Annotated in this window: 56 protein-coding genes, 1 tRNA gene and 1 pseudogene (2 of these 58 running past the window's edge); 17 read left to right on the forward strand and 41 right to left on the reverse strand. The window is 44.3% G+C overall.

From position 1 onward, the window contains the following. The 5 genes from panD to CCC71_RS10040 all read right to left on the reverse strand — a co-directional run. A protein-coding gene (gene panD, locus CCC71_RS10020; protein ID WP_021841086.1) for an aspartate 1-decarboxylase crosses the window boundary here: on the reverse strand, nt 1-189 show its 5' portion. Its footprint begins 204 nt before the window's first position; only the first 189 of its 393 coding nucleotides appear in the window; it begins with the start codon at nt 187-189; its stop codon lies off the left edge, out of view. 257 nt (nt 190-446) lie between these two features. Continuing rightward, nucleotides 447-971, reverse strand: coding sequence for a GNAT family N-acetyltransferase (locus CCC71_RS10025; RefSeq protein ID WP_021841085.1), 525 nt, complete (start codon nt 969-971; stop codon nt 447-449). Continuing rightward, nucleotides 968-1,726: an amino acid ABC transporter ATP-binding protein gene (locus CCC71_RS10030; RefSeq protein ID WP_021841084.1), complete on the reverse strand. Its 759-nt coding sequence runs from the start codon at nt 1,724-1,726 to the stop codon at nt 968-970. The genes CCC71_RS10025 and CCC71_RS10030 overlap by 4 nt, the downstream gene beginning before the upstream one ends. A gap of 63 nt (nt 1,727-1,789) precedes the next feature. Then, on the reverse strand, nt 1,790-2,470 hold the full coding sequence (locus CCC71_RS10035) for an amino acid ABC transporter permease (protein ID WP_021841083.1): 681 nt from the start codon (nt 2,468-2,470) through the stop codon (nt 1,790-1,792). A 5-nt stretch (nt 2,471-2,475) separates the two neighbouring features. Beyond that, nucleotides 2,476-2,904, reverse strand: coding sequence for an amino acid ABC transporter permease (locus CCC71_RS10040; RefSeq protein WP_156704966.1), 429 nt, complete (start codon nt 2,902-2,904; stop codon nt 2,476-2,478). 118 nt (nt 2,905-3,022) lie between these two features. Between CCC71_RS10040 and CCC71_RS10045 the strand changes: the two are divergent. Further along, nucleotides 3,023-4,100, forward strand: a pseudogene (locus tag CCC71_RS10045) (IS30 family transposase); the annotation flags it as partial. Between the two features lie 159 nt (nt 4,101-4,259). After that, on the forward strand, nt 4,260-5,867 hold the full coding sequence (locus CCC71_RS10050) for an IS1182 family transposase (RefSeq protein ID WP_296333552.1): 1,608 nt from the start codon (nt 4,260-4,262) through the stop codon (nt 5,865-5,867). A 290-nt stretch (nt 5,868-6,157) separates the two neighbouring features. Here the strand turns inward: CCC71_RS10050 and CCC71_RS10055 are convergent, their stop codons facing one another. The 11 genes from CCC71_RS10055 to moaC all read right to left on the reverse strand — a co-directional run bounded on the left by CCC71_RS10055 (nt 6,158) and on the right by moaC (nt 15,775). Further along, nucleotides 6,158-8,041 (reverse strand): ESPR-type extended signal peptide-containing protein, encoded by a 1,884-nt coding sequence (locus tag CCC71_RS10055; protein ID WP_296333554.1) that lies wholly within the window; start codon nt 8,039-8,041, stop codon nt 6,158-6,160. 946 nt (nt 8,042-8,987) lie between these two features. Further along, the gene (locus CCC71_RS10060; RefSeq protein ID WP_021840115.1) at nt 8,988-9,173 is read right to left on the reverse strand and encodes a hypothetical protein; all 186 of its coding nucleotides are present in this window, start codon (nt 9,171-9,173) and stop codon (nt 8,988-8,990) included. After that, a complete protein-coding gene (locus tag CCC71_RS10065) occupies nt 9,170-10,360 on the reverse strand; it encodes a YadA-like family protein (RefSeq protein ID WP_295248254.1) in 1,191 nt (396 codons plus the stop codon). Before CCC71_RS10065 ends, CCC71_RS10060 begins: the two co-directional genes overlap by 4 nt. A 41-nt stretch (nt 10,361-10,401) precedes the next feature. Next, on the reverse strand, nt 10,402-10,614 hold the full coding sequence (locus tag CCC71_RS10070) for an HNH endonuclease (RefSeq protein WP_296333555.1): 213 nt from the start codon (nt 10,612-10,614) through the stop codon (nt 10,402-10,404). Between the two features lie 182 nt (nt 10,615-10,796). Further along, nucleotides 10,797-11,909: an IS1249 family transposase gene (locus tag CCC71_RS10075; RefSeq protein ID WP_296333636.1), complete on the reverse strand. Its 1,113-nt coding sequence runs from the start codon at nt 11,907-11,909 to the stop codon at nt 10,797-10,799. Nucleotides 11,910-12,248: 339 nt separating this feature from the next. Next, nucleotides 12,249-12,641, reverse strand: a complete 393-nt coding sequence (rpsI, locus tag CCC71_RS10080; RefSeq protein ID WP_006555777.1) for a 30S ribosomal protein S9 — start codon at nt 12,639-12,641, stop codon at nt 12,249-12,251. A gap of 23 nt (nt 12,642-12,664) precedes the next feature. Continuing rightward, the gene (gene rplM / locus CCC71_RS10085) at nt 12,665-13,105 is read right to left on the reverse strand and encodes a 50S ribosomal protein L13 (RefSeq protein WP_296333558.1); all 441 of its coding nucleotides are present in this window, start codon (nt 13,103-13,105) and stop codon (nt 12,665-12,667) included. 276 nt (nt 13,106-13,381) lie between these two features. Further along, nucleotides 13,382-14,320 (reverse strand): UDP-N-acetylmuramate dehydrogenase, encoded by a 939-nt coding sequence (gene murB, locus CCC71_RS10090; RefSeq protein ID WP_021841890.1) that lies wholly within the window; start codon nt 14,318-14,320, stop codon nt 13,382-13,384. Then, nucleotides 14,301-14,654 (reverse strand): YlbF/YmcA family competence regulator, encoded by a 354-nt coding sequence (locus CCC71_RS10095; protein WP_021841891.1) that lies wholly within the window; start codon nt 14,652-14,654, stop codon nt 14,301-14,303. Before CCC71_RS10095 ends, murB begins: the two co-directional genes overlap by 20 nt. A 3-nt stretch (nt 14,655-14,657) precedes the next feature. Beyond that, nucleotides 14,658-15,149 (reverse strand): tRNA (uridine(34)/cytosine(34)/5-carboxymethylaminomethyluridine(34)-2'-O)-methyltransferase TrmL, encoded by a 492-nt coding sequence (trmL, locus tag CCC71_RS10100; protein WP_021841892.1) that lies wholly within the window; start codon nt 15,147-15,149, stop codon nt 14,658-14,660. Between the two features lie 137 nt (nt 15,150-15,286). Then, entirely contained in the window at nt 15,287-15,775 is a 489-nt protein-coding gene (gene moaC / locus CCC71_RS10105; RefSeq protein WP_264294453.1) for a cyclic pyranopterin monophosphate synthase MoaC, read from the reverse strand. A 147-nt stretch (nt 15,776-15,922) separates the two neighbouring features. Between moaC and CCC71_RS10110 the strand changes: the two genes are divergently transcribed. Beyond that, nucleotides 15,923-16,594 (forward strand): metal-dependent hydrolase, encoded by a 672-nt coding sequence (locus tag CCC71_RS10110; RefSeq protein WP_021841894.1) that lies wholly within the window; start codon nt 15,923-15,925, stop codon nt 16,592-16,594. Nucleotides 16,595-16,991: 397 nt separating this feature from the next. Here the strand turns inward: CCC71_RS10110 and CCC71_RS10115 are convergent, their stop codons facing one another. From CCC71_RS10115 to CCC71_RS10170, 12 genes are all read right to left on the reverse strand, one after another. Next, entirely contained in the window at nt 16,992-17,354 is a 363-nt protein-coding gene (locus CCC71_RS10115) for a helix-turn-helix domain-containing protein (RefSeq protein ID WP_021841895.1), read from the reverse strand. 126 nt (nt 17,355-17,480) lie between these two features. Beyond that, complete coding sequence (gene purD, locus CCC71_RS10120) at nt 17,481-18,752, reverse strand: phosphoribosylamine--glycine ligase (protein WP_247239841.1); 1,272 nt, start codon at nt 18,750-18,752, stop codon at nt 17,481-17,483. 12 nt (nt 18,753-18,764) lie between these two features. Then, a complete protein-coding gene (gene purH / locus CCC71_RS10125) occupies nt 18,765-20,294 on the reverse strand; it encodes a bifunctional phosphoribosylaminoimidazolecarboxamide formyltransferase/IMP cyclohydrolase (RefSeq protein ID WP_021841897.1) in 1,530 nt (509 codons plus the stop codon). A gap of 69 nt (nt 20,295-20,363) precedes the next feature. After that, nucleotides 20,364-20,981, reverse strand: coding sequence for a phosphoribosylglycinamide formyltransferase (gene purN / locus CCC71_RS10130; protein WP_226974144.1), 618 nt, complete (start codon nt 20,979-20,981; stop codon nt 20,364-20,366). Next, nucleotides 20,965-22,029: a phosphoribosylformylglycinamidine cyclo-ligase gene (purM, locus tag CCC71_RS10135; protein WP_021841899.1), complete on the reverse strand. Its 1,065-nt coding sequence runs from the start codon at nt 22,027-22,029 to the stop codon at nt 20,965-20,967. Before purM ends, purN begins: the two co-directional genes overlap by 17 nt. Further along, nucleotides 22,016-23,440: an amidophosphoribosyltransferase gene (gene purF, locus CCC71_RS10140; RefSeq protein ID WP_021841900.1), complete on the reverse strand. Its 1,425-nt coding sequence runs from the start codon at nt 23,438-23,440 to the stop codon at nt 22,016-22,018. Before purF ends, purM begins: the two co-directional genes overlap by 14 nt. A gap of 12 nt (nt 23,441-23,452) precedes the next feature. Further along, a complete protein-coding gene (purC, locus tag CCC71_RS10145) occupies nt 23,453-24,157 on the reverse strand; it encodes a phosphoribosylaminoimidazolesuccinocarboxamide synthase (protein ID WP_021841901.1) in 705 nt (234 codons plus the stop codon). Between the two features lie 94 nt (nt 24,158-24,251). Beyond that, nucleotides 24,252-24,758: a 5-(carboxyamino)imidazole ribonucleotide mutase gene (gene purE / locus CCC71_RS10150; RefSeq protein WP_021841902.1), complete on the reverse strand. Its 507-nt coding sequence runs from the start codon at nt 24,756-24,758 to the stop codon at nt 24,252-24,254. Between the two features lie 214 nt (nt 24,759-24,972). Beyond that, nucleotides 24,973-25,458, reverse strand: coding sequence for a hypothetical protein (locus CCC71_RS10155; RefSeq protein ID WP_021841903.1), 486 nt, complete (start codon nt 25,456-25,458; stop codon nt 24,973-24,975). Nucleotides 25,459-25,468: 10 nt separating this feature from the next. Further along, nucleotides 25,469-25,888: a YbjN domain-containing protein gene (locus CCC71_RS10160; RefSeq protein WP_156704524.1), complete on the reverse strand. Its 420-nt coding sequence runs from the start codon at nt 25,886-25,888 to the stop codon at nt 25,469-25,471. 90 nt (nt 25,889-25,978) lie between these two features. Beyond that, a complete protein-coding gene (locus CCC71_RS10165; RefSeq protein WP_021841905.1) occupies nt 25,979-26,554 on the reverse strand; it encodes a xanthine phosphoribosyltransferase in 576 nt (191 codons plus the stop codon). Nucleotides 26,555-26,596: 42 nt separating this feature from the next. Beyond that, complete coding sequence (locus CCC71_RS10170; protein ID WP_226974145.1) at nt 26,597-27,478, reverse strand: LysR family transcriptional regulator; 882 nt, start codon at nt 27,476-27,478, stop codon at nt 26,597-26,599. 371 nt (nt 27,479-27,849) lie between these two features. Here CCC71_RS10170 and CCC71_RS10175 point away from each other — a divergent pair, with 371 nt between their 5' ends. Beyond that, nucleotides 27,850-31,587, forward strand: a complete 3,738-nt coding sequence (locus tag CCC71_RS10175) for a phosphoribosylformylglycinamidine synthase (protein ID WP_296333561.1) — start codon at nt 27,850-27,852, stop codon at nt 31,585-31,587. Nucleotides 31,588-31,862: 275 nt separating this feature from the next. Further along, a complete protein-coding gene (locus CCC71_RS10180) occupies nt 31,863-33,101 on the forward strand; it encodes an FprA family A-type flavoprotein (RefSeq protein WP_021841908.1) in 1,239 nt (412 codons plus the stop codon). A 166-nt stretch (nt 33,102-33,267) separates the two neighbouring features. On the opposite strand, the gene CCC71_RS10185 is transcribed toward CCC71_RS10180, so the two are convergent. Together CCC71_RS10185 and CCC71_RS10190 are read right to left on the reverse strand one after the other, a co-directional pair. Further along, nucleotides 33,268-33,603 carry a zinc ribbon domain-containing protein YjdM gene (locus tag CCC71_RS10185; protein ID WP_021841909.1) on the reverse strand — a complete coding sequence of 112 codons (336 nt, stop codon included), beginning with the start codon at nt 33,601-33,603 and terminating at the stop codon, nt 33,268-33,270. A gap of 40 nt (nt 33,604-33,643) precedes the next feature. Then, the gene (locus CCC71_RS10190; RefSeq protein ID WP_021841910.1) at nt 33,644-34,267 is read right to left on the reverse strand and encodes a nitroreductase family protein; all 624 of its coding nucleotides are present in this window, start codon (nt 34,265-34,267) and stop codon (nt 33,644-33,646) included. A gap of 354 nt (nt 34,268-34,621) precedes the next feature. On the opposite strand from CCC71_RS10190, the gene rbsK reads away from it, so the two are divergent. The 7 genes from rbsK (at nt 34,622) to CCC71_RS10225 (ending at nt 41,267) form a co-directional block, all read left to right on the forward strand. After that, nucleotides 34,622-35,512, forward strand: a complete 891-nt coding sequence (gene rbsK, locus CCC71_RS10195; protein ID WP_021841911.1) for a ribokinase — start codon at nt 34,622-34,624, stop codon at nt 35,510-35,512. A 2-nt stretch (nt 35,513-35,514) separates the two neighbouring features. After that, nucleotides 35,515-35,928 (forward strand): D-ribose pyranase, encoded by a 414-nt coding sequence (rbsD, locus tag CCC71_RS10200; protein WP_021841912.1) that lies wholly within the window; start codon nt 35,515-35,517, stop codon nt 35,926-35,928. A gap of 17 nt (nt 35,929-35,945) precedes the next feature. Beyond that, complete coding sequence (locus CCC71_RS10205) at nt 35,946-37,427, forward strand: sugar ABC transporter ATP-binding protein (RefSeq protein WP_296333564.1); 1,482 nt, start codon at nt 35,946-35,948, stop codon at nt 37,425-37,427. Further along, complete coding sequence (locus tag CCC71_RS10210) at nt 37,427-38,362, forward strand: ABC transporter permease subunit (RefSeq protein ID WP_021841914.1); 936 nt, start codon at nt 37,427-37,429, stop codon at nt 38,360-38,362. Before CCC71_RS10205 ends, CCC71_RS10210 begins: the two co-directional genes overlap by 1 nt. A 10-nt stretch (nt 38,363-38,372) precedes the next feature. After that, a complete protein-coding gene (gene rbsB / locus CCC71_RS10215; protein WP_021841915.1) occupies nt 38,373-39,275 on the forward strand; it encodes a ribose ABC transporter substrate-binding protein RbsB in 903 nt (300 codons plus the stop codon). Nucleotides 39,276-39,583: 308 nt separating this feature from the next. Then, nucleotides 39,584-40,096, forward strand: coding sequence for an Lrp/AsnC family transcriptional regulator (locus tag CCC71_RS10220; protein WP_021841916.1), 513 nt, complete (start codon nt 39,584-39,586; stop codon nt 40,094-40,096). Further along, nucleotides 40,089-41,267 (forward strand): aminotransferase class I/II-fold pyridoxal phosphate-dependent enzyme, encoded by a 1,179-nt coding sequence (locus CCC71_RS10225; protein ID WP_156704537.1) that lies wholly within the window; start codon nt 40,089-40,091, stop codon nt 41,265-41,267. Before CCC71_RS10220 ends, CCC71_RS10225 begins: the two co-directional genes overlap by 8 nt. Before the next feature lie 191 nt (nt 41,268-41,458). Here the strand turns inward: CCC71_RS10225 and CCC71_RS10230 are convergent, their stop codons facing one another. The 7 genes from CCC71_RS10230 to tadA form a co-directional block, all read right to left on the reverse strand. After that, the gene (locus CCC71_RS10230) at nt 41,459-43,027 is read right to left on the reverse strand and encodes a nitrite/sulfite reductase (RefSeq protein ID WP_021841918.1); all 1,569 of its coding nucleotides are present in this window, start codon (nt 43,025-43,027) and stop codon (nt 41,459-41,461) included. 274 nt (nt 43,028-43,301) lie between these two features. Further along, entirely contained in the window at nt 43,302-44,141 is an 840-nt protein-coding gene (locus CCC71_RS10235) for a hypothetical protein (protein WP_021841919.1), read from the reverse strand. A gap of 12 nt (nt 44,142-44,153) precedes the next feature. Continuing rightward, nucleotides 44,154-45,134 carry a flotillin-like protein FloA gene (gene floA / locus CCC71_RS10240; protein WP_206512531.1) on the reverse strand — a complete coding sequence of 327 codons (981 nt, stop codon included), beginning with the start codon at nt 45,132-45,134 and terminating at the stop codon, nt 44,154-44,156. 114 nt (nt 45,135-45,248) lie between these two features. After that, entirely contained in the window at nt 45,249-45,719 is a 471-nt protein-coding gene (locus CCC71_RS10245) for an NfeD family protein (protein ID WP_021841921.1), read from the reverse strand. A 359-nt stretch (nt 45,720-46,078) separates the two neighbouring features. Further along, nucleotides 46,079-46,696, reverse strand: a complete 618-nt coding sequence (locus CCC71_RS10250; protein ID WP_021841922.1) for an NUDIX hydrolase N-terminal domain-containing protein — start codon at nt 46,694-46,696, stop codon at nt 46,079-46,081. A 166-nt stretch (nt 46,697-46,862) separates the two neighbouring features. Continuing rightward, nucleotides 46,863-46,951, reverse strand: a tRNA-Ser gene (locus CCC71_RS10255). Then, a complete protein-coding gene (gene tadA, locus CCC71_RS10260; RefSeq protein WP_226974150.1) occupies nt 46,930-47,403 on the reverse strand; it encodes a tRNA adenosine(34) deaminase TadA in 474 nt (157 codons plus the stop codon). The genes CCC71_RS10255 and tadA overlap by 22 nt, the downstream gene beginning before the upstream one ends. 435 nt (nt 47,404-47,838) lie before the next feature. On the opposite strand from tadA, the gene CCC71_RS10265 reads away from it, so the two are divergent. Continuing rightward, complete coding sequence (locus CCC71_RS10265) at nt 47,839-48,798, forward strand: hypothetical protein (RefSeq protein WP_156704546.1); 960 nt, start codon at nt 47,839-47,841, stop codon at nt 48,796-48,798. 324 nt (nt 48,799-49,122) lie between these two features. After that, nucleotides 49,123-50,229, forward strand: coding sequence for a phosphatase domain-containing putative toxin (locus CCC71_RS10270; protein ID WP_296333566.1), 1,107 nt, complete (start codon nt 49,123-49,125; stop codon nt 50,227-50,229). Nucleotides 50,230-50,357: 128 nt separating this feature from the next. Here CCC71_RS10270 and CCC71_RS10275 read toward each other — a convergent pair whose 3' ends face one another. After that, nucleotides 50,358-50,732: a RidA family protein gene (locus tag CCC71_RS10275; RefSeq protein ID WP_021840176.1), complete on the reverse strand. Its 375-nt coding sequence runs from the start codon at nt 50,730-50,732 to the stop codon at nt 50,358-50,360. A 180-nt stretch (nt 50,733-50,912) separates the two neighbouring features. Here CCC71_RS10275 and CCC71_RS10280 point away from each other — a divergent pair, with 180 nt between their 5' ends. Beyond that, the gene (locus tag CCC71_RS10280) at nt 50,913-51,521 is read left to right on the forward strand and encodes a methylated-DNA--[protein]-cysteine S-methyltransferase (RefSeq protein ID WP_021840175.1); all 609 of its coding nucleotides are present in this window, start codon (nt 50,913-50,915) and stop codon (nt 51,519-51,521) included. Nucleotides 51,522-51,725: 204 nt separating this feature from the next. On the opposite strand, the gene CCC71_RS10285 is transcribed toward CCC71_RS10280, so the two are convergent. After that, entirely contained in the window at nt 51,726-53,804 is a 2,079-nt protein-coding gene (locus tag CCC71_RS10285; protein ID WP_226974153.1) for a hypothetical protein, read from the reverse strand. Nucleotides 53,805-53,925: 121 nt separating this feature from the next. Beyond that, entirely contained in the window at nt 53,926-55,404 is a 1,479-nt protein-coding gene (locus CCC71_RS10290; protein ID WP_226974154.1) for a nicotinate phosphoribosyltransferase, read from the reverse strand. 241 nt (nt 55,405-55,645) lie between these two features. On the opposite strand from CCC71_RS10290, the gene CCC71_RS10295 reads away from it, so the two are divergent. Both CCC71_RS10295 and menA read left to right on the forward strand, forming a co-directional pair. Next, nucleotides 55,646-56,539, forward strand: coding sequence for a DMT family transporter (locus CCC71_RS10295; protein WP_021840037.1), 894 nt, complete (start codon nt 55,646-55,648; stop codon nt 56,537-56,539). Nucleotides 56,540-56,545: 6 nt separating this feature from the next. Continuing rightward, nucleotides 56,546-57,442 carry a 1,4-dihydroxy-2-naphthoate octaprenyltransferase gene (menA, locus tag CCC71_RS10300; protein ID WP_021840036.1) on the forward strand — a complete coding sequence of 299 codons (897 nt, stop codon included), beginning with the start codon at nt 56,546-56,548 and terminating at the stop codon, nt 57,440-57,442. A gap of 161 nt (nt 57,443-57,603) precedes the next feature. Here the strand turns inward: menA and CCC71_RS10305 are convergent, their stop codons facing one another. Beyond that, nucleotides 57,604-57,671, reverse strand: the final stretch of a protein-coding gene (locus tag CCC71_RS10305; protein WP_021840035.1) for a hypothetical protein. 418 nt of this gene lie beyond the right edge of the window; only the last 68 of its 486 coding nucleotides appear in the window; its start codon lies off the right edge, out of view — the gene reads right to left on this strand; it ends in the stop codon at nt 57,604-57,606.

Here is a 57,671-nt window from a genome sequence, read left to right on the forward strand (position 1 = left end):
TTCGCCGCTAATGGTGTACGTCTGAAAACGTTCCCCGTTATTTACATTTACAATATCTACCTTTTGGTATTCCAAAATACCGGCAGCTTCGAGCAACTCCGTATCTACTGTAATACTGCCTACATAATCTAAAGCGGCTTGCGTCACCGTGGCGCGGTGAATTTTACCCGCTAATACTTCACGTATCATTCGTTTCTCCTTTACTATAGGCCTCCCACTTTGAGGCAATAAAAAACGGCGTTCGCGGAGATTTCTCCATCGAACACCGAAAATAGACAAACTGAGCCCTTCCCGTATTAGACATCGCCACGTGCGTGCGCTTGCCCATACTTAAAGCGGCTGTTTATTCTTACATGAAGCATTGTGTGTCAGATAGAGTATAGTTTCCACAGAATACTATCTCCCACTGCAGTATACCATAAATTTTAGCTAACACCTAGTCTTCCTTAACATATTTTCTTTTCAAAATAAATTGTTTGATGGCTTAGCCCAGGCAATTGAGTCACCTTCGTAATAGTGAAACCAAGGCTCAAATACATATCTTTTAGCCAAGGATGCGTATCAGCGGTGCCCAATGTAACGAAGGGTGCTTTCAGTTGATCCCGTAAAATCACCGTTTCTATCCATTGAAGCATCTGTTTGGCATAGCCTTGCTTTTTAAAACGAGGGGACGTTACAAAGTGGCCAATATGAGGAAATTCACGCGGTCCTGGCTTTGGCCCCCAAGGCATGCGCAAGGTAATGGAACTAGCCAATTGACCATCCACAAAAAGACCATACGTAGGATGGGTTTCTACCCAAGCAGTTGCGTCCGCTTCCGTCATATGACTAGCTGAAAAATCCACACCATAGTCTAAATTGCTAGCATAGCCTTCGTGAAGGACTTCATAATAGGCTGGCCCATCCGCTTTAGTAAGTTGCCGATAGGTAATCTCCTTTTGAGCCTTTTGAGCATTTTGCAATTGACTCATATTACATAATCCTCCCACTGCCCTAAATAGCGATTTAAGAATTGTCGTGTCCAATCTTCTCGTGGATTGCTAATCACTTCTTTAGCGGTGCCTTGTTCCACAATAACGCCTTGCTCCATAAAAATAACTTGGTCAGCTACTTCTTTGGCAAAGGCAATTTCATGAGTCACTACAATCATGGTAACATGCATTTCACGGGCAATATTCTTAATAGCCCCTAATACTTCGCCCACTAATTCAGGTTCTAAGGCACTCGTTGGTTCGTCAAATAAAATGACCGCTGGGTCCATCGCAATGGCACGAGCAATCCCCACGCGCTGTTGTTGACCCCCCGATAGTTGCACGGGATAATACGCTTCAAACCCTTTCATGCCTACCGCTTCTAAGCACTGTTCCGCTTTGGCACGAGCTTCTGACTGTTTCATCTGCTTAACGGTCACAAGCCCTTCCATAACATTTTCAAGCGCTGTCATATTAGAAAACAGATTATACATCTGAAATACCATAGATGTATGACGGCGAATATTTAATATTTCCTTCTTTGAGGCCTTGTGCAAATCTACCGTTATATCATTTAAGGTCATCTGACCAGCATCAGCTTTTTCTAAAAAGTTAAGCGTCCGTAAAAACGTTGTTTTACCGCTCCCCGACGGACCTAAAATAACGGTCACTGAACCAGTCGGCACCGTCATATCGATACCTTTTAAAATTTCACGGTCCCCAAAGGATTTTCTTACATTTTGTATCTCTATCATAGAATCCTCTAATCTCAATTAACTACACAGCATTGCCGCGCTTATATTTACTCATCATATGTTCTAGTCGTTCAAAGATAAATTCAAAACTATACCTAGGCTCCAATAAATGAGCGCTACCACGATATACGCTTCAAAATACGCCGAATTATCTTCTACATACAGCTTGGCGGACCCTAATAATTCCACTACCGTAATCACAAAGACGATACTAGTACTTTTCATAGTATTTAAAAACTGATTGGCAAACAAAGGCAAGGCAAATACAGCCGCCTGTGGTAATACGACCCGGCGAGAAGCTTGTGCCCAAGTCATGCCAATAGCTAACGCTGCTTCCACCTGGCCCTTAGGCACAGATTGATTAGCCGCGCGGAAAATTTCACTCAAATAAGCCCCTGTATGTAAGGTTAAGCCCACAACAGCAACTAGCGAAACCGGTACTTTTTCATAGGGCACATGCACGCCGGTTTGATCTTCTAAGGCTAAGAACAAAATGGGCAAGCCGTAATAGACTAAATATAAAAGCACCATGTTTGGCAAGCTCCGACAAACGATGACAAACACATCAGCCAACTGGCTAAGCACGGGAATGCGATTAAGCTGTGCTACCGAACTAATAAGACCTAGCAAAATACCAAACCCAACGCTAGCAAAAGTAAGCCACAAGGTTACTTTTACATAGCCTAGGACATACCAAAAAGTCCCGCTTATATATTGAAAACTAATTATACTGGTTGATTCCATGTGCCTCACCCCTTACTTGCTACGGTGCGTGCTGCTGTATGGCGCCCTACTCGTTCACTAATGGAGTAACGACGCTCTAAGAACCGCCCAATTAACGAAATAATCAATACTAACATACCATAAATAATGGCTACGTCCACAAAGAGTTCTAAACTTCGCTGTGAGTTAGCACCCATCAAATCAGCGCGGCGCATAATGTCTACTACGCCTACGTTGAAAATTAACGAAGTCCCTTTCATCATGCCGATAACACTGTTGATGAGCGGCGGAATCGCCATGGTAAACGCCTGCGGTAAAATAACCCGACGATAGCTTTGAAAGCTCGTCATTCCCAAGCTCATAGCCGCTTCTTTTTCACCTTGTGCCACTGCCTGAATGCTACTACGCAAAATTTCAGAACTATACGCCCCTATATGTAACGTAAATACAACGATAACAAATGGTTAATTGTAAACTGAAATTAAGCATATAAAAAATCCATAGTGAATACCGATTTGTGTTATGATTAAGTTTTCTAATCTAAAATCTTTTACACGAGGTATCGATATCACTATGGACTCTACTAATCATAACACATCATTACGTACAAACAAACACTTATCTTACGAAGAACGCTTTTTTATTGAAAAACAATTACAAGCAGGTGTATCAAAAACAGCGATTGCTAATGCATTAGGCCGTTCTCGTACAACGATTCAAAGCGAGATACAGCGCGGTTCTGTAGAACAAATTAAAGCCGGCAAATGAGTTTTAATGTACTTGGCAGATTATGGACATCTTAACTATGAGAAAACCCGTCAGGGCTCCTTCAACACTCGGAAAGCCGGTATTATTGTACCGTTCCTTTCCCGGGTAGAAAATCAGGTATTAATCCATAAATGGTCGCTTGATGCTGCCGTAGGCTACGCCTTACGTAAGTACTTGTTTGTACGTAATGAAATGGTGTCTACTAAAACTTTATATAACTATCTACATGAAGGTCTTCTCCGTATTAAGCCCATGGATTTACCGTTAGTATTACGTCGTTCTACGCGTAAATCTAATACGCGTAAACACAAGAAAAACCTTGGCAAATCTATTGATCTACGCGATGAGTCTATTCTGACTCGTGAAGAGTTTGGTCATTGGGAACTTGATACTGTCCGTGGCATTAAAGATAAGCATGATGAAGTGATTATTTCCTTATTGGAACGTAAAACACGGGCTTATGTAACGTTGCGTTCTCCGTCAGCTAAAGCAGCTGATATTAAAAAAACGCTAGAAAGCTGGTTGCTAAGCTTCAGTACTCGTGACTCACTACAGCAACTCTGCAAGACGATTACAGCCGACAACGGTCTTGAATTTGCATCTATTGCTGAGTTAGAAACAGAGTATCTACAAGTGTTTTTTGCTCATCCGTATGCAGCTTGGGAACGTGATTCCAACGAACGACACAATGGCTTATTGCGCCGTATTATTCCCAAAGGAACTGCCATTCGTGATGTTTCGGAAGCAACACTTCGACGCGCTACCGATTGGTGTAATACATTACCACGCAAAATTCTGAACTACCGGACACCACAAGAAGTCTTCATTGAAGAAGTTAATAAGTTACCGGGGTTTTAAAAGTGTTCAATTTCATATTGCAATTTACTATCTAATAAAAAATTTAAAAGGGGCTGTAACGAAATACACCCCTAAAAACAAGAATGCGGTTTGAAGATACGAAAGTGTCTTCAAGCCGCATTCTTGCTATATTTGTATAAGAAAAAAGGCCCCGAAGAGCCTTCTTTGTTGGTATAATTAATTTATGAACAGAAACCATATCCAACAAGGCAATTATACTAAACTTTCTGGCTTTCGCCAAGTAGTTTTATCATTGGATTATGGCTTTCAGATCAGACCAAAAGAACCGGTGAGATTACTGGATGCTGTATTGGAGGAACTGGACTATACAAGGTTGCAGCATTTATATTCTTCAAAAGGAAGAAAATCTTTAGTACCTCCCCATCTTTTGTTTAAAGTCTATGTGTTAGCTATGACCGAAGGCATTGTATCTGTTCGCAAAATTGCTGAGCAATGCACTAAAAATATCCATTACATGTGGCTCTTACAGGGCTATCCGACTTCGTCTCATATGGTATTTCATCGATTCTTTCAACGCTTAACTGTTGATGTACTTAGAGATTTGTTATCTCAATTTATTCAAGCATTAAGTGAATTTGACAGCTTAGATTTTTCTGAAGTATTCATCGACGGAACTAAATGGGAAGCCTATGCAAATAAATACACCTTTGTGTGGAAAAAGGCAATTCTTAAGCACTATGCTAAGTTACCGGATAAATTGTTAGTTCTTCAATATGAAATACAAAATCTTTTGGACATAGACGTCTCAGATATGACTGAAGATGAACTATTGGTTTTGCTGGAGCAATCCATACGCGAAAAGCAAATTGAGTTTGTACACGGTACCGGTAAACGAAAACATCCATTGCAAAGAGCTTTTGAATCCTGTTTAGCCTTGCGTGACAAGCGAAATGAATATGATGAAAAGTTAGCTATTCTAGGCTTTCGCAACAGTTACTCTAAAACTGATCATGATGCTACGTTTATGCGACTAAAAGAAGATCATATGTTAAACGGCCAATTAAAACCGGCCTACAATGTTCAACTAGCTGTTCATAGTGAATATATTATGGGCGTTGGCGTATTTCCAAATCCTACAGATACGAACACCTTAATTCCATTTATGCAACAATTAGAAGGACAATACAAACAACACTTTCAATATGTGGTAGCTGATGCCGGTTATGACAGCAACGAAAATCTGGCATGGTTATGGGCTCATGATTACAAAACTTGTATTAAACCAAGTACATATGAATTGAGTAAAACGAAAAAGTATAAGAAAGATATTGGTCGAGCGGATAACATGGTATATGATGAGGCGACCGATACATTTACTTGTGCCAAAGGCCGTACATTACGATTCCAATACATACGCAGAAACAAAAGTAAGACCGGTTTCATTAAGCAAAACCGAGTATACCGGTGTGAAAACTGCAATTATTGTGGCTTACGTAAGGAATGCCAAAAACTTAAGTTCGGAAAACTTCCTAAGGGGAATAAGACGATATATATTGCTACTGATTACCGCGAATTATTAGCCAAAAACAAGGCTGTATTTGATAGTGACTATGGCTTACAACTTCGAGTAAACCGTTCTATTCAGGTGGAAGGTGCTTTTGGCATAACAAAAGAAGATTTTGAATACACCAGGTTCAGGCACCGAGGCAAAGTTAACGTAGAAAAAGATTTATTACTATTAGCTTTTGGATACAATTTACTGAAGCTGCATAACCGAATACAGAAGAAGCGATTAGGTCAACGGTTGTTCGAAACTAATTCTGCTGCGTAATTAAAAGCCAAAAGCTAAAGGCTTATTTAAGTGCGCTAAAAAACAAAAAAACAAGGATATTTTCAGAATTGTTGATTTTGGAAATATCCTTGTTTTAATTGAAAAGGGAGCTGTAACTGAAATGTGAGTTAAAAAACTCAATTTCGTTACAGCCCCTAAAAACCAACTCAAAATGTCCTATAGGCCCCAAAATTTGACAAAGAGCAAAAAAAGTTGGCAGAAAAAGTCTTTAAGTCTTTTCTGCCAACTTTCATATTCACGCCAAAATAAATGCGGTCGTCAAACCCAGCTTATTTCTTCTGTGCGTCTTTTGCTGTTGCATCTTTTGCTTTCGTCTGCGCTGCGCGGAGATCCGCGATTGCAGCCTTCAGCTCTTCTACTTCCTGACTAAGAGCACTGATCTTTTTCTCCATAGCAGCTTTGGAAGCCGGTGCATGGTTGCTATGACCGAGTTTCAGGCTTACGCCTGCATTCACCATATTTTCTCCATTGCCGAAGCTGCCACCGACAGAGAACATCGTGTCTTCATTTGGGCGATAGTATGCACCGAGCGCCACGGCACTTGCACCACTGTAGTTGCCATAGCCTGCTGCAAAGTCCCACTTATCCTCCGGGTCGAAATCGAGCGGATGGAGTGCGGCGAGAGCAGCTGCCCCTGCACCGACCTTGTCCACACGATTGTCCAGCCTATTGATTGAATTACCAAGAAGCGAAATATTGCTAGCATTATCCTTTACCAGCTGATTTGTCGCATACAGCTGTCCGCCATTCACGGCATCCTTGGAGCCTTCCTCAATCTTTCCGTCTTTTACATTCGTGATGGTCTGATTATTGGCATTCAAGCCGTCTTTGCTCACATAGGTCTTGTCGCCGATGGAAAGGCCCTTCGTATCCATCTTTGTTTCGCCTGTGGTGACGCTATGAAGCTTCTGATCCGGGTTCAGGCTCAGCTGATAGTCCTTACCACCCGCTGCATTGGTTCCCTCTTGGATCTTGATATTTGCATCGTTAGTAGAAACACTGCTGTGTTGACCTGCTACAGCAGCTACACCAGACAGTTTCTGGTTTAGCTTGCCAATCGCCGTTGTCGAGCTGTCTCCGTCTTTGATATCCCCCTTGGTGACAGCACTGTATTTCAAATCTCCGACCTTATTGTCCAGATTGTTTACTGCATCGACGACCGTCGTCTTACTCCCATCTTTGTTCTGAAGCTCTTTGTGAATATTGCCTATATTGCCCACATCAGAAGCTTTCGCTGAATCTGCGACAGCATTTTTCAGCTGCCCTACATTGACAGCATCGGTATCCGACGTACCTGCTGCTACGCCGGAAATCTTGCCTTTTTCATCGATAGTTACCTTACCAAGTTTAGCGGAATTCGGAGTGATTTGGCTGTAGTTGCCGCTTGCATCGCCTACGAACAGCTCGCCATCACGCAGTTTGGAATTACCGGTGAATACGCCATTATTCAGAACTACGTTGCCGATTTCGCCTGCGGTTGCGGTTACTTTGCCGTCTTTATCTACCACCAATTTGCCGTTGGCAGCATAGAATGCGCCGTTGCTGTTTACGAAGAACGGCATGGTGCCGTTTTCATTTGCAGTACCTACGGACAGGTTGTATTTTGCATTCAGTGCATTGGTTTTAATCGCATTGGCCCCTATGATATTGCCGTCTTTGTCAATACTAACCTTACCAAGTTTAGCGGAATTCGGAGTGATTTGGCTGTAGTTGCCGCTTGCATCGCCTACGAACAGCTCGCCATCACGCAGTTTGGAATTACCGGTGAATACGCCATTATTCAGAACTACGTTGCCGATTTCGCCTGCGGTTGCGGTTACTTTGCCGTCTTTATCTACCACCAATTTGCCGTTGGCAGCATAGAATGCGCCGTTGCTGTTTACGAAGAACGGCATGGTGCCGTTTTCATTTGCAGTACCTACGGACAGGTTGTATTTTGCATTCAGTGCATTGGTATTAATCGCATTGTCATTGATAGTAGTTGTTGTTTGTGCCTCGCTCATTCCCATAACGCTAGTAAGAGCAAATGCAGCTAAAAGAGCGGCAGCGCATGTACGTGCAGGTTTTCCTTTTCCATGTCTTTTCGCAATCTCAGAAACCACAATATAGCAATTCTTCGTTTTGCTCCAAACAACTTTGTAATCCAAATTCATGATACATCCTCCTCTTCCCTTGAAATACAGTGTAAAACGATAATCCACTTTACTTTTACTAACCATTCACTATTTTTCTTGTCACTCAATTGTTTGCTAAATAACATCTCTTGCAGCATTAGGACCACTGTCTCTCCACAATACTGGCAATAGAGCAAGCGATAAAACATAGCTTTATCCCTTTCACGATGTTTCCAGTACAGCTTTTCACATGGTTTAGAACAAAAGCGGCACCATCTATCTCTAGCGCCTAATACGTTGATCTTCTTGCCAGATTTCTTACAAACACAGGGAGCGTAATGGCCTTAATAGCAAATCCTCAAAATACTTCTTTTCCATGTCGTTATGTCGTTATAATGATTTCCTTTTGTACAGCAAAATCAATATTTCCAACGACTCTTTCGCCACACTATGATGATCACAGACTCTCCTTCCCAAGAATTAGATAAAACAACAAAGAGGCCCCCCTCCTCTCTTCGGTTTCCCAGCATTCCTTGATTTCTTCTGTTGTTTCATGAAGGGCTACTCCAAAAATGTTGATCATATAATAGCGATTAAGGTTTCATGTCTACACGAGGCCTAATAAAATACTTAACTATACCACTTACTTCTAAGTTCCGTCAACATCTTTTTTTGGGGCCTAATATAAGTTTATAAAGAAAAAGAAGAATTACCTTTTATCTCTTGCTGAATCATTGCATATTCATTAAAATTCAGTATAAGCCATCATTACTTTCATATGAAATTTGAAAATTTCTGAAAATTTCAAATTTGTTTCACAAAAATGAACAGATAAAAAGGCAGTACAAGAAATATCAGTTCTCATACTGCCTTTACTTTGGTAAGATGCGCCCTAAAAGCGAGAAATCTCTATAGCGCCGCACCTTCCCTGCCATTCTCATTGAGCCTACATAAGAAGTTGTTTAAAAAGGAAGATTCCACCTACTTATGATCTTTCGGTCTTGGCTATACGAACACGTTCGACCGTCGGTTTGCCATCTTTATCTGTATGGACAGCATCCACAGTAAAACATTCCAGTTCCGGAGCGAATTCCGTAAACATCCGATCCGAAAGAACGGCACCCTTTTCCATCGCTCTAAAAAGCATGGTCGCAAATTCGTAACGCGTCATCGGACGCTCCCCTCGTATTTTCCATCTGGATAGCCTGCAATGACGCCATTGGCTTTCAGGATAGAGAGCTGTTCATAAGCCCAGTGATTCTGAGACACATCCGGGAAGAGTTGCAGCTTCGACGTATTCCACTTCCGGCCAGCATGTCCATCCAGAAGTGCAGACTTGAATGCCTCGACTTCCTTGCGAAGCTCCTTGATTTCCTTCGCCATAGCGACTTTGGAAGTAGAAACATGATTTCCCTGCCCAAGCTTCACACTCACGCCCGCATTCACCATATTCTCTCCATTTCCAAAGCTGCCTCCGACAGAGAACGTCGTGTCTTCATTTGGACGATAGTATGCACCAATGGCCGCCGCATTCACGCCATTGTAATTGCCATAACCTGCGGCAAAATCCCACTTATCATCCGGGTCGAAATCGAGCGGATGGAGTGCTGCAAGAGCAGCTGCCCCTGCACCGACCTTATTCACGCGATGAGCGAGCCTGCCAAGCGCATTTCCCAAGCTGGAAATATTATTTACATTATTGATGACCATCTGATTCGTGTTGTATAGCTGACCGCCGTTGACTGCATCCTTGGAGCCTTTTTCGACTTTGCCGTCAGCCACATGAGTTACCTTGTTGCCATTGGCATTCAGGCCATCCTTGGTCACATAGGTCTTATCACCGATGGAAAGACCATCATTCGTGATCTTGGTATCACCTGCGCTCAAGCCATCCTTAGTAAGAGTGACTTTGTCCCCGACCTTGATACCATTCGTATCCATCCTTGTATCACCTGTGACAACGCTAGTAAGATTCTGTTTTTTGTTCAGGCTTAGCGCATAATCCTTGCCACCCGCTGCATTGGTTCCCTCTTGGATCTGGATATTTGCATCTGTAGTAGAAACACTGCTGTGCTGACCTGCTACAGCAGCTACGCCAGACAGTTTCTGGTTTAGCTTGCCTATCGCCGTTGTCGAGCTGTCTCCGTCTTTGATATCACCCTTGGTGACAGCACTGTATTTCAGATCTCCGACCTTATTGTCCAGATTGTTTACTGCATCGACGACTGTCGTCTTACTCCCATCTGTATTCTGAAGGTCTTGGTGAATCTTGCCTATATTGCCCACATCAGAGGCTTTCGCTACATCGGTAATGGTGACCGCACCGATCGTCTTGCCAGTCTTATCGACGACATCCATCGCAACTTTGTTGTCTGTACCTACGCTGTATTCTACCACCTTTACTCGATGTCCCGGTCTTCGGTCATCGTCTTATGGTCATGGCAGCTCTTGCAAAGGGGCTGCCAGCTCTTCTCATCCCAGAACAAATCCGGGTCGCCGCGGTGTGGCTTGATATGATCCACAACGGTTGCCAGGACGAGCCGTCCCTTTTCCTTGCAGCGGACGCACCAGGGATGACGTTTCAGGAAGAACCTCCTGGCTTTCTGCCACACTCTCCCGTAGCCACGCAGCCCCGCGCTCTTCCGTTCCCCCTGGCACTGCCGTTCATGTTCATCACAATACTTCCGTCCATATGGCACCAGTCTCGGGCATCCCGGATACCTGCACGGTGTCTGTGGTCTTCTTGACATTCGTATCAGGCTTATAGGACAAAAAGTGTGTGTGGCTTTTTTAGTTAATCCCAATAAATTGGAAATTCCGTGGACATATGAAACTCATTCCAAATAATGGCATCCCCCCATTGCGGTAAGATATTATCAACACGGTTATTCCGCATTATCCTACGGTAAGTAGCAGCGATTGTTTTATCTGTAGACATACATTTTAATATTTCAGCAACAGGAAGCGGTCTAGGTGAGTGCTCGTAACACCACCAATAGACCGCTTTTAATCGTCTTTCTAAGGATAACCCTCTGTGATCTCGTAACATCCCCCTAAGTTGCGCATTAACACCTCCTTCCAGTCGATTGTTCGTTGTAGGTACGGAAATATCTACAAACGTCAGGTAAGTAAATAGAGTGTCATCTCTAATTAATCGTAAAAGTCCTGCCTCAGCTTTTAAGAGGCGTTCATGAGTAGCCCTTTTATTCCCATTTTCGTCGACTGTCATTTCACGTAAGAAGTCATCAAACTCTTCTCTCCAAGCTAATAATCCATCAATCCAAGTATAGGCATCATCTATCGATTGAATCTTAAATAAACGCTTTGCCAGTTCATATAAAGCCTTGCCGGCTATTGTTTTTGGTGCAGAAGTTGTATACCTTCTTACTTGTGCAAAAACATGAAATAAGCAGCGTTGATGGTTACTTGTCGGCCACCTCTTTGCTAAGGCCTTAGCAAATCCAGACCCGCCATCTGAGATAACAACACGCGGAGGAGCAATGCGGTCCATTAATGCTTGCCAAGCTCTAGAGTTCTCATATCTACATACATACCAGCCTAACACATGGTCCTTACTACAACAAATAAGAACACAGAGCTTACGCGTTAAGTATATGCCGTCAAAGTAAAGCACATCATATACTTCCTCAATCTTTGGAGGGAGGCACCATATGGACCAAAATTTAGCGGTTTTACGTCTAAATGTACGCCCTCCTCCAGGCATATCCTGCTGCAACTGTTTACTAAATAACCATTTTAAAAACAGCTTTAGATCATTACTCTCGGTGTTAATTGTGTTAGTGAAAGCGACTTTACAGTGCTTACAAAACCATCGCTGAGAACCGGATTTCAATATACCGTGTTTTATACATTTTCGACCACAATCAGGGCAAACTACTTGTTTAATATTAATCATCCTCCTATTTATGTTTTTATTTAGGAAGATATAATACCATTGTAGTCAGTAGCTATGTGGGTTCCCGCATGTTTCTACACACACTTTTTGTCCACCCTTTATCTTTGTCAAAAAAGATAAAAGTGCTACAAACCCAGTATCTATCTAGGTTTGCAGCACTTTCTACACACACTTTTTGTCCTATAACTCAAAACATGCTAAATATTGGTTAGCAGCATGAAAAAACTGCCACCGGAAACCGGTGGCAGATACAAAACTAATTTTATTTTTTCGAGTGTCTACTTGACGGGTAGCAGTTCAAAGCCTGTAGGGGTTTTGAAAAAGCAAGTATTAACGTTTCGAGAACTGGGATGCTTTACGAGCTTTTTTGAGACCGTATTTTTTACGTTCTTTCATACGTGGGTCACGAGTCAAGAAACCGGCTTTTTTGAGGGACTGACGAAGTTCTTCGTCAACGCCGAGCAACGCACGGGAAATACCGTGACGGATTGCACCTGCTTGACCGGATGGACCGCCACCTTCAACGCTGGCGATTACATCATATTGTTCAACCGTACCGGTAAGGTTAAGCGGTTGTTTTACAATCAATTCCAAAGTCTTACGACCGAAGTATTCGTTTAATTCACGTTTGTTAATCGTGATTTTACCTGTGCCCGGTACCAGACGAACTCTGGCAACGGAAGATTTTCTACGGCCTGTACCGTAGTACTGAGCTACTGCCATGTGTATGTTCCTCCTCCCGGAAATTACCGAATATCAAATTCCAAAACTTCAGGTTTCTGAGCTGCATGTGGATGTTCAGGACCTGCATAAACGTTCAATTTGCGATAAATCTGAGGGCCTAATTTGTTCTTAGGAAGCATCCCGCGAACTGCCATTTCCACAACGCGTTCAGGGTGTTTTGCCAACATGTTACCAAGAGTAACGAATGTGGAACCGCCCGGATAACCGGAATGACGGAAATACATTTTCTGTTCTAATTTTTTACCTGTGAAACGAACTTTCTCAGCGTTGATTACGATAACGTGGTCACCGGTGTCAACATGTGGTGTGAAAGCTGGTTTATTTTTGCCCCGAAGAACTTTAGCTACTTCGGCAGCAAGGCGTCCTAAAGTTTTACCTTCAGCGTCAACAACATACCATTTCCGTTCGATAGTGTTCGGATTGGCCATATATGTGGTTTTCATGCTGCTAATTCCTCCTCATAACGACTAACTTTACCAAAAAGCATCCTGCTCTCTTTCCGGGGCTAATGGAATAAGATTCAAATGCTTACCGAAATATTATACATGGTTAACATCAGTGATGTCAACCACATTTTAATATTTCTAGATATAATAATTTTTGCCCTACTTAGAATACTCTCGATAGAGAGAGTACCCCGTTCGGGCAAAAGCTTATATAAATTTTTTACTCCTCTTCAATGATTCAAGAGGCGTTTCGCGTACAAAATCAAAATATTCTTACTTTTGAGCCTTTTCACCGATAATGCGCACTTCCGTCTCCAGATTAACGCCATGTGCTTCCGCAACCCGGGCCTGGACACTGTGAATTAAATTCAGCACATCTTCAGCCGATGCCTGTCCTTTATTAATAACAAAACCGGCGTGTTTTTGGGACACTTCCGCATCACCCACAGCGAGGCCCTTAAGACCGGTCTGCTCAATGAGCGTCCCTGCAAAATATCCCGGTGGCCGTTTAAACGTAGATCCCGCACTGGCATATTCAAGGGGTTGCTTACTCTCACGGCGTTGCGTAAAATCTTCCATGAGGGCCAAGATTTCATCCTTATCGCCATCTTTTAAGCGAATATCTACTTCGCCAATGATTTCATGACTTTCATGAAAACGACTGTGACGGTAAGCAAACGCCAATTCTTCCGCGCTGTATTCTCTTACCTGACCGGCCATATCAACGGCACGTACCTTGGTTACTACCTGACACATTTCACCACCATAGGCGCCGGCATTCATGAATACAGCACCACCGAGCGTGCCCGGAATGCCGATGGCAAATTCCAAGCCCGTAAGACCGGCCGCATAGGCAAACTCCGACGCGTCTTTTAACATATAACCGGCGCTGATGGTTAACACCCCATCAATCGCTGCCATAGTCTCACGCATATCACTTAACGATAAAACGACACCGCGAATGCCGCCATCCAGCACCAATACGTTGGAACCACTGCCCAACACGGTAAGCGGTACACCCGCTTTATGAATAGCTGCCAATACTTGGCTCAACTGTAACATGGTCTGCGGCGTCACGAAAATATCCGCAGGCCCGCCGATTTTAAACGTCGTATGAGCTGACAAAGGCTCATCGCAGCACAGTGAACCGGGTGCAACCAAATGCTGTAAATCAGTATAAAGATCTTGTAGATTACTGTTTATCTTTTTCAAGAATTTTCATTCCTTCTGTAATAGGTTCACTGATAATACGATAAATATCATTGGAAACTTGAGTCCAGCGTACATGAGCTTGTAAATACGCTTGAGCACCGGAGTTAGCTTGAATCATAGGCATTAATTCTTCCAATTTTTTACCGATTTCTTCCGCTTCAGGTGCTTCTGCCATTTTAGCGTATTCCCATTGCATCTGTTGCATCAAGAATTGTTCAATTAAACCTTTAGCAGTGCTGTCACCTTCAACAGCAGCTTGCGCATCCATCAACGCTTTATATTCTTCACTTTCACGCATTGCTTTTTGTAATTCGTAAGCCTTATCGTAATTCATTTTTTAAATTCCACCTTTCATTGTTAAATGACCAAAGTTTCTTAAATCCGGAAAATTCAACTGGCGCATCGCTTCATAGGCGATAATCGCCACCGAATTGGATAAATTCAAGGATCGGGCTTCCGCAATCATGGGGATGCGAATTGTGTGGTCATAATTCGCCGCCAACAAGTCTTCCGGTAACCCTTTAGTTTCTTTACCGAAAACCAACATGTCGCCGATTTGATACTCTACTTCGGCATAGGTATGTTTCGCTTTAGTCGTTGCATAGAAATAACGACGATCGGGATATTTATCATATACTTCTTGTAAGTTTTCATGAACCTGTACATCCACCAGATCCCAATAATCGAGACCGGCTCGTTTTAAGTATTTATCTTCCAACTTAAAACCCAACGGTTTTACCAAATGTAAGGTCATGTGATTGGCCGCGCAAAGGCGGGCAATATTTCCTGTATTACCGGGAATTTCCGGTTCTACCAATACAATTTCCATAATACACTCTTTTCTGTCATTGAATCTATTTAGTCTAATATCTTATTTTACCTAATTATGGAGTATGGTTCAAGTCTTTATTGAGGATAGGGTACTTTATCTTTGAAAACACCACTTAGTATATTTCATTCTAAAATTTACTTAGCCGGTCGATTATTATTAACAAAATGACCGCTCTTGCCACCCGCTTTTTCCACTAAATAAACAGGCCCCATAACCATACTCTTGTCGATGGCTTTGCACATATCGAATACCGCAAGGAGCCCCACTTGTACAGCGGTTAACGCTTCCATTTCGACTCCGGTTTGACCTGATGTTTTAACCGTAGCTTCAATGCGCACGGCCCGGCGTTTTTCATCAAGCTCACAAATAACAGCCACCTTGCTGAGCATCAAAGGATGACACAAAGGGATTAAATCCGATGTTTTCTTGGCGCCCATAATCGCCGCCAGTTGAGCCACCGCCAAAACATCGCCTTTTTTCATAGTCCCCGCCTTAATGCGCTCATAAATTTCCGCATTAACCGAAATATAGCCTTCCGCCACCGCCGTTCGGGCCGTCACCGCCTTTTCACTCACATCTACCATGCGAGCATTACCGGCTTCATCAAAATGTGTCAATTCCATAATCTATCCTCTATTATTTCCAACAGCTTACAATATGTAAAATCCATATAGTTTGAAATATGTAAAATTTATGTAATTCAATCTATTTCTATGGTATCATTAATTATAACAGTAGTCTAATATTTAAATCACAAGGAGGCGTCTTTTATGGAAGTCAAATTAACGTATTACGGTCATTCTACCTTTATGTTATCCAACGGCGAAATATCTATCGTATTTGATCCGTTCTTCAACGGCAATACTTGGGAAAAAGCCAAACCGGAAGATATTAAATGCCAATATATTTTTATCAGCCACGGCCACGGCGACCATTACGGCGATGCGGACCTTATTGGCAAAGCCAATGATGCCCTCGTAATATCTACCGCCGAAGTGGCGCACAAAGCCGAAGAGGCCGGTCTTAAAGCTCACGCCATGCATTTGGGCGGCAAACACGACTTTGAATTCGGTTCCATCCGCCTTACCCCTGCCTTCCACGGTGCCGGTATTCCGGGCGGTCATGCAGCAGGCGTTATCGTTACTTTCTACGATAAAACACTCTACTTTGCCGGCGATACGGCTTTCTTCAGCGATATGCAGTACTTAAATCGCTTTGGTCAATTGGATTACGCATTATTACCAATTGGCGATAACTTTACCATGGGACCGGAAGATGCGCTACTCGCAGCGTCCCTCATCAAAGCAGACGTAACCATTCCGATTCACTACAAAACTTGGCCGGTTATCGACGAAGAGCCGGATGCCTTTGTGGCAGAACTAAAAGCTAAGCACAATCAAAAAGGCCTCGTAGTTGAACCCGGTTCGACGATTACACTGTAAAAACAGCCCAGCATAAATCAGTCGCTAATTAAACATCATGGCAGTACCTATTATTTTATCGTAATAGGTACTGCCATTTTTATTTTACAATCACTTTTTTCAATATAATTTAACCACGTGCCAAAACACCGATTTTTATATCAAACATATCCATAAATCAATAATATCAATCTACAGACCATGGCCTATAGTCTATCAAAAGCCAAAAAGGAGCTGATCTCAACGTAGAACATTGAGACCGAACTCCTTTTTAGTACTTCGTCTATTTTAATGCATACATACCATTACTCACAACTAAAAATCAATTCGATGTATTCATTACTGTATTATGAATAGGCTAAATATAGCTACAACTACTATAGTCATTCATATCAATTCGATTACCTTATGGGGCACCTTATTTCTCGACTTTATCGACTACCGGGTCGTATTTTTCAAAAAAAGCGGCCAACTGCTTGCGCAGTTGTTGACGCTGTGACGGCTTCAAGGCGTATCGTTTGCCATTAAAAGCTATTTCCTTGTTTTTAATAACAGCCCATAAGTCGTAAACCAGAGGTGCACTAGGCTTAACCTCAGCCAATTCATCTAAGGATACACCATAATATACGGCTAATTGCTTCAACGTTTCTAAATCGGGCTCGCGATAACCGGTTTCATAGTTGGAAAGGGCTGCATTGCTAATCCCTACACTATGTGCTACTTCCAACTGGCTTTTGCCGGTCCTCGTCCGAACTCGTTTAAGATTTTTGTATAACGCCATACTATCACGCCCCGCTTCATTAGCCTATCATATACTACTCAAAATAGATAAATTGTGTTATTATTATACACCTATTTTTCAATAGGCGTAAATAAGTTGATTTGAAACTTCACAAATTGATGAATTTTATCTCAAATGAGCAAATGCTTTTTGACCAATGTCTTTGCGATACTGACGCCCTTCAAAGCCTACTTTGGCTACTCTTTCGTACGCTACATCCAAAGCTACCTGCAAATCGGCACCAAGACCTACAATACCGAGCACACGACCACCGGCAGTCACAAAATGGCCATCTTTATAAGCGGTTCCCGAATGGAATATTAAGGTATTATCAGTAAAGCTCAAGTCGCCGTCAATTACATCATCTTTGTGGGATGTTTCCGGATAACCGGCAGAGGCCAAAATAACGCAAGCTGCGCTACCTTTTTTCCATGCCACCATATCTTCGGTTAAAGTCCCTTTAGCACAAGCCATCATAATCTCGCCTAAATCGCCATCCAATAAAGGCAAAACAACCTGTGTTTCCGGATCGCCGAAACGGGCATTAAATTCTACTACTTTAGGGCCTTGCGGGGTAATCATAAGGCCTGCATATAAGCAGCCTACATAGGGCATGCCTTCTTTTTTCATCGCTGCCACCATAGGTACCAACACCTTATCGTACGCTTCTTTAAGCAATGCGTCCGTCATTACCGGAGCCGGTGCATAGGTCCCCATGCCACCCGTATTCGGGCCTTTGTCACCGTCAAAAATACGTTTATGATCTTGCGAAGCAATCATCGGCACTACCGTGGTACCATCTACGAAAGCCAATAAAGACGCTTCTTCGCCGCTCATAAATTCTTCAATAACTACCGTATGACCGGCATCGCCGAAGCGATTAGCGGAAAGCATGTCCACTACGGCAGCTTTCGCTTCCTCTACGGTCATGGCTACAACAACGCCTTTACCGGCAGCGAGGCCGTCCGCTTTAATAACGATAGGCGCACCGGTTTCATCGATGAAAGCTTCTGCTTTTGCCACATCATCAAAAACACCGTAAGCTGCTGTAGGAATGTTGTATTTTTTCATCAAGTCTTTGGCAAATACCTTGGACCCTTCCAATTGAGCCGCTGCTTTTGAAGGACCGAATACGGCAATGCCCGCTTCACGCACCGCATCGGCGAGGCCTGCTACGAGCGGTGCTTCCGGTCCGATTGCCACCAAGTCGATATTTTCTTTTGTCAAAAAATCAGTTACGGCACCAAAGTCCTGCCAATCAATAGCTATGCACTCTGCCACATCTTCCATGGCTTTACTGCCCGGAATGGCATATACTTTTTCAACCGAATCACTTTGAGCCAATTTCCACGCTAAGGTGTGCTCACGACCGCCGCCACCAATTACACAAACTTTCATAAAGCCTCCTCATTAATGTTTAAAATGACGAACATGAGTGAATACCATGGCAATGCCCGCTTCATCGGCTTTAGCAATGGATTCTTCATCACGAATCGATCCGCCCGGTTGGATAATGGCTGTAATGCCGTGTTCTGCTGCCGTCGCTACGGTATCGCCGAATGGGAAGAATGCATCCGATGCGAGGACTGCGCCCTTCACTTTATCGCCTGCTTCTTTGAGGGCAATTTTAGCGGCGCCCACACGGTTCATCTGACCGGCGCCAACGCCTAAGGTCTGCTTATCTTTAGCAATTAAAATAGCATTGGATTTTACATGTTTTACCATCTTCCAGGCAAAGCGAAGTTCTTCCCACTGCGCTTCGGTCGGTTGAACTTTCGTTACTACTGTGTAAGATGCTTCATCTTCTTTCAAATCATCTTCTGTCTGTACCAATAAACCGCCGGATACTTTTTTCACTACTACTTGGTCCGCTTTCGGCTGAGCCAATTCAACGAGGCGAATATTTTTCTTCGCCGTCAAAATGCTGAGGGCTTTCGCCGAGAATTTAGGCGCCATAATAACTTCCAAGAAAAGTTTGCTCATTTCCGTAGCCGTTGCTTCATCCACTTCGCGATTTAAGGCTACGATACCGCCGAAAGCCGATACGGAATCCGCTTCGTATGCTTTGACGTAAGCTTCGTGCAAATCCTTACCAATGGCAGCGCCGCAAGGATTAGTATGTTTAATGATACAAGCAGCCGGTTCTTCAAATTCCCAAACCATATTCCAAGCCGCTTCCATATCAACGATATTATTGTAGGATAACTCTTTGCCGTGAAGCTGTTTCATGGCCCCCATACCGGACACTTCGCCGATTTCTTTGTAAAAAGCCGCTTTTTGATGCGGGTTTTCACCGTAGCGAAGGTCGGTAACTTTTTCATAAGCCTGTAAGTATTCCGGTGGGAACGGTGTCTGACCGAGCTGTTCGCTGAAATAGTTGGCAATGGCCGTATCGTAAGCCGCTGTATGAGCAAACGCTTCTTTGGCCAAGGCAAAGCGGAAATCACGACCCAAGTCGCCGTCAGCTTTGAGGCGAGCAATGACTTCGTCATAACGTTCCGGATTTACTACGATGCCTACGAAGGCATTATTTTTAGCAGCGGAACGAACCATGGTAGGACCGCCGATATCAATATTTTCAATGGCTTCTTCAAGGGCCACATTCGGTTTGGCAATGGTTTCACGGAACGGGTACAAGTTAACAACCACCAAATCAATCGGTTGAATACCATGTTCTTCCATAGCTTTTACATGTTCTTCATTGTCGCGTACCGCCAAAATACCGCCATGCACCATAGGATGCAACGTTTTCACACGACCATCCATCATTTCAGGGAATTTAGTCAATTCATCCACTTGATGCACCGTAACGCCTGCATCAGCGATGGCACGGAAAGTACCGCCTGTGGAATAAATGGTGACACCTAATTCCGCCAAGGATTTGGCAAAATCTACAATGCCGGTTTTATCGGATACACTGATGAGTGCATTTTTAATCATACAAGACCTCCTACAACAGACCTAAGCCAACAAAATTGCACAAATGGCCACAAAAGGACCGCCCAAGGGCTAGTCCTCAATGTGTACAATATGATTCTTAATCGATAATTTGTCCTCACAGAAGAGGGCCAGTGCTTTTTTATACGTTTTATGTTCTTCCGGTAAAATGCGGGCCGCCAAAGTATCTTCCGTATCATCGGCATAGACAGGCACCACGGCTTGCATAATAATGGGACCGGAATCCATCCCCGTATCTACAAAATGAACGGTACAGCCGCTCACTTTCACCCCTGCCGCTACGGCCTGTCCCTGCGCATGAAGGCCCGGGAACGACGGCAATAAAGCCGGGTGAATGTTTAAAATTTTGTACTCGTACGGTTTAATGAACGTTGGTCCTAATAGACGCATGTAACCTGCCAACACGATGGCTTCCGGCTCATATGGTGCAATAGCGTCAAGCATGGCTTTTTCAAAAGACGCTTTGGAATCAAAGCCTTTGCGCTCTACTACGACGTTTGGTACCCCCCATTCTTTGGCACGAGCCAACACCGGCGCATCGGCGTGGTCGCTAAGTACGACCACAACCTCTGCGTTGATTTCACCTTGCTTAATCGCTTCATATAAAGCGGCAGCATTGGATCCGCGACCACTGGCAAATACGGCAATTCGCTTAGCCAATGAATTCACGACCTTCCATAATTACACGTTCCGCACCTGCTTCTTCAATGCGACCGATTTCATAAACAGCTTCGTTTTGTTTAGCAAGCTGCGCTTTTACAGCGGCTAAATTTTCAGGGTCAACGACTAAAATCATGCCAATACCCATGTTGAAGGTACGGTACATTTCTTTAATATCTACATTGCCCCATTCCTGCAATTTGGCAAATACAGGTAATTTAGGCCATGCATCGGCATTCACGCGGGCCGTTGTGCCTTCCGGCAAGATGCGCGGAATATTATCGTAGAAACCGCCACCCGTAACGTGAACCATGCCTTTTAAGAGACCTTTGCGAATGGATGGCAATACAGCTTTCGGATATAAACGAGTCGGCGTCAAAAGTTCTTCGCCCAAGGTTTTACCGAATTCAGGAATTTCATCCTGCAAGGACATATTTTTATGATCGAATACAATCTTACGAACTAAGGAGAAACCGTTGGAATGTACACCGCTGGAAGGTAAGCCTAAGAGTACGTCACCGGCTTTAATGTTTTCACCGGTCAAAAGACGCGGTTTATCCACGATGCCCATGGCAAAACCGGCCACATCATAGTCACCGTCGCCATAGAAACCGGCCATTTCAGCCGTTTCACCGCCGAGCAAAGCACAACCGGATTCTTCACAAGCTTCCGCAACGCCACGCACGATAGTTGCCACTTGTTCAGGAATTAATTTGCCCACCGCAATGTAATCCAAGAAAAAGAGCGGTGTAGCCCCTTGTACCAAAATATCATTGACACTCATGGCTACACAGTCCTGGCCGATGGTGTCATGTTTGTCCATCATAATGGCAAGGCGTAATTTAGTCCCTACACCGTCGGTGCCGGATACGAGCATAGGCTCTTTCATATCAAAACCGGCCAACGAGAATAAACCGCCAAAACCGCCGATATCACCGACAACGCCCGGTGTATACGTACGTCTTACCGCCGCTTTCATAAGTTCGACCGCTTTATTGCCGGCATCAATATCAACACCGGCATCGCGGTAGGTAATTCCGCCTTTATTCGAGCACATATTTGCCTCCCTCATCTTCGTCCATAGGAACACTTACTGCATAATCACCGTCGAAGCAGGCAAAGCACAGTTCCGCTTCCGGAACACCGCTGACTGCACGGCACAAGCCTTCACGGCTTAAATAGTGAAGTTTATCCGCTTTAATATAATCTCTGATTTCTTCAATCGTATGTGTCGCTGCAATCAACTCTTTACGGACCGACGTATCAATACCGTAATGGCAAGGATATTCAATAGCCGGCGAGCTGACGCACATGTATACTTCTTTGGCGCCCGCTTCTTTGAGCATGCGCACAATGATGCCGCTGGTAGTACCGCGTACAATGGAGTCGTCGATTAAGACGATACGTTTACCTTTAACCACATCGGCTACCGCATTGAGTTTCATGCGCACCGCCAATTCACGCTGTGCCTGGTCAGGTTTAATGAAGGTACGACCCATATAGCGGTTCTTAATAAGACCTTCGCCGAACGGAATCCCCGATTCACGAGCATAACCTAAAGCGGCCGTCGTACCGGAATCCGGAATGGACATGACAAGATCCGCATCATATTTGGTTTCACGAGCAAGTTCACGGCCCATGTTAAGGCGGGCCTGATACACACTCTGGCCGTCAATTTCACTGTCGGAACGAGCAAAATAAATATATTCAAACACACAAAGTGCTTTATTAATTTCTTTTCCCGATTCTACAAACAAGCGACTGCGCACACCGTTATCATCGATGATAACCATTTCACCCGGCTCGATGTGACGGATAAATTCCGCTTTAATCGCATCCAAGGCACAGGTTTCAGATGAAAGCACATAGCCGTGTTCGGTTTTGCCGAGACAAAGCGGACGGAACCCGTTGGCATCACGGACGCCGATTAATTTGTCGTTCGTGCTGATAACGAGGGAAAAAGCCCCTTCAATACGACGCACCGCTTCAATAATACGGTCTTCCGTATTGGCTGCTTTAGAGCGGGCAATCAAGTTTACGATAACTTCCGAATCCATCGTAGTCTGGAAAATAGATCCGTTATCTTCCAACTCACGGCGAAGAGCCAACGCATTGGTAAGGTTGCCGTTATGCGCTACGGCCATGTCACCGCCCTGATAATGAATCACCAAAGGCTGAATATTTTTAGGGTTATTGGAGCCCGTCGTAGAATAACGAACGTGACCGGAAGAAATGAAGCCGCCTTCTACATCCGGTAACGTTTTAATCGCTTCCGTCAACAAGCCCATGCCCTTAGTTACTTCAATATCTTTGCCATTACTGATGGCGATACCGGCACTTTCCTGGCCGCGATGTTGGAGCGCAAATAGGCCCCAGTAGGTAAAATTACCTATATTCAAATGACGGTCGTAAATACCGAATACTCCACACTCTTCATGCCACTTGTCAAATACAGAGTCGTAATGCATTGCTCTCTCCTATTAAGCGCGTTCGCCGGTAAGGCGGAATAACATTTCTTTGTAAGCATCTTCTACATTGCCGAGATCGCGACGGAAACGGTCTTTGTCGAGTTTTTCGTTAGTTTCGCTATCCCAGAAACGGCAAGTATCAGGGGAAATTTCGTCGCCTAACAATACTTCACCGTTATGAACGCCGAATTCCAGTTTAAAGTCAACCAAGGTTACTTTTTTGTCAGCTAAGAATTTTTTAAGAACTTCGTTAACTTTCATAGCATATTTACGGATTAAAGCAATCTGTTCTTCCGTAGCCCAATCCAAAGCAAGGATTTGGTCTTCGTTAACAAATGGGTCGCCTAAATCATCGTTTTTGTAGCAGAATTCCAAGATAGGGCGTTTGCAAGGCGTACCTTCTTCGATGCCGAGACGTTTGGACAAGGAACCGGCTACGATGTTACGAACAATAACTTCCAATGGTAAAATCTGTAATTTCTTAACTAATTGGTCGCGATCGTTAAGACGTTTAGCGAAATGGTTAGGCACGCCTTCTTTAGTCAACAATTCAAAGAAGAAAGAGGAAATTTTGTTGTTCAAAACACCTTTGTCATGGATAGTGCCTTTTTTCTCACCATTAAAAGCGGTAGCATCATCTTTGTAATGTACTAAATATTCGTTAGCATTTTCAGTTTCAAATACTTGTTTAGCTTTACCTTCATATAACATTTTCATAATATAGCCTCCTGTGTTTTCTCAGACTTATTGTAAAAATCATACTAAAATTAAACTTTACTCTAAATTTTTAATCAAATTATATCTCAAGGTGTTAAAAATCGAATCTTTTTGTATTTAATTCCGCTTGTAGTTTTTCGTTTTTGGCAATAACAACTTTTGCCATGTCGTCACGATATGTCTTGTATTGTTCTTTCAATTTAGCGTTTTGTGCGGCACCGATTTGAACGGCAAATAAAGCCGCATTTTTAGCGCCGTCTACGGCCATAGTGGCTACCGGCATGCCCGATGGCATCTGAACGATGGCCAATAAAGCATCAATGCCTTTTAATGCAGTCGCATTAAGCGGTACGCCGATTACCGGCAATACGGTGAAACTGGCGATTACACCCGGTAAGTGAGCGGCAGCGCCGGCGCCTGCGATAAACGCGATAGCCCCTTCTGCTTCCAAACGTGTTACAAATTTCTTAACTTCTTCCGGCGTACGATGAGCGGATGCAATAACCATTTCATAGTCAATGCCGAATTCCTTTAATACGTCGGCGGCTTTTTTCATAATTCCCAAATCAGAGTCACTACCCATTACGATGCCAACTTTCATGTGTATACCTCCTAGCTGTAGAATAAAAACTACCCTGCGGTCAGAATTAGTCTTTCTATCTAAATTCTAACAAAAGCCCTCTTATTAGTCAACACAATATCCGAATATATAAAGATTATTCTTTTCTTAACGTTCGATACTATCCGAACATTAATATCGATATTTTTATAAAAAAAAGATGTTCCCTTATTTACATAAGAAAACACCTTGATTATTAATGTTCATGGGCATGTTGCGCAAAAGGATCCGGCAATTGTTCGATTCCCATGGCTTCTTTCAAAGCCGGCACAGCCTTAGGCATATATTGAACGATTTGATTCATTAACACATATAAGAGCTCAGGCTCAAACGCCGTATTGGAACTGATATAAATGCAGTCTAAATACACACTGTTGTCATCTTGTTCAACATAATATTTGAAGTTTTTGTAGATGCTGTTTTCACGATTAATAAAATCGGTAATAGCCTGATAATTCTCGGAAGTCACCACATTGGCACCTACCACAACGCGAATAACGCTGTAAATCGTCGCATCGAGCAACACAAAGATAGGCATATCGCCCATATCAGTTTGCATGTAGGAACGATATACAACCGTATCTTCTTCATCTTCAATGTTACGTTTGTCGAAGCAGGTAATATCTTCTGAAATCAAAAACTTTTCAAAAACTGCACTTTTCTCATTCTTAGCGTTTGCCACAATGCACCTCTTAGTTTACTTTTTCGGCAGGATCGGTTTCGGTCCCCAAAACTTTACCTAAAATAGTAGGATAGAATTCTTCCAAATGCGGTTCCAATACTTCAGCCAAAAGACGAACCAACAATTCAGGATTGAAGTTATTTTCAGCAGACGGAACACTGATATCCATATAAATCACATGGTCTTCGGCACCTAAATAATATTTGAAAATTTTGAACTGACCGTTTAATTCGTTTAAGTATCTGCCAACCGCCTGACGACGATCTTCAGGTACCGCACCGGTAGTCACGATTAAGCGCATCAAATTGAACACCGTATCATCGAGCACCACAAACAACGGCAATTGTTGTGCGGCTACATCGAAATGACCGCGATATACTACAGAATTGGCATCATCTTGATGTTCTTCTTTAACAAACCAACCGGTTATGTTATGTTATGTTTTGTTTTGTTCCGCCAAAAACTGATCAAATTTTTCCGCTTTACTGTTCATAACTTACACCCCTTAACTAATAAAATATTATTCTTCAATAAATACACAACGGTCGTTTTCAAACGCCTTAATGCGTACTAAAGACTGTACATCGTAGCCTGCCCGCTCTAAGCGTTCACGGCCCGGTTGGAAGGATTTCTCAATAACAATAGCAATACCTTCTACCGTATCCCCGGCGCTTTCCACTAACTTGCAAAGCCCCATAGCTGCTTCACCGCTGGCCAAAAAGTCGTCGATAATCAACACTTTTTCACCTTCCGGCAAGAATCGTTTGGAGATAGTTACATCATAATTTTCCTCTTTAGTATAGGAATATACAACAGAATGATATACGTCATCTGTCATAAGAATCGATTTTTTCTTACGCGCAAATACCAATGGCACATCCATTTCAATCGCCACCGGCAAGGCTACGGCAATCCCGGAAGCTTCGATGGTCACAATACGTTGAATGCCCTTATCTTTGAAGCGCGCCGCAATTTCCTTACCCATAGCGACAAACAATTTTGGATCGATTTGATGATTCAAAAAGCTGTCAACTTTTAGGACGCGATTGTTCAGAACAATGCCTTCCTCCATAATGCGTTGTTTTAATAATTCCATGCGAAAGTCTCCTTAATTATTCTTCTTGATTATTCTACAATATCACTTCTTAAGCAGAAGGTCAATAAATTTGGCGGCTCCTTGGGATATCGGCAACAAACGAGAACGAACCAAAGCAATCTTGCGCGGCGGTACTACGATGTCCGTTTTAATTTCCACCACACGGCCTTCTTTGATTTTCTGTTTTACCAAAAAATCCGGTACGAGCGATATGCCCATGTTAATTTCTACTAAATCCATCAGCACGTCAAGGCTGCCGAGCTCGAAGGATGGTTTTTTGAATGCTTTATTAGTTAGTTTGTCAAAAAAAACACGGCTGGCGGCGCCCTGCGTCAACAGTAATAACGGCTCCTGTAAGAGACGATTCACATCAACTGTGCCCATGCCTTTATAAAACGGGCCGCCTACGAAGATGTCCTGCATCGTTTGCAGCTCAATAACTTCCAGTTGCGGATTAGATTCCAAGCCTTCATACGTGTTGACAATAGCGAGCTGTACTTCACGGTTTTCCACCATAGTCACGCAATCAGGGGATGGACGGTTCGTAATCTGAAGACCTGTCTCCTGTTCCTGTTCCTGCCATATCTTAAAATACGGCAACAAGAAGTGACGACACAATGTATCGGTAGCAGCGAGTTTAACGCTTTCCTGTTCATGAGTTAACCGATCCTGTAATTGAGTCACGCCATTATCAAGAATGGAAAATGCTTTCGCCACTGTGTCAAACAATTCCTTACCTTCCGGCGTAAACGAAACCGATTTGGTCGTACGTTCGAACAGCACCATATTGAGCTCTTTTTCCAATTGCTTAATACTTTGGCTGATGGCCGATTGCGATACACCTATCTCTTTCGCTGCTTTTGAAAAAGACAGGTGTAAGCCCACCCCTAAAAAAGTACGATATAAATCAGTAGAAATACTCATTGTAATCTTCTCTCCTTTACAGCAACAACTATCACTCAAACCCCAACTTATTGTTCAAACTGCTTAGTCTCTTACAATTAATACCTTATTAATAAGTCTTAACTATTATTATAATACCATAACCACGTAACGTGTAATAGTAATTTCAAAACTATATAACAGTATTTTTAACATACTTGTTAATCGCTCATCTATTAATAAGTCAATATAATTACAAGAAAGAAATTGCTAACTCCTCCTAATCAATTTTTTCTTTACTAATAAGTCTAAACCGTATATACTAGAATTGTCAATATAGGTATATTATATCTATAATTAAACAACTGCACAATAGCCAGTACACCAATGACAATGTTAAGAGGAGGCTTATTATGTCAATTCATCGCATTTTCGTCCGCAAACGCGAAGGCTTTGCTCACGAAGCTACTTCCATGTATCAAACTATTCGTACGGAACTGAATATTCCTGTCAAAGCTGTCACTATTTACGAACGCTATGACATTGAAGGCGTATCTGACGAAGATTTAGCCAAGGCCAAACAGCTTATTTTCTCCGAACCACCGGTAGATGAGCTTTTTGACACCCTCCCACAAACCGAAAATACACATATTATTGCCACCGAATACGTGCCGGGGCAATATGACCAACGAGCCGATTCGGCCGAACAGTGTCTTGCCATGTTAACTCTCAAATCGGGTGCCACCGTGCGCACGGCTCGCGTGTTTGCCTTGGAAGGCGATCTCAGCGCTGATGATTTGGCACGTATAAAACATTATTATATTAATCCCGTCGATTCCCGCGAAGCATCGCTCGAACTCCCAACATCTTTAGCCCTCGATGTGCAGCCGCCAAAGCCGGTTGAAAGTCTTGAAAACTTTATCACCGCCGATGAAACGGCTTTAAAAGCACTTCGTCAGGAATTGGGCCTGGCCATGAGCGATGCCGACTTGGCACTCATCCAAGATTACTTCGCCAATACGGAAAAACGTAATCCGACCATTACGGAAATTCGCGTGCTCGACACCTATTGGTCCGACCACTGCCGTCACACCACGTTTATGACGGAACTTACAAATATTACCATTGATGACACCCCGGCAACAGCACCGATTCGCGCCGCTTTGGACGAATACATGGCCGGTCGCGGGGTTCTCTACACGAGCCGTAAAAAAGCCCGCACCTTGATGGATATGGCCACCTTAGCCGTTAAAGAGTTGCGTGCGCAAGGCGGTCTCAAAGAAATCGACGAATCCGAAGAAATCAATGCCTGTACCATCGTTGTACCCGTTGATGTGAACGGTAAAACCGAAGAATGGCTCTTATTATTCAAAAACGAAACGCACAATCATCCGACGGAAATCGAACCTTACGGCGGTGCTGCCACTTGTCTCGGCGGTTGTATCCGCGACCCGTTGAGCGGTCGAGCCTATGTATATCAGGCTATGCGCGTTACCGGTTCCGGCAATCCGCTTACTCTGCTTGATGAAACCTTGGAAGGTAAATTACCGCAGGTACAGATTACGACCGGCGCCGCTCGCGGTTACAGCTCTTACGGTAACCAAATCGGTCTTGCCACCGGCGAAGTTCGTGAATACTATCATCCGAGCTATGTAGCTAAACGCATGGAAATCGGCGCCGTTATCGGGGCCGCCCCTCGCACTAACGTACGTCGTGAAGAACCGGTACCGGGTGACATCGTTGTCCTGCTCGGCGGTCAAACCGGTCGTGACGGCTGCGGCGGTGCTACCGGCTCCTCCAAAGAACACGATTTATCCTCCCTCGCTTCTTGCGGTGCGGAAATACAGAAAGGTAATCCCCTTACGGAACGTAAAATCCAGCGTTTATTCCGTCGTCCGGAAGTTACCACATTGATTAAACGTTGTAACGACTTCGGTGCCGGCGGTGTATCTGTAGCCATCGGTGAATTAACTGACGGTCTTTTAATCAACCTCGATACTGTGCCTAAGAAATACGAAGGCCTGGATGGCACGGAACTTGCCATTTCCGAATCACAGGAACGTATGGCTTGCGTCATTGCCAAAAAAGACTGGGACGCTTTCCAGAAATACTGCGACGAAGAAAACCTCGAAGCTACCATCGTAGCGGATGTAACCGACAGCAACCGCCTCACTATGACTTGGCAGGGCGTGAACATTGTCGACATCTCCCGCGATTTCTTATATACTAACGGTGCTGAACAGCATCAAAAAGCCCATGTGGCTTCTCCGGTTGCCGGCTATTACAACACACCGGCCGTAACGGATCTTAAAGCCCATTGGCTCGACACCATGAAAGACTTAGCCGTAACGTCCCAGCAAGGTCTGGGCGAACGTTTCGACAGCACCATCGGTGCCGGTACCGTTCTCATGCCGTTCAGCGGTCTCTATCAGAAAACCCCGGTACAAGGTATGGCCGCTAAATTGCCGGTACTTCATGCTGAAACAACGACAGCCAGCCTCATGACCCACGGTTTCGATCCGTTCTTATCCGAATGGAGTCCGTTCCACGGTGCGCAGCAGGCTATTCTGTTGGCCGTTGCCAAAATCGTAGCCCTCGGCGGTGACCGCAGTACGGCGTACTTAACCTTACAAGAGTATTTCGAACGTTTAAATCAGGATGAAACAGCTTGGGGTAAACCGGTAGCCGCTTTACTCGGTGCTTATAAAGCTCAAAAAGAATTGGGCATCGGCGCCATCGGCGGTAAAGACTCCATGTCCGGTACTTTTATGGACTTAACCGTACCGCCTACCCTCGTAGCCTTTGCCGTTACAACGGCTCATGTAGATAATATTTTGACACCGCACTTCAAAGAAGCCGGTCACAAAGTATTACATGTGGACTTCCCACGCAAAGAGGACGACACGCCTGACTTTGATGTATTCAAAGCTCAAGCCGACCGCATCACGAAAGAAGCGCGTGCCGGCAAAGTGGCAGCTGCTTATGTAGTAGAAGCAGGCGGTATTGCTGCCGCCATCACTAAAATGGCTCTTGGCGACCGCATCGGCGTAGAACTTAACGATGACGTAAAAGACTTGTTATTCGCTCCGCACAGCGGTTCTTGGATTATCGAAACCGACGAAGCTACAGCTGCTGCATGGGCTAAGGAAGAGTATGTAACAGTACTCGGTACCCTCACTAAAGAACCTGCCATTAAAGTGGCCGGCACGGAACTTGCCTTAGCCGACCTCGAAGCAGCCTATGAAAGCACGTTGGCACCGATCTTCCCATTGACGGCAAAATCCGGTCAAGGCGAAGCCGTTGCTTATATTCACGATCAAAAAGCGAAACCGCGTCAGGCGCCTGCTATTGCCAAACCGCGTGTCGTTATTCCGGTATTCCCGGGTACGAACTGTGAGTACGATTCGGCCCTAGCCTTTGAACGGGCCGGCGGTGAAGCGGACATCGTTATTATCCGCAACCGCACCGTAGCGGAATTGGAAGAATCCATTCAGGAAATGAAACGCAAATTGGACGAAGCTCAAATTGTCTTCTTCCCGGGTGGTTTCAGTGCCGGTGACGAACCGGACGGTTCCGGTAAGTTCATGGCTACCTTGTTCCGCAATCCGTACCTCAGCGAATCCTTACACAATTTATTGCACAACCGCGACGGTCTGGCTCTCGGCATTTGTAACGGTTTCCAAGCGTTGATTAAATTAGGCCTCTTGCCATATGGCGAAATCGCCCCTATGACGGCAGACAGCCCTACTTTGACGTACAACACTATTGGCCGTCACCTTTCCGGTATGGTTCGCACCAAAGTAATTTCCACGAAATCACCTTGGATGAGCCTCTGCAAAGCCGGAGAAATCTACACAATTCCGATTTCTCACGGCGAAGGTCGCTTCATTGCGTCCCCGGCCCAAGTCGTTGAATTCAACCGCAAAGGCCAAATTGCTACGCAGTATGTTGATTTAGACGGCATCGCCTCTTACGACGCCCGCTACAATCCAAACCAATCCGTTGCCGCCATCGAAGGTCTCTTCAGCCCTGACGGCCGCGTATTCGGTAAAATGGGCCACATTGAACGTACGGGCCACGGCATTTCCAAAAACGTACCGGGCAAACAGGGTATGCCTGTATTTGCTTCCGGCGTAGCATACTTCAAATAATACTCATATTTACGACTGATGTAACTGATTGATTTAGTTAGCCGGTTTAACTGACCGGTTTAACCGGCTAATTTATTAGTTTTGCAAATAAGCTGTTTCACACAACCTATTATTTCAAAAAATGCATACAAAAAGAAAAAAACGGCATGACAAATGTCGTTTTTTTCATCGGTATAAGTTGCATATCTACCTGATTTCTTGTATCATAAAAGATGGTGAATAAGTTTAGAGACATAACCAGCTCTTGTTATTCTTAAGTGAAAGGATGTAAGCACATGCAATGCGCACAGAAATTAACAGATAATATCTATTGGATAGGCAGCAACGACTGGGATACGGAACGCTTTGAAAATTTATTTCCCATTCCGTTGGGCGTAAGCTATAACTCATATTTTATCGATGATGAAAAAACTTGTATCGTAGACTCCGTTGATGACAGCATTCGTCAGGAATTTTTTGACAATGTGGAATTTTTATTACGTGGTCGCGAGCTCGATTATGTAGTCGTTAACCATATGGAACCGGATCACTGCTCTACCTTGGTTGAGCTCATTGAACGTTATCCGAATGTTAAACTCGTAGGTAACCGCACTACATTCCGCTTGTTCGAACAATTCTACGGCCGTCCACACCCTGAAAACTATTATGAAGTTAAAGAGGGCGACAGCATTTGCTTAGGTAAACACACCTTACATTCCTATACCATGCCGATGGTTCACTGGCCTGAAGTAACTTGTACGTTTGAATCCAGCAACGGCATCCTCTTCTCCGCCGATGCGTTCGGTACCTTCGGTACCATCAACGGCAACATCTTCGCCGATCAGCTCGATTTCGAACGCGTTTACGAAGACGAAGCTCGTCGTTACTACACCAATATCGTTGGTAAATACGGCGTTCAGGTACAAAATGCCATCAAAAAAGTCCTTCCGTTGGGCATTAAAATGATTGCACCGCTTCACGGTCCAATCTGGCGTACACCGGAAAGCATCCAGTACATGATTGAAAAATACATGCATTGGAGCACCTACTCCGCCGAAAAGAAAGGCGTAGTTATCGCTTTCGGGTCCATGTACGGCAACACTGCCGATATGGCACAGCAATTAGCTCGCTTGTTATCCTTCCGCGGCATTACGGATATTAAAATCTACGACGTATCGAAGACCAATCCGTCTTATATCATCGCGGATGCTTGGAAATATAGCCATCTTGTTTGTATGGCTCCTACTTATAACTTAGCCTTATATCTTACCATGGAAAACCTTTTATATGAATTGAAAGCGCTCAACTTCCATAACCATAAGGTGTCCATTGTAGGCAACCATTCTTGGGCTTCCGCCGCTATGAAACGCATGGTGGAATACTTCACCAATGAAATCAAGGACATGGAAATTGTTGGTACGCCACTCGATATTCGCGGCGCTTTACATCAAGATCAATTAAAATTATTTGCAAAATTAGCTGATGATATCGTAGCTTCCATTAACGAAACTGAAATCAAAACGTTCAGCTTATAATAAACATATAATTCCATAAGCCTTAGGGCTTATAGCAAAAGGACAGGTTCACGACGAACCTGTCCTTTTTAGTGCAATCAATATTCTCTTTAATCGGCGTCAATCGTCTTTACACACCGAAATCAATTTTGCTTCGAAATCACTTCCGCTTTTAAACCGAATTCGCTTACAGTTTTTTCACAAACTCCGACTTCAAAGCCATGGCGCCGAAGCCGTCGATTTTACAATCGATGTTGTGATCGCCGTCAACGAGGCGAATATTTTTAACACGGGTCCCCTGTTTTAATACGGAAGCCCCTTTTACTTTAAGGTCTTTAATAATAGTTACGGAATCGCCGTCCTGCAAGAGATTGCCGTTGGCATCACGCACAACTAAACCACCTTCGGCGGTTTCAGCATCGGCGGCCGACCATTCGTGAGCACACATAGGACATACATAAAGATGGCCATCCTCATAGGTATACGATTCGCCGCATTTTGGGCAATTAGGTAATTCACTCATTGATAGTCTCCTTTACATTACACAATATAACTATATACTCTTAATCTACAATTTCCGCCACGGATTTACGCGGTCTCGCAAATGGATGCTCAGCCGGCACGCCAATCGTTACAACCGCTGCAATTTCATGACTTAAATTAAGCCATGCTTTCGCTTCTTCCTGAATAAAGTAAATATCATTAATCCACAAAGAACCTAAACCGTATTCGGTCGCCATTAAGAGAATTGTATTGATAAACGCTCCCAAGGCCTGTAAGTCACTTTTTGCCCAGATTCGTTCATAATCGATATCATCGTCAAACGGATTATAAATGATAAGTACGGCACCCGCCGTTTTCATAGCATGCAAACTGATTTCCAAACTACCAAAACGTTGCCCCGCTTCTTTAAGCCGTTGTAAACAAGCATATCCCATTTCAACAAAGCCATCTTTTGAAGCCCCCTCCAATATGCGTACGCGCCAAGCTTGGCGATTTTTAGGTGACGGCGACATTTTAGCCATGTCAATCATATGCTCAATCTGAGCTCGTGGTATGGGAACTGATTCATAACGGCGAATACTGCGCCGTGCCCCGATTGCTGCTTCCAGAGTCATCAAATGAGGCTCTTTTACCGAATCAGCCGAATTCGCCTCACCAATTCGCACCTGTTCATTTTCACTCATAATGACGTCAGCCCTTCCTCTTTAAATTCATTACGTAGCATTTTCTATTATATTATATCAAAAATAGTGACATAAGCCTAATTTTATAGATTTACAGTTATTTTAAAAGAGTAAAAAACTTAATCGCCGCTTTACACAATTTTAGAAAAATAATCATCATTTTAAAATTAATTAAGCTACACTATATGGTTACATTTTGTCCCGCCATCAATCAACTGCTCCTATTTTTTGTGTTTTAGCAGTAGGCAAATACGATTATTTAGTATATACTAAATTAAGACTTTTACTATCTGTTAAATTAACGAAATTTAGTGTATACTAGAGGAATCGCTATTAAATACTAAGGAGGTTACAATGAATAACATTGTAGTTATCGGCAGTTGTAACATGGATATTACCGTCATGGCCGATAAACGTCCCGCAGCCGGTGAGACAATCATGGGCTTGGGACTTAATATTTCGCCGGGCGGCAAAGGGGCTAACCAAGCAGTAGCCTCCGCCAAGTTGGGGGCTCATGTTACCATGGTCGGATGCATCGGCGATGATGCTTATGGCCGCATGGTATTAGACAATCTCCACAAATATAACATAAACACCGACTACCTTACCGTTATAGAAGGTGAAAACAGCGGTACAGCGCACATTACCTTAGCGGAAGGCGATAACAGCATTATCGTTATTGCCGGCGCCAATGCTAAAGTCGATTCGAAAGTCGTCGATAATGCGTGGGACGCCATCAAAACAGCTGATTTAGTCCTCGTACAAAACGAAATTCCTTTATCGACAATTGGCTATATTACGGAAAAATGCGCCAAAAACGGCATCAAAGTGCTCTTAAACCCCGCTCCGGCTGCCGATTTAGACAGTGCTTGGCTCGAAGCAGCCACATATATTACACCTAATGAACACGAATTAGCTGCACTATATCCGGGACAGGCAACGGAAGACACCATGCTTGCCAATGAAGGAAAGATTATCGTAACTCTCGGGAAGCAAGGCGTGGCTTATGCCAAGGACGGGAAGGTTCACACCGTACCCGGTTTTACCGTAACACCGGTAGATACAACCGGTGCCGGCGATACTTTTAACGGAGCCTTCGCCACAGCCATCGCCAATAATAAATCCATGGATGAAGCCCTTCAATACGGTAATGCCGCAGCGGCTCTTTCCATTTTAAAACTAGGTGCTCAAGAAGGTATGCCTACGGCCGATGAAGTAGCCGCCTTCTTAGCCAAAAGGAGTTAATCATGCAAAAAGGTGGAATCTTAAACAGTCACATTGCTAAAGTATTAGCCGATTTAGGTCATACCGATACAATTTGCATCGGTGATTGCGGTTTACCCGTACCGGCCGGTGTGCAGAAAATTGACTTAGCCCTCACCTTCGGAACCCCAAGTTTTGAAGCGGTAGTGCGTGTCTTAAAAGCCAATATGCAGGCCGAATCAATTCATATTGCCTCCCCTATGGAAGAAATGAATCCCCATAACTATGCCGTTCTTCAGGAATTATATCCGCAAGATCGCTACGAATGGGTCAGAACCGACCACGAAGCCTTTAAAGAAGCAACGAAACAGTGTAAATGCATTATTCGCACCGGTGAAACCACACCGTATGCCAATGTAATATTACAGGCGGATTGCATTTTTAACGACGAAAAATAAACGATTAGGAGTTTTCAATGGAAATCAAAATGACAGGGATTGCCAAAGCCTTTGGAACCAACCAAGTTCTTAAGGACGTGGCCATCACCCTAAAAGCCGGCGAAGTTCACGCCCTCATGGGGGAAAACGGGGCGGGTAAATCTACCTTGATGAACATTCTTACAGGCTTACATAAAGCGGATGCCGGCGTTATTACAGTCGATGGCGTCGCCACGACCTTCGCCAATCCGCGCGAAGCAGAGAAAAACGGGATTGCCTTTATCCATCAGGAATTAAATATTTGGCCGAACCTCAGCCTGTTGGAAAACCTCTACCTCATGCAACCGAAACGAAACGGCATCGGCATGTTGGATAGAAAAGCTATGCTCGCCGAAGCACAGGCCAAATGCAGGGAATTAAATATCGAATTGCCCCTCACGAAAGAAGCGGGGCAATGCTCAGTCGGTCAACAACAGATGACCGAAATTTTGCGTGTACTCATGCTCGATGCCAAGGTCGTTATCATGGATGAACCGTCGGCCGCTCTCACCGAACGCGAAACGGAAACCTTGTTCCGCATGATGCGCCAATTAAAAGCCCAAGGCGTAGCCATCGTATACATCTCCCACCGGATGGAAGAAGTATTCAGTGAATGTGATGTTATTACCGTTATGCGCGATGGCCACACCATCAGCACCAAACCGGTTCAAGAAACAACGGTTGATGAAGTTGTGCATCACATGGTAGGTCGTTCCATCGATGAATTTTATCCCGATAGAACCACGGCACCGGGCGACGTGGTACTCACCGTTAACGGCTTAAAACCGAAAGATTTCAACAGCACCATTTCCTTTGATTTACGTAAAGGCGAAATATTGGGCGTAGCCGGCCTCATGGGGGCAGGACGCACCGAAATCATGCGCGCCATCTTCGGCATCGACAAACACGATGGCGGCGAAATTATACTAAATGGTAAACATCTTCATTTCAAAAAACCGGAAGATGCGATTAAAGCCGGTATTGCCTTCATCACGGAAGACCGCAAAGGGGAAGGTCTGATTCTTGACTTTTCCATCGGCAAAAATATTACCTTGCCTAATCTCGGTCAAGTATGTCCAAACCATGTGCTCAACAGCAATAAACTGGTGGATTTTGCGGACAACTTATCCAAACGCTTAGGCGTCAAAACTCAATCGGTTCACTTACCGGCCTCCTCGTTATCCGGTGGTAATCAGCAAAAAGTAGTTATCGCCAAATGGATTGGTTTATCCCCATCCATTATCATCATGGACGAACCGACCCGCGGTATCGACATTGGTGCCAAACGCGATATTTACGATTTAATGAATGAATTAACGAGCCAAGGAGTTTCCATCATTATGGTCTCCTCGGAACTCCCTGAAGTTATCGGGATGAGTGATCGGGTCATGGTCATTCACGAAGGAGCCGTTGCAGGTATACTAAACCACAACGACGCTTCACCGGAAGCCATCATGAACCTAGCAACAGGAGGACAATAATGAACCAGAATATTACGGAAACACTCAAAAAATTAGGCCCTCTCATCGGCCTGATTGCCTTATTTATTATCATCGCCTTTATGAACGACAGCTTCTTGGAATTCTCCAACTTGCGCAACTTATTACGCCAAGTATCCATTAATGCTATCATCGCCTTCGGTATGACCTTCGTTATTTTGACGAGCGGTATCGACTTATCCGTAGGCTCCATCCTCGCTTTATCCAGTGCCATCATGGCCAACTTCATCGTTGGCGGCATGAATCCGGAAGTGGCCATTCTCGCCTCCGCCGGCGTGGGCATTATCCTCGGCGGTATCAACGGTATCGTCATTGCCTACGGTAAAGTGGCACCGTTTATCGCCACCTTGGCAACCATGACGATTTATCGCGGGGCCACCTTAGTTTTTACGGACGGCAACCCTATCAGCGGTTTGACCAGTGATCCTTTGTTCCACGGCTTCGGCCAGGGCGATATCGCAGGTCTGCCCGTACCGGCTATTACCATGTTTGTATCCTTCCTTATTTTATGGTTTGTTTTGCAAAAAACATCCCTTGGCCGTCAGACCTATGCTGTCGGCGGCAGTGAAAAGGTAAGTTATATTGCCGGTATCAAAATTAACCGCGTTAAAATCTTCGCTTACGCCTTAACCGGTATGCTCAGTGCCATTGCAGGCGCCATCATTACATCCCGCCTCAATTCGGCGCAGCCGACAGCCGGTATGGGCTATGAACTTGACGCCATCGCCGCTGTAGTATTGGGCGGTACCAGTCTTGCCGGCGGTCGCGGTCACATTGTAGGTACCTTAATCGGTGCCCTCATCATCGGTACCCTCAACAATGGTTTAAATATTCTCGACGTTTCCAGTTTCTATCAACAAATCGTCAAAGGTATTGTAATTCTACTTGCAGTCCTCGGGGACCGCAAAAAAGCGTAGGAGGTTAGGAATGAAAAAATTATTAACAGTCATCGCTGCCGTAATCTTAGTTATCGGTCTCGTAGCCGGTTGCGGCTCTTCCAACAATGGTGGTGGCGATAAAAAACAAGGTACTATCGGTTTCTCCGTATCTACCTTAAACAATCCGTTCTTCGTATCTTTAAAAGACGGTGTTGAAAAACAGGCTAAAGAATTAGGCCTTAAAGTTAAAATCGTTGACGCTCAAAACGACCCTGCTAAACAGGCTAATGACATTGCCGATTTATTAGAAAGCGGCGTATCCGTATTGATCGTTAACCCGGTTGACTCCGCTGCTATTGCTACTTCCGTTGAAGCAGCCAACGCTAAAAACATTCCGGTTATCACTGTTGACCGCTCTACCGACAAAGGTAAAGTAGTAGCTCACATCGCTTCCGATAACGTTAAAGGCGGCGAAATGGCAGCTCAATTAATCGTTGATAAACTCGGCAATGGCACTAAAGTTGCTGAAATCGAAGGTATCCCGGGCGCTTCCGCAACTCGCGAACGTGGTCAAGGCTTCCATAATGTTGCCGACAAATCCTTAGACGTAGTAGCTAAACAGAGTGCTGATTTTGACCGCACTAAAGGCTTAAACGTTTCCACTAACATTCTTCAAGCTAACCCTGATGTAAAAGCTATTTTTGCTCACAACGACGAAATGGCTCTTGGTGCCATCCAAGCTGCTAAATCGGCAGGCAAACAAGTTTTCATCGTAGGTTTTGACGGTACTGCCGATGCTGAAAAAGCTGTTCAAGACGGCACTTTAGCGGCTACTATCGCGCAACAACCTGAATTGATGGGTAAAATTGCTGTAGATACTGCTTCCAAAGTTATCAAAGGTGAAACAGTGGAAAGCAAGATCCCTGTAGAACTTAAAGTAGTAACTAAATAAAACATATGCTTTGATACGTTGATAGAAACATTGATAGAAATTAAGCCTCCCCTGCCAGTTGCAAGGGAGGCTTTTTATTGATTATAACTCATTTATTTTATACTTAAAACGCATCTATGTTGAATTTTCTATTTAATTCAACACTAAAGAGTGGTACAATAAATTGTATACGAAATCGTCTGACAGCCATACTCTCGTCAGATAAAATCGCTAAATTCTCAGACAAAGACGCTATTATAAACAGAACATATACTTTTTGTCTGATACCTCGGATGCTTCGATTCCGACCTTGAAAGGAGATATTAATTATGAGTAATTTTACTGTAACTGCTACTGACAAAAAGCTGCTCGACCTTTTGGCGACAGACGCGAAATTAACCCATGACCAATTGGCGGCCATGTTAGGTGTAGCCGAAGCTGAGGTATCTGAACGTATCGCCGTGCTGGAAGCGGAAGGCATTATCAAAGGCTATCAAGCCGTAATTGACTGGGAAGCCATCGATGCCAATAAGGCAACCGCCCTCATTCAACTTAAAGTTACACCGGAACCTGATCAAGGCTTCGATAAACTCGCGCATCGCATCATGCAATTCGAAGAGGTGGAAGGTGTCTATCTCATGTCCGGCGGTTATGATTTGACCGTTATCATTCAGGGCCAAAGCATGCGCGATATCGCCCTCTTTGTTGCACGTCGTCTTTCCACTTTGGAAGGTGTCCAAGGCACGGGTACGCACTTTATCTTGAGCCGCTACAAAGACCGCAATGTAATCTACCATGACGAAGAACAAAAAGAAACAAGGAGTAATGTGTTCTATGATTAATTATGATAAATTTTTAAATCGTGAGCTGTCCAATGTAAAACCGTCCGGTATTCGCCGTTTCTTCGACATTGCCAGCGAAATTGATGATGTTATTTCCCTCAGCATCGGCGAACCGGATTTCACCACGCCATGGCATATTCGTGAAACCGGTATCGATACCTTAGAAAAAGGTAAGACCTGGTACTCACCAAATCGCGGTTTTGCGGACTTACGCGAAGAAATCAGCCGTTGGTTCACTCGTAAATACGATGTAACGTATGATCCCGCTACCGATATTCTGGTCACTGTTGGTGGTTCTGAAGCTATCGATTTAGCTCTTCGTGCCCTCATTAACGAAGGTGACGAAGTACTCATTCCGGTGCCTAGCTTTGTTTGCTACACGCCGCTTACGGAAGTAGCCAAAGGTGTGTCCGTACCGGTGGAAACCAAAGCGGAAAATAACTTCCGTCTTACGGCCGAAGATATTCGCTCCCACATTACACCTAAAACCAAATTGCTCGTTTTGCCATTTCCTAATAATCCAACCGGTGCGATTATGCGCCGCGAGCACTTAGAGGAAATCGCCAAAGTCATCGAAGAACATGACTTGCTCGTTATTTCCGATGAACTCTACAGCGAATTGACCTACGGTTCCGAACAACATGTAACCATCGCATCAGTTCCGGGCATGAAAGAACGAACCATCGTCATTAACGGCTTCTCCAAAGCCTTCGCTATGACGGGATGGCGTCTCGGCATGGCCCTCGGTCCAAAAGAAATTATCACGCAAATGACGAAACTTCATCAATATGGCATTATGAGTGCCCCATCGGTTGCTCAATATGCTGCCATTGAAGCGTTGAAACACGGGGATAAAGATATTGAATACATGCGCGATCAATACGATATTCGTCGTCGCCTTTTGGTTAAAACCTTTAACCAGTTGGGCCTCACTTGCTTCGAACCGGAAGGCGCCTTCTACGTATTCCCGGACATCCGCTCCACCGGTCTCGATTCGGAAACATTCTGTGAAAAATTGCTTTACGCCAAACACGTAGCCGTCGTACCGGGCAACGCCTTCGGTGATTGCGGCGAAGGCTTCGTGCGTGTAGCCTATGCCAATTCCTTAGCGAATATTAAGGAAGCGTTAAAACGCATTGCTGAATTTTTGGAAGAATTGAAAACTCAATAAAATAACTCAAAAAACGCCTTTGCATACCGTGAAGGCGTTTTGCTTGCCCGCAGCTTTCCCTCTTAGAGTCAGCCTAAACCAGGCATGCAAAAAGCCCTCTCACCGGTCGTGAGAGGGCTTTCATTATGCAGTTATTCAGGTGTCATTTAAAGCTATAAGCTTCCCTAAAGCCCTAAATAAACTACGCCTTATTAGATATATTTTTTAGCCAACGCTTCGAAATCGGCTTCATGGTCCTGAATCCAAATATCGTAGGCCACGCCGGCATCATTTAAAGTCTGTGCCAATTCAGCAAAGAAAGCCGGTAAATCAGCTGTTGTAATGGCGCCCAAAGGTTCGCCGAACGTTACAACGCCCAATTCATCGCTGCCGCCTTTAAATAAGTTGAAGGCCGGTTGTGGTTTGCCGTCAACTTGTTTTACGAAACCGTGTAAACCTAATGTGCCGATTTGATGAGTACCGCAAGAAGATGGGCAACCGGAAATGTGGATTTTTGGCAATAAGCTGTCATCAATACCTTCCGCTTTTAAGTGAGCCAAAATGTCTTTGTAAGCAGCCTGAGAGTTCTGGAAACCTACCTGACATTTAGAAGCGCCTACGCAGCATACGCTGGCGGAAAAGTTGGAAGTAGAGCTGTCGTCTTTGATTAAATCATATACTTTACGAGCTTCGTCAGCGGTCAAGTTAATGAAGTAAGTACCTTCTTCACCGGTCATACGAGCTTCGGTACCTTCCAAGGAACCGACGTATTGGAATACGTCGCGAGCCACTACCGGCTGCGCATGGCCTCCTACCGGATGATAGTATACATAGTATAAACCGTCTTGAACCTGTTCACCGATTAAACCGTTAGCTTTCGCCAATTCTTCTTGAGTCAATTTACCATTGCCGGTTTTAGTAATCGTAGTATCAGGTAAAGTGTAATCCAAATCTTCTACGCGTTTGGTGAACAACAAGAATTTGTTGAATGTTTCACGGAATTTATCTTCGCCCATTTCAGCAACCATGTAACGAGTACGGTTTTTGCTGCGAGTCTTATAATCCGCATTTTCAATAAACGTACGAACCATGGCTTTGATATAGTATAACATTTCGGACGGATCTACTTTTTCAGCCAATAAAATGCCTTTACGCGGATTGCCGCCGAGACCGCCCGCTGCATATACGGTAAAGGTACCGTCAGCTTGTGCCCAGAAACCTAAGTCTTTAAAAGTTACATGTGTTGCATTTTCAAGACCGTTAGTGAACGCAATTTTAAGTTTACGCGGCATTTTAAAGTCAGGAATTAACGTCAAAATATATTCGCTGGCCACTTGTACATATGGTGTAATGTCAAATGGTTCGCCCGGTGTTACGCCACGCAACGGACTGGCCGCAATATTACGCGGATGGTCACCACCGCCACCACGGGAATAAATACCCTGTGCATGGCATTCTTTGAACATTTCAATAATTTGTGGACCCTGAAGGCTGTGAATCTGAATAGATTGACCGGTTGTGAAATGCAAATGCGGCAAATCATTGCGTGTGAATAAATCAGCTAAGAAGGCAAGTTGCTTTTGCGTAATACGTCCCCCGGGTAAACGCAAACGGAACATGCCCGTATTAGCGCCGCGTTCTGCATAGGTACCGAACGGGCCGGACAAGCCTTTGTAATCGTTAACTGAAATTTCTTTGTTGAAGAATTGTTCGCTTACTTTAGCAAACTTCGGTAAATCTTTGATGAGGCGTGCTTTCACCTCTTCTGTTAAAAATGTCATCTGTATCCCTCTCATTTCTTTATAATGACATACTTATATCAACTTCAAATACAACTATTTCAATCGTAACACGTCCCCCGAACCGCGTCAATATTGAACACGACTCGAGGGCCGAAATATGTCTCTATTTAATTTGATAACGTTAATCAATACGCATACAAATCAAACCAATAATCAGTATAAATCTATTGTAACAAGGGTGTTGTGACAATTGTCACATTTGTAAAATTGTCACATCTGTAACAATCGGCCGCATGGCAATTGTCAGCTTTTATTACCTATGATAGCCTCCCTGTTTAGCTCTAGGCGGTTGTAAAATCATAGACCACATAATCCCCGCTTTTAAGCCCCCCGGCGGCAGGCGATGATTGCCACCGTGAAAAACATGGCGCCCCGTCATAGACGCAGTCGGTTGCCATACATTCGGTGCCGGCACCGTTTTAGCCGGTTGTGCCGATGGTATGGTCGTCCGATTCGGTGAAATCGTAGCCGTCTTTGGCACCTGACGAGTCGATGTTTGACGTGTAGCTACCGTTGTCGTCGTTTGTTGACGCGTCGAATCTCGTCGCGCCGGTTCTACAGTTGGCTCTACGCGCTGTCTGGCCACTACGATAACCGGTTCTTCCCGTCTTACATCGTTCGGCACAGGCACAGATTCCGGTCTCGAAGCTTCTTGCGGCAGTGATGCTTCACGTGGCAACGCCGCTTCTTGAGGACGCGGTGCTTCGTTAGAGATGGTGGTCGGCCGTGGCGTTGGTGGCGCCTTACGTTCCATTTTAATGCCGTAATGGCGTTCCATCTCTTCCCAGGTCATAGCCTCTTCACTACGACCGCGCGTATTGGCATTACCGGTTTGCGTATTGCCGGCAGGCCCCATGCCTCCCGTTGTACGATTACGCTGCCCTTCACTTGGCGGCATAGGATTCGTCGGTTGCTGTGACCGCGGTCCCGGACGGTTCTGCTCACCCGGATTCGACCAATCGTAATCAGTCCTATTTTCTACATTCGTATTGTCTTCATTAGGATTACCATCTTGAGGATTACGCTTCTTTTTACGGGTACTCAAAATAACATTCCCCAATATAATCAATACGACTAATAAACCCAAATCCATAGCTTACCTCCGCTATTTATTGCGCGGATTTGGCTGAGTTGTCAGTTCGGTGGTTTCCCCTTCAGCGATAGTCTCACGCATTTTGGTATCTGCCATAATATTGTTCATATTGTAATAATCCATAACACCCATATGACCATCACGCAATGCTTGCGATAAAGCCTGCGGTACTTCGGCTTGCGCTTCCACAACTTTCGCCTGCATTTCCTGCGTGTAGGCTCTCATTTCCTGTTCTTTCGCAACAGCCATGGCACGACGTTCTTCCGCTTTCGCCTGAGCGATATTCTTATCCGCTTCCGCCTGATCCGTCATGAGCTGAGCCCCGATATTACGTCCTACATCAACGTCGGCAATATCGATGGACAAGATTTCAAACGCAGAACCCGCATCAAGCCCCTTATTCAATACGGTACGGGAAATATGATCCGGATTTTCAAGCACATCCGTATGTTCTTCCGAAGAACCTACAGTCGTTACGATACCTTCGCCGACACGGGCAATAATCGTCGCTTCACCGGCACCGCCGACCAAGCGATCAATATTGGCACGCACCGTTACACGGGCGCGAACTTTAAGTTCGATACCGTTTTTAGCAACGGCGGAAATCGTCGGTGTTTCAATAACTTTAGGGTTAACACTCATTTGAACTGCCTCAAGCACATCACGACCGGCCAAGTCAATGGCGGCAGCACGTTCAAAGGTCAACGGAATAGACGCCCGTTCAGCCGCGATTAAAGCATCAACAACGCGGTCTACATCACCGCCGGCTAAATAATGCGCTTCCAGTTGGTTAACATTAACCGAAAGACCCGCTTTATTGGCTTTTACCAATGGCAAAACAATCTTCGACGGCGATACACGACGTAAGCGCATCCCGATCAAAGTAAAAATACCTACATTTACCCCGGCCGCCAAGGCGGAAATCCACAGTCCTAACGGTACAAAGTGGAAAAACAGGGCTGCGACTATGACGACGGAAACAACAATAAACATAAAACTAAAATTAACTAACGCTTCCATAGAGCCTCCTCTTCACTTATGAAAAAATATATGACAAGTCCGCCATTTACGGACACCAAGAACTTAATGGATTATATTTTGTAACGCTTATTCAGACTCTACTTTTCTAACTACAACACGGCCACCGGTAACGGCAACAACCACTACTTTAGTGCCCGGTTCATAGAATTCTCCGTCCGTTACTACATCAACCGGTGTATCGTCAAAAATAACGCGCCCCGCCGGCCGTAAAACAGACTGGGCAATCCCTTCGCGGCCCAATAAATCGGTTCGCTCATCATTACCGCTATAACCGCGGTCCTTCGTAGACTCCAGCGTTAACGTCAAACGTCTACCTATCCAAGTATGCGGTGCTTTTTTGACTAACCAAATACCGACAATGAGCGCAATAACCGATACAATCGCAACTACAATCGACGCCATAGCACCGGCGCCCAAGTAAAAATAAAGAGCGGCCAACAAGAGAACCATACCGCTCACGCCGAATATACAAGTACCCGGCACAACAGCCTCGATTCCCAGCAATACAATGCCGCCGATGAATAGATACGTTATCATCACGTGCCTCCTTTCTCGAAATATATCTCTTAATTAATAATATTCAATACGTAAAGTATGAACTCCTCTTTTTAAAGATAATTTGTTTGAAAAAACGACTGCAGTAAAACATGAATTTAAAAGCATATTTTATCTGCAGCCGCCACAGCTCTCAATACTTTTATTAATTTTTTCGCATGTACACAAAAGAAAGCCCCCTATCGCCCTGTTCAATTGTCTTTTTTTTGATTATACACCATCAGCGATTATATGCCCCCTTTTTAACTGTCCGTCATAATGCACAAAACCTCTACGCACGATAATAACCGTTCACGTAGAGGTTTTATTTTCACTAATAGCTTTTATTAGCCGGCTCTCGATTATTCAAACATAGCCGGCAAATTAGGATTTTCATAGGCTTCAAAGCACATCAAAACCTGTTCCTTAGAGCACTTTTCAACAGCCATATTATCCGGAATTTCGTCTTTACTGAAAAATCCCGTTGCCGTTGTTTCAATGTTCTCTTCAAAATGACCGCCTTCGAATTCACACATAACGAACACTTTGAAAACACCATAAATTAAATTCGTTACATTGTGCTTGCGCCAATCCTGAATTGCAATGAGGCGTTTAGCTTTTACGTCATAGCCGGATTCTTCTTTCACTTCTTTTTCCGTATTGGAGGCAATCGTTTGATCTACATCACACCAACCGCCCGGGAGTGACCACTTACCGGTGTTTTCACGAACGAGGAGAATCTTGCCATCAACGAACACAGCCGCTCTGGTATCAATCTTCGGCGTCTGGTACCCTTCTTCATTGCAAAAGATATCATATACCTTGCCCACAGGAATATCCGTTTTGACTGCCACCATTTCAGCTGCAATTTGACGAAGCTCTTGGTAGCGCTCCAAATCGTATTTGTCTTTACCGTATTCCAGCCCCGCCTGCGCTATACTCTGGATTCGAATTGCAAAATCAAGCCACTTATCGTTCATGTATATGCCTCCCGATATCTCACTTAAAGAATAAATATGCTTTTGCTATTATTATTCTATACGAAGTATTCTAAAACCTTTTTACAACAAAAAAACTCTGCTCATGGCACATATCCATTCTGCAGAGTTTAATTATTTATATCAATCATTATGTTATCAAAACTAATGGCGGAGAAGGAGGGATTTGAACCCTCGCACCGTTGCCGGTCTGCCGCATTTCGAGTGCGGTCCCTTCAGCCTCTTGGGTACTTCTCCTTGTTTTTACGACGCTCTTTAAAAAAGTCCTTCATTATCTGACTGCATTCGTCAGCCATAACCCCGCTTAAAATCTCAGGCTCGTGATTCAAGCCCGGATGGGTCAGTACATTAAATAAAGACTCTACAGCGCCTCCTTTGTAATCGCTACTGCCATATACAACACGGTCAATCCGGCTGTTAATAATGGCTCCGGCGCACATCGGACACGGTTCTATAGTAACATAAAGCGTGCAACCGGTCAACCGCCAACGGTCAAGTATTTCACAAGCTTCGCGAATGACTAAAATCTCCGCATGAGCCGTTGCATCGTGATCTAATTCACGGCGATTATGATGACGCGAAATAATCTCGCCATCCTGGACAATAACGGCACCGATGGGAATCTCGCCAAGGTCATAGGCTTTTTTTGCTTCTTGTAAAGCTTCCTGCATATATTCTGCATCCGTCATAACCTACCTCCTTAAGCTTAACTCACGACTTATTACCGCGCATAACCATTATTGTAATTTTATCCGATTATGGGGTTCCAACAGGTCACCAAATTTGAACCGTATCTATTGTATCATGGTTTTTAGGTTTATTAAATAAAAACTTCCTACTGTTATACGGAAAAATTTTTCCTTATATATATAAATAACATCTTATATTCTTATTCATTTCCTATACATCCAAATTTCACTGTAATTTCACGAATTTTACATACAAATTTCATAATTCCCCTGTATGCTATACCCATAGCAGAAAACTAAAACTCCAATCCGAGTTTCCAAAATTAGATGAAGACGAAATTGGTAACGTTACTAAAAAGATTTCGTTATTCCATGATTGAGTTACAAAAAGTTCTGCTACACTATCTCTCGTTAATATAGCAAAGGAGTCTTAGTATGAAAAAATCGACTCAGAATTTATTGAGAAAGGTTGCTTTGCTAGGTGTTCTAGGCGGCACCCTTTGGGGTACCTCAATAGCTGCTGAGCCGGCTGCAACACAACAAGCAACCACAACTCACGTAACAACCGCTAGTGCCGGTATAGAGGGCCCTCAAACGGCAACCGTACAAGATGACGGTTCCAATAGCCCTACCATTTATGACAGAATGTTACGCGCCCGTTCCATGGCTCGTAACCAGGTAGAAGCTAATACCGCTATCTTCTTGATGCCGGAAGCTAACTACGGCGCTAATCGCACCAATGCCGGTCAAATGCCAAATGCCTACGACCGCCAATCCCATCGTGGTCAGGAACGCCAGTATCAGCCAAATGGCGACAACAGAATGCAACCGCAAGCTAATGAACAGGGTTCCGAGCAAGGTCAACGCATGGAACGCCACAGCCAACCTCCTATGATGAATGACCAAAATGGTCGTCAAGGTCAGCCGCCTATGGGTCAACCTCCTATGATGCATGACCGGGATGGTCATCAAGGTCAACCTCCTATGGGCCAACCTCCTATGATGAATGACCAAAATGGTCGTCAAGGTCAGCCTCCTATGGGACAACCTCCTATGATGCATGACCGGGATGGTCGTCAAGATCAGCCTCCTATGGGACAACCTCCTATGATGCATGACCGGGATGGTCGTCAAGGTCAGCCTCCTATGGGGCAACCTCCTATGATGGGTGGCCAAGGTGGTCCGCAGGGTATGCCTCCTATGGGACAGCCTCCTATGATGGGCGGTCAAGGTGGTCCGCAGGATATGCCTCCTATGGGACAGCCTCCTATGATGGATGGTCAAAAACATCATGAAGGCCCGCATCATAATGACAAAAAGCATATGAAAAAGTACGACAACAACCGTCAGTACGAACATGCAACCCCGACTTCCTACACGGATGTCAATTTCTAAGAAATATCTCCTTTTTAAGCTTTCTCAAACACACACGTAAAAACCAACACAACTAAATAAACTCTCAACACACAACACACAAACACACAACACACAAACACACAAACACACAACACACAAACACACAACACACAAACACACAACACACAACAAAAAAGCCTGTGGATTCTAGGATTTGCAGGCTTTTTTGCTTTATTCCCTTATCGCCGTATTCTTCAACGCAACATACGCTATTCCTCCCAAATATGTTATACTTAAGAAACCCCATATAAGTTTTCAGGGTATTACAAGCATATTTTCAAATGATATAGAAAGAGTATTCTTATGAGATCAAAATCAAACTCCATTTGGCAACGCGCCGCCATGATGACTATCATCGGCACCACGCTATACGGCACCGCTTTTGCGAGCGAAGCTGTTTTGCCAAAAGAAGCCATCCCGCGCCTGCAATTGCCGACACAGGAAACGCTCTTAGAGAGTAAAAATGAACACCAAAAAACTTCCAAAGCCGTCGCCAAGCAGACTCAAGCGGCGATAAATCCCAATCAGTTATATGCCGATAAACGTTTGATTAACCCTTATACGGCGTATATGTGGCGCGAAGATAACGAAAATACGGCTACTTTACCTCCGGCTTTTCGCACGTCTCGCGACCGTTTTAAAACAGATCCCAATTTACCTACCCGCAAGGGCTTGGATACCTTAAATATCTCCGGCAGTTCTCAGCCATCGGCGGAGCAATTGGCACAAATCGCCAATACCTTGCGCACCAAGACCGACGGTCCGATTTATGTAGTGGACTTACGCCAAGAAACTCACCTTTTTGTAAACGGAATTCCTGTGAGTCACTATGGCAAACGCAACTGGGGCAATGTGGGCAAATCCTATCAAACTATCATCAATGAAGAGCGGGACTACGCCAATAAATTGGTAAATACGGCCCTTCCTATCGCTTTTTTAGATGCGAATAAAAACGCCATTAACGAACAGACGCTTACAGTTACATCAGCCAAAACCGAGGAAACAATAGCCAAAGAATTGGGCTTACGCTATGTGCGCTTTACCGCTACCGATCACACCTGGCCGGATGAAGCCTCCATCGATCGTTTTATTGCTTTTTACAAAACACTACCAAAGAACGCATGGCTCCACTTCCACTGCGAGGCCGGCAAAGGCCGTACCACTGCCTTTATGGCTATGTATGACATTATGAAAAACCCGGATATACCGTTAGCCGATATTTTAGCGCGCCAGCAGTTGATTGGTGGCAATAATGTGGCGGCTACATCCGATAAAGATACTTGGAAGGCTCCCTATTACGAGGAAAAAGCGGTTATGATTAACAAGTTCTATCGCTATGTACAGCAAAATTATCAGACAGGCTTTGAACTCAGTTGGAGCGAATGGTTAAATCCAAAGCCTCAGCCGTAGCAAGGTTATTTTGCCAAAAACTCCGCGCAAAACTTAATACGCGCAGTGCTAACTAACATGGACATAAAAAAACTCCGATACACGCATCACCGCATGTACCGGAGTTTTTTGTTAAGGGTTAAAGTAGATTATTCAGCCACAGCAATTACTTCAACTTCTACGGAGAAGTTAGCCGGTAGTTCTTTAACGGCAACGCAGCTGCGAGCTGGTTTGCTAGTGAAATATTCAGCATAAATAGCGTTAAATTTAGCAAAATCGTTAATATCAGCCAAGAAGCATGTCGTTTTAACGACTTTGGAGAAATCAGTGCCTGCTTCTTTCAAAATAGCTTCGATATTTTTCATAGCTTGTAAAGTTTCAGCTTCAACGCCGCCTTCAACCAATTTACCGGTTTCAGGATTGATACCACCTTGACCGGAAATGAATACGAGACCGTTGGCTTTAATAGCTTGAGAGTAAGGGCCCAAAGCTTTAGGGGCGTTTTCAGTAAATACAGGTTTCATAAAAAACTCCTTTCATGGACAATTACACGCGTAAACTTGTATAATTTGCTTATAGACTCATTATAAATTAAGTTTACGACGATGTACAATATCAAATGGACAAAATAACCTGAAATGTTTACCTCAAAATGTCATAGACTCATTTTGTAAATATTTAAGCACCTAAGGAGGCATCTGACTATGACCACAAAACGCTCCCCTGAATCTAAGGTAACACCGAACACAACAACGAACACAACGCCGGACACAATCTATAGTTACACAACAACCTTCCCCGACATAGGCGTCATTACCCTGTACAGTGATGGTGATAACCTAATTGGCCTCAGTATGCCGAGCCAGCAGTACCGATTGGAGCCAACTGAAAAGGAAATCACCGATAAAGAATTACCGATTTTTAAAACTACGGAAAAATGGCTCACCAAGTACTTCGCCGGCAAAGAGCCTAAAAAATTCCCACCGATTCGCTTCATCGGCACTCCGTTCCGCCAAAAAGTTTGGCAAGCCTTATTAGAAATCCCACACGGCGAGCTCGTCACCTATGGAGACTTAGCTAAAAAGCTCTATCCTAACGATGCCAATACGGGCATCCGCGCTCGCGCCATAGGCGGTGCTGTCGGTCACAATCCGATTCCTATTATCGTACCTTGTCATCGTGTTGTAGGTGCCAACAATAACCTCACCGGCTATACCGGCGGTTTAGACGTCAAAATCAAACTCCACACCTTAGAAGGTGTGGACATGGAGCCCCTAAAGTGGCCGAAACGAACAACGAAAAATACATTTTAATGCTTGGCCCCTTAATGCTTAACCCCTACATATCCAGTTTCCTACACAGCTAATTTCCTACACAGCCGGTCCGGAAACTAACGGCCCAATATGACAAGCTAATAGTATTATATGCAAAGAACCTGATCAATAAATAATCAGGTTCTTTGTACTTTTATATAGTTTTCTCCGAATTCATAAAGGTTTACAACAGTTTACAATCGTCTATAACTCTTGAATGAACTGCACGAAGCGTGGTGCAAATTCATCTCGTTCCAGATCGGACGTAAGCATTACATACGCTACCGGATTCGGCTGCGTCAATACAACGGCGCCCTGTAAATAATACGGCAATTCAAAGCCGTTCGCATTCACAAATACACGAGCCGATGCCATGTAGGCCGGATGCGTATAATGTGGTAATAACGCCCAAGGTGTCTGGTCTTTAATCGTTACCGACGTATAGGCATAATCGGATATACCGCTGAAAATAGTAGCGCCCAAGACGTTGTTCTCTAAGCGACCGTCACCTTGCATCCAATAAGAGTTAAGGACCGGCAACTGCAAATCGATAAGGTCTTTTTGAAGCATCGTCGAGTAACCCTTCGTCGTTTGCGGCGTCAAGACTAAGCCAAATACAGTGGCCGTCTTGCGACCTTCACTATCCTTCATTTGCCATTGGTACACATCAGTCTTTTCACCGAGGCGATAATCTTCAAAATACTGCAAGCGTTCTTTTTGCATTTCATAACGCTTAATACTATCTAAGCGTTCATCGCCAACCAACAATTTATCAGTCACCCAATCGCGAAGTTCCGGACCTCTGGCAATCGATTCTTTCGTATCTTTTTCAAGGAATTTCCATAAGGTCGGTACAATCACCGTATCAGATAGCTTTTTAACCGTTAGGTCACGCGGTACCACGATATTTCCGTCATGACCTAAAGCTCTCATGTGTGTTGTCGAGGTTTTAGCCGGAATAGCGGCATTTTTCGTATCAGCATCAAACGCTCTGACTTGAGGTTCAAGCCCATACATGCGTTGCCACTGCTTTTGCCAATAATTAAAGTCCCCGTCATTCGTGGTTAATACTGTTATAACCGGACCCTCTTTGTCAAAACGAACTAAATTCAAACCACCGAGCGGAATTTCATAGCTGTCAAAGGTAAAAACTTCACGAGCCTGAGAGTATAGGACCGGCCCAAAGATGGAGTTCAACTGTTCCATTTGGTCTAAATAATCCGCTTTAATGTCCGACGTAGCAAAGATTTTTTTCAAACCGTCGCGAAGGCTGCGATTAAGCTCCAATTTTTCTTTGGCACGCTCATTCGTCTCAGCTTGTGTTTTCAATTCACCGGCCGCCTTATCTAGATCAGCCACTAAGGCTTTCACCAAATTGTTCTTATGTTTGTCAACAAACTGATTGAATGACGCTGCATCCCGCATCACAGGTACAGCCTCGGTGCCTTTAACCATAGCCGCGTAGAACGCGTTCGCATCATATTCAGCCGGATACGGCGCAAGCATAGCTTCTTGCTGCTTCGTCAGTTCATCGCCCAAATCACGAACCACCTGCCACGTATGACCTAATTGATCTTTCGAATCACCCGTATTAGATACTTGCGACATATAGGCCGCTGCAATGGCCGCCGTTTTGGCAAACTTCATAGAATCACGCTCTTGTACACCGTCTCTGCTGTTTATAACGGATTTTTTAGCATTGGCTACTGATTTATCCGCCGCATCCCACAAAGCGTTACTGATTTCAAGATTAGCTCGTTCGCCTTTGATATAATCAGGTCCCAGCGCCAAATCCACTACATATGCCGTATGAACTCCTTCCGCATCTTCCCCGCGCAATTGATATAAGTTCCAGTCGCGATAAATCGTGCCGTTAAAATCCTTCAACTCTTTTATGTTGAGTTCTTTCTTGCTAGCCATGTCACGAATATCTTTAACATATTCCGCATTCAATTCTTTGGCGGAAATAAATTTTGTACCGTCAACCATCCCCATTGGCGTCATCATCCGTTTTAAGTCAAACACGGTAACGCCCGCCGGTAAGTTCACCGTTTTATTGTCTACGGTAGTCATCACCGTGCTTACGAGCTGGGGCTTAATGGCTATAGTATCAGGTGATACTTTTGTTTCAATCGCGTCACTGCTTGCTACGATACCATAACCCAAGCTAATCGGCGCCAACGTACTACTTGTTGCTTCCGCTGCCGAAACGCCCGAAATCGCCGGTGTGGCCAGCCCCAATAACGCAGCCAATACCAATCCTTTCAGATACTTGTGTTTCATCTGATTCACTCCTTTATATCTACTTACTATTCCCTTAGACTTTACGATTCCCTTAGTCTTTTCCTGAGAATATGACCGCTTCTTTATACCTAGCAAACATAGCGTGCTACTGTATACAGTCTTATTCTTCCGTAAATCCCGTATTGTTGTGCTTTACTTTTTCAAGCAACAATTGTTGTTTCAATTCGTGTAATTTTTGACTGATATTCACCTTAACAATTGGCGGGCGATTCAAGCGGAAATATTCAGGCCAGAGCAATTTAATTTGCTCATTTGCATAACTTACGATTTCAGGCAAGCTTGGTACATTATAGACTAATTCGCCGTTTTCAAAAATCGGCACCAACAGTTCCACTACGTCGAAGCTGTCAGCCGCTAAATGGGTCCGTTTCCATGGATACATGGCATTTTGGAAGGTATATGGTTTGGTCGTATCGATTGTTTCATCGAGGAGGCAAACCAGATCGCCGATTAACTTGCGATTGCGACGGTTAATGAGGCGCAATACTTTTTTACGGCCCGGATTCGTTACTTTTTCTACATTATCCGAAAACTTCATGGTTGGTACAAAGGAGCCATCGGTTTTCCATTGACCGGCCAATTTATACACGCCGCCCAACGCGGATGTGCCGTCGGCGGTAATTAGTTTGGTACCTACGCCCCAAGCGGAAATGGCACTGCCTTGGCTTTTCAAGTCGGCGATGGTGTATTCATCCAAATCATTGGATGCAAAAATCGTAGCATCCGGGAAACCTGCTTCCGCCATCATTTGATGAGCTTCCTGTGATAAGTACGCCAAGTCGCCGCTGTCGAGACGAATACCGTACCCCTTAGGCATGGTGCCACCGCGGCGTTCTTTCACTTCTTTGAAAACTTGAATGGCATTTGGCACACCTTGTTTCAATGTGTCATAGGTATCTACGAGGAGTACCAACATATCTTCGTATTGTTCCGCATAAGAACGAAAGGCCGTGAGTTCATCAGGGAAACTCATGATCCAGCTGTGCGCCATGGTGCCTACCGGTTTAATACCGTATTGTGATGCGGAGTACACATTACTGGTGCCGTTAAACCCACCGATAATGGAAGCTCTGGCACCATAAACGGCGGCATTGGTCCCCTGGGCCCGACGCATACCGAATTCGGCGAGGCTGTCGTTACCGGCCACACTACGGATACGACGCGCTTTGGTAGCTATCAGTGATTCATGATTGAGATACATGGATAAAGACGTTTCAATGAGCATCGCTTCGTCTTTAGGTGCTTCAATACGAAGCAACAATTCCCCCGGGAAGGCAACAGTCCCTTCCGGTGCCGCATACACACTGCCGGTGAAGCGGAAATCTTTTAAATAGTCGAGAAAATCTTCTTCAAATAAACCGGTTTCACGTAAATAGGCAATATCATCTTCGTTGAAGGACAGATTTTTTAAATAATCGATAACGTGCTCTAAGCCGGCCACTACCGTATACGCACCATCAAAAGGGTTTTTACGATAAAAACGGTCGAAAACGCAAGGAGTACGATGCAGACCTTCCTTAAATAACCCTTGCATCATGGTAAATTGATACAAATCCGTTAATAAAGCTTTACTAATCACAGTACATTCCTCATCTCTTCTAATAAATATATTAATTGTGTTGACATAAACTATTAACCCGATATACTAGAGGTAATAGAGTATTTATGGGAAGTGTAAAACTTCCGTAAATACCACACTTCTTGAGACAAAAGTTAATAAACCTTTGGGGGTAACAATTTACAACTAAGTTTATTTTAGTTACAATTGTTAAGGGTTATCTTTATATAATTCTACATTTATAGAAAGGAATCCTCTTTTTATGTTACAAGCTCGCTTATGTTTATTACTCACTGCGTTTGTTTGGGGCTCCACCTTTGTAGCCCAACGTCTTGCGTCTGATGTAATCGGTCCCAATGCGTACAATGCGATACGCTTTTTGTTGGGAGTATTAACCGTAAGTCCGTTTTATTTTTGGATAAAAACGGGAGCACCTTTGAAAAAGCCGCACTGTTCCATCATCTGGCCCTCCCTGGCCCTTGGCTTTATGTTATTTTTAGGTGCCAGTTTGCAACAATATGCCATCGCCTATACGACGGCGTCAAAAGCCGCGTTTTTAACAGCCTTATATGTGGTCCTCGTACCACTGCTTGGTCTCTTTGTAGGTGAACGACTCAGCTTAACCGCCTTAGGCGGCGTTATTTGTGCCATCATCGGAGCCGGCTTGTTAAGCTTAAAGGACAGTTTCATTCCTTCTTACGGCGACGGAATCATCCTGATTTCCACGTTGTTCTGGGCCATTCACATTTTGCTGTTAAATACGGTATCCAAACAATATAATCCGTTCTTACTGTCCATGGGTCAGTTTTTCGGCTGTGCCTTGTTCTCAGCCATAGCCTCCCTATTTTTGGAAACCACAACTTTTCAAAATATAGCCGACTCTTGGCTTTTCATCGTTTGGGGCGGCGTTTTATCGGCCGGTATCGGTTTTACAGGGCAGCTTTTAGGGCAACGCAAATTGCCGCCGACGGAAGCATCCCTTATTCTGAGCCTCGAAATCGTATTTACCGGTATTTTAGGCTATTTAATTTTGGATGAACGGCTTGATTATCAGGAAATCTGGGGGCTCATAGCCATGTGTTTCGGCGTTTTGCTGGCGCAACTACCATCCCCACCACAATTATCTATAGGACCGTTTTTCGGTCGAAAGGACTAATTTTGTATGACTGCTTCACAACTTTATCGCTTAGCCCGGCCCCGCACGCTAACAGCTGCCTTCAGCCCGGTTATTCTCGGAGCCTCCTATGCGGCGACGCTGCACACAGCGGTTCAGAGCCTTTGGCTAAGCCTGTTTTACACCTTATTAATTCTAATCTGCGTCATGAGTTCGCAGATTGCCGCCAATATTTGGAACGAATATTTCGACTTTAAATCCGGTCTCGACTTAAACCAAGCGGCCGGCAACAGCGGCACCATCGTCCGTGAAGGAATTTCGCCACAGCAGGTAAAAAAACTGGGCTATATCTTTTCCCTCACGCCGCTCGTGCTCGGCATTTTCTTGGCATCGCAAGTATCTTGGTGGTTATTGCCGGCCGGCGCCGTTTGTATTCTGATCAGCTTATTCTACTCGGGCGGTCCAAAACCGATTTCGCGCACACCGTTCGGCGAACTCGCCTCAGGTGTGGCCATGGGTTTTGCCATTGTCTATATTACGGCCTACACCTGGACGGGCACGCTCTACTGGGACTTCTTAATCCCGGCCATTCCGTCTACCATCCTCATCGGCAATATCATGATGACCAATAATCTGCGCGATTTCAGCAATGATAAAGCCCACGGACGTCGTACTTTGGTTATCCTTTTAGGTAAAGACGAAGGAATCCGCTTATTGCGAACCTTATTTATCGTCTGCGTCCTTTGGTTATTCTTATGGGTATTTTTAGGGCATTTGCCATCAGCATCCTTGCTCGGTATCATAGCTCTCTTCCCGGCTTTTAAAAGCGCTGCTATCTTGCAACGCTATGCGGACGTGGTAAAAATGAACGAAGCTATGAAATTTACGTCCATCAGTGTGACACTCTATCATCTGTTGGTAAGCGTTGGACTGTGGATTGGGTGAAGTAAAAACCGAGACTTATAGGACAAAAACAACCTTAATATTTATAACGGATAAAACAGACTCCCTTTTAGGCAGACACAGGAAATAAAACTTGTGCTACTTAAAAGGGAGTTTTTTGACTCTATATTATTCAATGCAGTCTTACAATTAACTATTGTTTTCTAAAAATCAAATCCTTCTTTCCATGGTACTCCATATTTTTTTAATACATCTTCATAGTTTTTTCCCT

Source organism: Veillonella sp. LMAG:90, from assembly GCF_008679445.1.
In the GTDB taxonomy this organism is placed as follows: Bacteria; Bacillota; Negativicutes; order Veillonellales; family Veillonellaceae; genus Veillonella_A.

What these genes read in the sequence shown, in the direction of transcription:
- CCC71_RS10025 (WP_021841085.1), bottom strand. Translation starts at nt 971, where the DNA reads ATGAGTCAATTGCAAAATGCTCAAAAGGCTCAAAAGGAGATTACCTAT.
- CCC71_RS10030 (WP_021841084.1), bottom strand. Translation starts at nt 1,726, where the DNA reads ATGATAGAGATACAAAATGTAAGAAAATCCTTTGGGGACCGTGAAATT.
- CCC71_RS10035 (WP_021841083.1), bottom strand. Translation starts at nt 2,470, where the DNA reads ATGGAATCAACCAGTATAATTAGTTTTCAATATATAAGCGGGACTTTT.
- CCC71_RS10050 (WP_296333552.1), top strand. Translation starts at nt 4,260, where the DNA reads ATGAACAGAAACCATATCCAACAAGGCAATTATACTAAACTTTCTGGC.
- CCC71_RS10055 (WP_296333554.1), bottom strand. Translation starts at nt 8,041, where the DNA reads ATGAATTTGGATTACAAAGTTGTTTGGAGCAAAACGAAGAATTGCTAT.
- CCC71_RS10060 (WP_021840115.1), bottom strand. Translation starts at nt 9,173, where the DNA reads ATGACGCGTTACGAATTTGCGACCATGCTTTTTAGAGCGATGGAAAAG.
- CCC71_RS10065 (WP_295248254.1), bottom strand. Translation starts at nt 10,360, where the DNA reads ATGGATGTCGTCGATAAGACTGGCAAGACGATCGGTGCGGTCACCATT.
- rpsI (WP_006555777.1), bottom strand. Translation starts at nt 12,641, where the DNA reads ATGGCAGTAGCTCAGTACTACGGTACAGGCCGTAGAAAATCTTCCGTT.
- rplM (WP_296333558.1), bottom strand. Translation starts at nt 13,105, where the DNA reads ATGAAAACCACATATATGGCCAATCCGAACACTATCGAACGGAAATGG.
- CCC71_RS10095 (WP_021841891.1), bottom strand. Translation starts at nt 14,654, where the DNA reads ATGAATTACGATAAGGCTTACGAATTACAAAAAGCAATGCGTGAAAGT.
- trmL (WP_021841892.1), bottom strand. Translation starts at nt 15,149, where the DNA reads ATGGAAATTGTATTGGTAGAACCGGAAATTCCCGGTAATACAGGAAAT.
- moaC (WP_264294453.1), bottom strand. Translation starts at nt 15,775, where the DNA reads ATGGAATTGACACATTTTGATGAAGCCGGTAATGCTCGCATGGTAGAT.
- CCC71_RS10110 (WP_021841894.1), top strand. Translation starts at nt 15,923, where the DNA reads ATGGAAGTCAAATTAACGTATTACGGTCATTCTACCTTTATGTTATCC.
- CCC71_RS10115 (WP_021841895.1), bottom strand. Translation starts at nt 17,354, where the DNA reads ATGGCGTTATACAAAAATCTTAAACGAGTTCGGACGAGGACCGGCAAA.
- purD (WP_247239841.1), bottom strand. Translation starts at nt 18,752, where the DNA reads ATGAAAGTTTGTGTAATTGGTGGCGGCGGTCGTGAGCACACCTTAGCG.
- purH (WP_021841897.1), bottom strand. Translation starts at nt 20,294, where the DNA reads ATGATTAAAAATGCACTCATCAGTGTATCCGATAAAACCGGCATTGTA.
- purM (WP_021841899.1), bottom strand. Translation starts at nt 22,029, where the DNA reads ATGTGCTCGAATAAAGGCGGAATTACCTACCGCGATGCCGGTGTTGAT.
- purF (WP_021841900.1), bottom strand. Translation starts at nt 23,440, where the DNA reads ATGCATTACGACTCTGTATTTGACAAGTGGCATGAAGAGTGTGGAGTA.
- purC (WP_021841901.1), bottom strand. Translation starts at nt 24,157, where the DNA reads ATGAAAATGTTATATGAAGGTAAAGCTAAACAAGTATTTGAAACTGAA.
- purE (WP_021841902.1), bottom strand. Translation starts at nt 24,758, where the DNA reads ATGAAAGTTGGCATCGTAATGGGTAGTGACTCTGATTTGGGAATTATG.
- CCC71_RS10165 (WP_021841905.1), bottom strand. Translation starts at nt 26,554, where the DNA reads ATGGAATTATTAAAACAACGCATTATGGAGGAAGGCATTGTTCTGAAC.
- CCC71_RS10170 (WP_226974145.1), bottom strand. Translation starts at nt 27,478, where the DNA reads ATGAGTATTTCTACTGATTTATATCGTACTTTTTTAGGGGTGGGCTTA.
- CCC71_RS10175 (WP_296333561.1), top strand. Translation starts at nt 27,850, where the DNA reads ATGTCAATTCATCGCATTTTCGTCCGCAAACGCGAAGGCTTTGCTCAC.
- CCC71_RS10180 (WP_021841908.1), top strand. Translation starts at nt 31,863, where the DNA reads ATGCAATGCGCACAGAAATTAACAGATAATATCTATTGGATAGGCAGC.
- CCC71_RS10185 (WP_021841909.1), bottom strand. Translation starts at nt 33,603, where the DNA reads ATGAGTGAATTACCTAATTGCCCAAAATGCGGCGAATCGTATACCTAT.
- CCC71_RS10190 (WP_021841910.1), bottom strand. Translation starts at nt 34,267, where the DNA reads ATGAGTGAAAATGAACAGGTGCGAATTGGTGAGGCGAATTCGGCTGAT.
- rbsK (WP_021841911.1), top strand. Translation starts at nt 34,622, where the DNA reads ATGAATAACATTGTAGTTATCGGCAGTTGTAACATGGATATTACCGTC.
- rbsD (WP_021841912.1), top strand. Translation starts at nt 35,515, where the DNA reads ATGCAAAAAGGTGGAATCTTAAACAGTCACATTGCTAAAGTATTAGCC.
- CCC71_RS10205 (WP_296333564.1), top strand. Translation starts at nt 35,946, where the DNA reads ATGGAAATCAAAATGACAGGGATTGCCAAAGCCTTTGGAACCAACCAA.
- CCC71_RS10210 (WP_021841914.1), top strand. Translation starts at nt 37,427, where the DNA reads ATGAACCAGAATATTACGGAAACACTCAAAAAATTAGGCCCTCTCATC.
- rbsB (WP_021841915.1), top strand. Translation starts at nt 38,373, where the DNA reads ATGAAAAAATTATTAACAGTCATCGCTGCCGTAATCTTAGTTATCGGT.
- CCC71_RS10220 (WP_021841916.1), top strand. Translation starts at nt 39,584, where the DNA reads ATGAGTAATTTTACTGTAACTGCTACTGACAAAAAGCTGCTCGACCTT.
- CCC71_RS10225 (WP_156704537.1), top strand. Translation starts at nt 40,089, where the DNA reads ATGATTAATTATGATAAATTTTTAAATCGTGAGCTGTCCAATGTAAAA.
- CCC71_RS10230 (WP_021841918.1), bottom strand. Translation starts at nt 43,027, where the DNA reads ATGACATTTTTAACAGAAGAGGTGAAAGCACGCCTCATCAAAGATTTA.
- CCC71_RS10235 (WP_021841919.1), bottom strand. Translation starts at nt 44,141, where the DNA reads ATGGATTTGGGTTTATTAGTCGTATTGATTATATTGGGGAATGTTATT.
- floA (WP_206512531.1), bottom strand. Translation starts at nt 45,134, where the DNA reads ATGTTTATTGTTGTTTCCGTCGTCATAGTCGCAGCCCTGTTTTTCCAC.
- CCC71_RS10245 (WP_021841921.1), bottom strand. Translation starts at nt 45,719, where the DNA reads ATGATAACGTATCTATTCATCGGCGGCATTGTATTGCTGGGAATCGAG.
- CCC71_RS10250 (WP_021841922.1), bottom strand. Translation starts at nt 46,696, where the DNA reads ATGAACGATAAGTGGCTTGATTTTGCAATTCGAATCCAGAGTATAGCG.
- tadA (WP_226974150.1), bottom strand. Translation starts at nt 47,403, where the DNA reads ATGACGGATGCAGAATATATGCAGGAAGCTTTACAAGAAGCAAAAAAA.
- CCC71_RS10265 (WP_156704546.1), top strand. Translation starts at nt 47,839, where the DNA reads ATGAAAAAATCGACTCAGAATTTATTGAGAAAGGTTGCTTTGCTAGGT.
- CCC71_RS10270 (WP_296333566.1), top strand. Translation starts at nt 49,123, where the DNA reads ATGAGATCAAAATCAAACTCCATTTGGCAACGCGCCGCCATGATGACT.
- CCC71_RS10275 (WP_021840176.1), bottom strand. Translation starts at nt 50,732, where the DNA reads ATGAAACCTGTATTTACTGAAAACGCCCCTAAAGCTTTGGGCCCTTAC.
- CCC71_RS10280 (WP_021840175.1), top strand. Translation starts at nt 50,913, where the DNA reads ATGACCACAAAACGCTCCCCTGAATCTAAGGTAACACCGAACACAACA.
- CCC71_RS10285 (WP_226974153.1), bottom strand. Translation starts at nt 53,804, where the DNA reads ATGAAACACAAGTATCTGAAAGGATTGGTATTGGCTGCGTTATTGGGG.
- CCC71_RS10295 (WP_021840037.1), top strand. Translation starts at nt 55,646, where the DNA reads ATGTTACAAGCTCGCTTATGTTTATTACTCACTGCGTTTGTTTGGGGC.
- menA (WP_021840036.1), top strand. Translation starts at nt 56,546, where the DNA reads ATGACTGCTTCACAACTTTATCGCTTAGCCCGGCCCCGCACGCTAACA.